Below are 57,671 nucleotides of genomic sequence, written 5' to 3'. Positions count from 1 at the left end.
AGAAATATTATTAAAAATCTATACAAGAAAGATGGCTACCTAAAAGATGGCGTAATTGCAGTCGAGCAGCATATCAAAGGAATTAAGCTAGGTAATATTTTGAACACCAAAGTTAATCTATCAGAAGTATCTGATATTGAGTTAAATGGAAAAATTGATAAAATTGAGTGCGAAGGTAATATAGTGCGTCTAATTGACTATAAAACAGGAAATGCTGAAAATGCTAGAAAGAAATTAGTACCTCCGAGTGAAAAAGAACCTCTCGGTGGTGATTACTGGCGCCAGGCTGTATTCTATTATATCCTCGTTTCAAATGCTGGTATCGATATTTCTGATAAAGAAATATTGGTTAAATATGTTTTTGTTGAGAATTCAACTAATGAGGATGGTTTCTCTGAAACCAATGATATACGAATCACTCAAAAGGAAGTAGATGTAGTACTCAGTCAAATTAAAGATGCTGTTACGAGGCTAAAACAAGGCGATTTCAATTGTGGCTGTGGATTGGTGAAAAAAGATGGAGATAATTTTGCTTGCGACTACTGCCTCCAAGCATTAGCTAACGTAGCTCCTAAATTTGATAATACCGTAGCCTTAGAGGTTGCGACCTATCAACAAGTACGAACCAACTATAAGAGTCTAAGTGTTAGCAAGTTAAATCATTTTTTAGGCTGTCCGAAAAGTATCTATTTTGATGATATTTTACAGTTATCTCAACCAGCTGGATTATCAGCGGGATCAAAAGAAAAGTCTGCAAAAGCAACAGCTAAACATGCCCCAACTGGTCCCGTGTTTGGTACTGCAATTCACGAAACTATGGAACAAATTTATAAAGAAGATTTACAATTGGAGGAAGCAATTGAATACTACGATAATTCATTGCACTTACATCAAGAGGAAATCATCGATATAATGTCCGTAGAAGAATTAAAAGAATATGGACATCACTTACTAACCAACCTTTTTGAACATTATATTCCTGATAGTTTAAAAGGGAAGAATGTCTGCTTAGAGAAAGAACTTCGTTTCAAATTAGGTGATAAGCACTTAATTAATGGAATTATTGATAAGTTAGAATTTGACAATGATCTTATTCGAGTAGTAGATTATAAGACGGGTTCTGCTCAGAGAGGTGTTGAAGAACTCGCAGTTGGACGTGATTATTGGCGTCAAGCAGTCTTCTATAATATTTTATTAGAGAATTCTTCTGAAATAGATACGACTGGTAAACGAATTGAAACTCAGTATATTTTCCTAGATGACGATAATGAAAAAGAAGGCTACTCAATCCATACTGTGAATGTTGCAAAAGAAGATATGGATTTGGTTCTGACTCAGATTCAAGAATTCTGGGACAAAGTGAATGTAGCTGATTTTACTGGTGGTTGTGGTAAAGAAGATTGTGATTATTGTCGATTGGGACAATTTGTAGATTTCCAATTGTTGAAAGAAAATGTAAAAGTACAATCAAATAATTAAAATTTATATGGTTTTTAGAAATTTAGGAGAATACATGAATCAAGAGATTGCTGCAATTTTTGATATTGATGGGACGATTTTTAGAGACTCTCTTCTTCTCCACCATATGGAGAAGTGTATTGCTTATGATGTTTTTCCAATATCAGTAGAGATGGAATTGAAACCTCATAAAAATGCTTGGCAAAATCGAGAATTAGATTATGATGATTATCTGTATACAGCATCTAAACTGTATACAAAATATATCTCAAATAAAGAAATTCTTGATGTTGAGTTTGTAGCCAAAAAAGTGATTGAAAAAGAAAGTAAAAAACTTTATCGTTTTACTCGTGATCGTATTAAATGGCATAAAAAACAAGGACATAAGATTATCTTTATTTCTGGTTCTCCTGATTTTCTAGTAGCAAAAATGGCGGAGAAATTGGGTGCTGATTTATGGTTTGCATCCCAATACTTAAATGATGGAAATAAGTATAGTGGTGAAGTAGTTCCTATGTGGGATTCAGAGTCTAAGAAGAAAATTTTAGAAGGGTTACCTTTTGATTTAGAGAATTCTTATTCTTATGGAGATACAACAGGTGACTTTACAATGCTTCAAATGACTGGGCATCCTACGGCTATAAATCCAAATCAAAAGTTATTGGATAAACTAAGAAAAGAGAGAGTAGAATGTAATGTTGTAGTTGAACGCAAAGATGTTATTTATTATATAACTGCCATTAGTTAAATATAAATCTAAAATTGAAGACGGAGGATAATAATATGGAAATTGATCGTTACTGTAATGATTGCTTAGGATACTATAGCTATGATGTTGATGAAACAGATAATTTTCAAAAATGCCGTTGGTGTGGTTCCGAAGACACAGAGGAAATATAAAGTTATTCTTGATAGATAAAAAATATTGTAAAACCTCCATCAGATTATGAACTGCAACCCAAAAACTAGGCGGTAAAAATTAAACTTTTGGAGTCAGTACCTTTTTTGAAAAATTCTATCTTTACTTTTACAAAAAAATGGCATAATAATAATGAAGATAAAAAAAGGCAGTGGTGAACTGTCTTTTTTTATTTCTCAAAAAAGGAGGTAGCAGATGATCAAGCCAAATCATTTAATAATAATATTAAAGAGAGTAAGACCACCGTAAAACAAAGGAAATAAATCTTAAAAAAATAATAATTAGAGGTAAAATTTATGAAGATTTACAAACAACATGTGATTAATTTAACTCAACAATATCTTACAGAGTTAATTAATCACAATGAAGAAGTCAATATTAGAATGTTTTATTCAACATTTGAAGAGGATCAGTATATCTCAATCTTGAATGATCAAGATCAAGAAGTATCATTCAATTTTGTAAATGATAATATTGAAATTGAATTGATTGATCCATTGTGTGAGAAAATTTTGATTACATTTGATACTGTAGAACGGACAGCCAAAGTTCATCAAGTAATTAAATTTCTCTTAGATTTGTTATTTAGATTCAATTGGCATGAGTCAGTCGCAGCATTATCAGTTGCAGATTTCTGGGAATTGATCAAGAATTACGAGGAAGACAAGCTCGATATGACGTTTGGTTACCCAAGAATCGCAGGCTCCAATAGCTAATAGCCATATTTTTACGTACAAAAAGAGTGGGAAAGGAATCGTTTTTATACTTATCCTTTTCCACTCTTTTTTATTTTGTCTCGTTAATTATTGTATTAATAGCTGAAATGACTTTATGTTGTTTGTACTCTGGTAAAGATTTGATAGTGTCAATAAGCTGTGCTAATTCAGTACTTTCTTCCTTAAGCGTTAAATCGAAAAAAGTTTGTAGATCAACATTTAACGCTTCTATAATTTTCTCAAGCGTACTAATTTTTATATTGGGTTCTAAATTTTCCAGCTTATAGGCATAATTGGTACCAAGATCTGCTTTTTCTTCTAGTTGTTCCTGTGTCATTCCTGACTGTGTTCGCAAAATCCGTATTCGTTTGCTTATATACTTTTGTAATTCTGACATTGCTCACCTCTTAAGACTATTTTACAGCCTTATAAGGTTAGGTTCTAGTTCTCAAAAGGTTGGATACATCTTTACAAAGTTGCTAAAATATAGTATAATTCGGGTGTTTATAATTATATAGTGATAATTTGCTCAATACTCTATCATAAAGGTGGGAATTATGAAAAAGAAAACGATCAAAGCAACTGTATCTGCTGTATCAATAGCTACAGCTTTTGCGGGAATTTCTGTTGTACAAGCGGATGAAGTAACTGAAACTCAGCCGAATGAGTCAACATTAAGTGTTGAATCTACGACTCCTTCGACTACAAATATAAAACAAGTAGACGGAGTATTTGTACATAATGGAGTTGCAACTGTAACGAAAACGCCAACTGCGGAAGTTGTAGAAGAAGCAAGAACGATCAAGGAAAAAGCGGATCAATCGGTTTTAAATCAAGAAAGTGCATTAGTAAACGCTAAGGATTCGGAAGCAACCGCTGCATCAAAAGTTTCCGAGGCAAATGTAGACTTAAAGAATGCTGAAGCAAATAAAGAATCAGCTACGCCTGAAAAAATTGAAAAAACCAAGAATGAAATATCAGAAGTAAAAGCTGATATTGAGAAAAAGGAAACATCACTAAATGATGCATCTGATAAAGTTCTAGAAGCTGAGAAAGAACGTAATCAGCAATCAGAGGTTATTAAAAACGATCAAGAAAAAATTTCAGAGCAAGAAAAGAAAGTTTCGTCAGCTGAGGTAGCAGTAGCAACTGCACAAAAAAATCTTGATGGTACTGGAGCATCGGAAATCATTGCTGAAAGAGACAAAGCAAAAAGTGATGTAGCTGAAAAAGAATCAGCTGAATCAGCAGCGAAAGAGGCTTTGGAAAATGCCATCAACGAAGACAAAAATAAAGCCGAAGAACTCAGTAAAGCTTCTGCTGATGAAAAAACGCAACTTAGTGCTAGTCAAGTTTCTGCCAAACAATTAGCAGATGCTAAAAAGGTTGCAGAAGAAGCAGCAAATGCATTAGTGAAGGCTAAAAAAGAGAAAGAAACTGCTCAGAAAGTTTTAGACGGTACCGGCGTTGAAGAGATTGTAGCAGAACGTGATGCTGCTAAGAAAAATTTAGATGCTAAAACAGCAACTGAAAATACAGCCAAACAAGAACTTGATCGTGCCAAAGAAGCGGATGATAAAAAAGCTACTGCACTAAAAAATGCAAAATCTGTTGAAGCAGATCAAATAAAGAAAAGCCAAGAAACGGCAGCAAATTTGTCATCTGCTGAGGAAAAGCAAAAACAAGCACAAGAGAATCTAAAGAAAGCTAAAGAAAATAAGGTTTCAGCACAAAGTAATCTTGATGCTTCTGAATCACAACTTGCCCAAACAATCGCAAATCGTGATAACAAAGCAAATGATTTAGCAAATAAACAAAATAGTAAGATCAGTGCAGAAGAAGAGCTCAAAACAGCTAAAGAAAATGATGCTAAGAAAGCTTTGGAAATTTCAGCTTTAACTACTAAGAAAAACCAAGAAAAGGCAAAAGTAAATCAAACTTCAAATGAGCTAGCGAGTGCTAAATCAGCAGCTCAGGAAGCAAAAGAGAATAAAGAGAAGGCTGATCAAGCGGTTGAGACACTCAACAAACAAATTTCTGCGATTAAGAACCTTACTATTCCTCAGTTGCCTCAAGATGTCATTGACGCCTATAAAGCTTACCTAGCTGACGATTCAGATGCAAATAAAAATGCATTAAATGACGTTATTCAAAAATGGTTCACAGGTAGTAAATATGATTTTGGAACTCCAGAAACAGAATATTCCCCTGAACACCAAAATATTGTTATCAAAGGTTGGCCAAATAAGGATATTGTTTTGCCTATCGATGACTCAGAAGTCGATTTGGATAATCTCACAGATAAACAGATTGAAGCTTTGAGTCAATATTATGCACTTCTTGCAAATAATCTTCAAGATCAAGTTTGGGGTAGTCACCATTATATTGTCACTGAAGAATCAGTTCAGGGTGTCAAGAACATTGCAAAAGCCTATGCCGAAGAAAATAAACCATATAGCACAAGTCACAGCGATACTGCCCTAGCGAAAGATGGATTAGATTCCATCGTATGGACTGGAGAAAACATGAGTTTTGATAATACTTTGCTGGGTTATGGTGCGTATTATTCAGAAGCTAAAGAAACTCGTAAAGCAACAATGTCTCAATTGTATCGCGAGGTATATGATGCTGTAATTAGTTTTATGACAAATGATGTTCGTGCTTATTTTGGACACATGAAACTCATGATCGGGCAGAAAGCTCCTACAAATATTCGGGCAATTGGAGCTGCAAATAGTTTCACACCAAGTGGCGTTGGGCGTATGCACTTTATTGAATTTAAGGGTCAGGACGCTCATCTTGAATATGTTAAGGATGAACAAACTGGAGAATATCATTTTGTAAATGTTGATGATTACTATGATAAAGGGATTGCTAAACCTCTAGCTACTCCATTTGATACTTCAAAAATGGAAGATGAATTAACAGCTGCTAAAGCTAAGCAGACTACAGCAAATACGGCAAATGATTCTGCACAGAATCGTTTGGAAAAAGCTAAATCAGAAAATGATTCAAGTACAAAAGCTCTCAAAGAAACGACAGAAAAATTAGATGCTTTGAAAGCTACTCCTGACCAAACACCTGCAGCTACTACTAAATTGGATAACGCTACGCAAAATTATAATGAAGCACAAATCCAATTTAATAAGGCTCAAGATGCACTCGATCAATTAAATGCTGATATTCAAAGCAAGCGCCAAGCTTTAGCAAATGCAAAAGATAATTTAGACCATGCCACAACAGCAGAAGTAAAAGCTAAATCTGATCTTGAAAAAGCAAAAGTAGAAAATCAAAATGCAAATGAAAATCTGAAACAAACTCAAAAACTAGTGGTAGAATTGATGTCAGTTTCTGATCAAACTCCAGCTGCACAGAAGAAATACGACAATGCAAAACAACTAAAAGAAGAAGCAGAACTCAGAAACCGTCAGAATAAAGTTGAAGAGTTAAAAGCTAAAGAAAATCAAATTAAGGATGAAATTTCTAAATTAAAGACTAACTTAGTCACTTTAGAAACACTTTTGGATCGTCTTGAAAATGCTGATGCATATTTGAAAAAAGCAAAAGAAGCTTATGACAATGCAGTTGAAGAGCATCGTTTAGCACTTAAAAATGTAGCAAGAGAGGAAGCTAAACTTAAATCACTTCTACAAGATCAATTGGATGCAACTGCACAATATGAAGCTGTACAGCTTGCTTACCAAAACGCTCACAAACAACTGACGCAATATACGAAGTTATCAAATGAAACTAAATCAATTGGAAATCAAAATGAAGATCATAAAATTTTTGATCTTAAAAATAAGGTTACTTCTCAATCTGATCACTATGACTATCGAGGTTCAGTAACCGGATATAACCCTCAACGTTCGTTACCAAATACTGGTTCTCAAAGTGGATTAGTATTACTTGGCTTAGGAGCGATGCTTATGGGACTGTCTGGAATCAAATTGCGCAAAAAAGGTGAGTAAAATTAAGAGTAATCTATAAATAGATTTATAGGCTGGAGGAAATAGAACCTTTTAAGGTGATCTCCCTCAGCCTTTTACTTTAATAATGAACATAGGAGTATATGATGGATAAAGAGCAATGGATTGAAATATTTAAAGAGATTAACGACCGTGTACCAACAGAAGAAGAGATTCAAGCTGGTGTTCAATCAGGAGAAATAATAGTATCAGATTTATCGGCTATTTCTAAAGTTAATGACAGTGAAAGCAATGCTACGCCACAGGTTCAGCCACAAGTAGAGTTGAACGAATACGTTTCACAAAATGTTGTGGAAATACAAAATGATCAAAATGCTATATTTTGTAATTCGTGTGGAACAAAGAATTATGGAAATAATAAGCAATGTAGTGGTTGTGGGAAATCTTTAGAACAGAAAGATCAAAATATAATTCACTCTATCATAAAAAGATTTAATGTTCTTAACTATTTAAAATATTGTTTTGATACACAAAGATGGGGGATTCTAATATATTTCACGATTGCAATATTTTTGGAAACATACTATGGTGAGGGAATTGTTGGACTAATAGCTTTATTATTTACAGAATTTTTATTATCAAATACCGGTCAATCCTTAATTTGTTGGATTGTTGGTGCGAAGAGGATAGATAGAAGTGATTATCAAGAAAAAGTTCAACAACCTGTCAATGAGATTATTCAAAAGGCGCGTCAAAAAGGTTTAAACTTACCAGATAATATTGAAATCCGCATGATTCACAATGATGTGCCTGCTGCCTACGCAATAGGTATGAACAAAATTATTGTTACTGATAGCTTACTTGAAAATCCATATTTTTTAGAACCAAAAATTATGTTTGAGCTCCATCGAATCCATAATATGGCTCCAAATCTTTTACCTGTAGTGGTTGGTTCAAATATCATTTTAATTATTGTCTTACTAATTTTATTAATAACAACACTATTTGGAGGCTTTAAAAAAAATTATGGAGACAGCAGAAACTCATTTTGGTCAGGTAGTTCTGAAACAAAAGAAGGAGCTATTCTATTTTATGGTTCGATAATATTAATAGTTGCATTAATAAGTATCTGTTTATTGTTTGTAAAATCAATTGTAAAACGTGACGCATATCTTTCAGACCAGTATATGGCTTCGATTGGATTTGGGGAAATTCATTGTTATTATATCGATACTGTATCTGAGGAAGATGGATCTTTGGCTAAAGGATATTGCGAGTTAGGATATCCGTCTAAAGATAAACGTATTAGTATTTTACAAAATAATTATCATGTAAGATATACAGGGGTGTGAGATTATGAATAAAGAAGAATGGCTATCTCAATTTGAAGAAAAATTTAAACGCAAACCAAGTCCAGTGGAATTTTTTACTGCAAAGAAAAATAATGAGTTTGAAGTAGAAAATTTAAATGCTGAAACTACTCCTATTACAGAAGTTGTCTTTAATAGTATCGAAGAACCTAAAGAAAAGATGAATGATGAAGTTGAAGTAAAAAGTGAAACTTCTGAAAATATTATCCCTGATGGAGACTATGTATCACCAAACAATAATAGTCACGGTGAAGAATATGTCCCACCATACAATAGTGAGGTCAGGGAAGAATATAACTTTTGTGCTAAATGTGGCACCAAAAACTTCAAAACTAGTGAATACTGTGTTTCCTGTGGCTCAAAAATTAACAGTAATAATCTTCAAAAATCCTTTTTATCTGATATCTCAGAAAAATTTTTTGAAGTTAGTTCTAAAGCTGGAAAGAAAACAAAGGAATTAACTCAATCAATTCAAACCAATACTCAACTGTATAAAGAGAATAAAAAACGTGAAAAATTAATTTTGACACTAGGAAATGCCTATTATGAAAGTAGAAAAAATACTATAGATGATCCTTTTTCAGAGTTAATAAACGAGATAAAAGAAATCGATATCTTGATTCAAAATATGAAGAATTCGGAATAAATAAGGATTAATATTATGAAAAATTTATTGAAGATAGTAATAATGATTTTAGGATTATTTTTTTCATTTCAGATATCTAATGTGTACGCTGAAGAAACAGGACCTCTTGTTGTACAAGGGATTGTCCAAGAAGGTTATAAGTTAGAAGTAGTCGTTCTTGTAGTAAAAGCAGATACCGAAGAGGTTGTTAAAACATTAAAAATTAATCCTGAAAATAATTGGATGCAAGAAACAAGAGTTCCAGAGGGTGAATATAGAATAAGAACATATATTGAAAATTTAAGTCCTAGAGCTACGACAAAACAAAAAGCAACTTATATGGTAAAAAGGGTCACTAAAAATCCTTCAAAAACAGAAATACCTTGTTTTGTTGTTATGGAAGGAGACGAAAAATTTTTATCAGCATATTATGGATTAGTTGATTTTCAAAGAAAAGACGGTAGTTTCCTTAAAGGAAATTTTAGCGAAAATGAAATGAATCAATACTATCAAGAAGCAATAGGATCTCAGACTGGAATGCTAGGTTCTAGTCAAAATAATAAAAATGATAATGATAAAGACATTAAAAAAGATAGAGATAGTGATAAAAATGATTCAATAAAACCAAAAAGTAGCAAAGAAAGTGAAAATAAAGCAGGTGGAAAAGAATCTATTAATAACATAAAAACGAATGGAAATAGAATAGAATTTCCTCTCTTCATTATTGTAATGCTTTCTGTTGTTTTAATTTTTCTCTTGATAATTATTAAAAGAAGTAATATTAAACGTTAGTCTATACTTCTTATGGATCTTTGTGATTAGATTTATAATATAGAGAGGAAACTTTGTAAATAAAGAAGCCCTGCAAGAAACTTCATAATGGAAGCTTTCTTGTGAGGCTTTATTTTTATATTTACAGAAAGAACAGCAGATTTAATCAATATCTAGTAACATAAAATAATAACTAAATATGGTATAATAACGTTATAAATTAAGGAAGTATTTTTTGATATGAATATAACTGAACAAAAGAAAAAAGCGAAGGAATTTATTAAACGCTGGGAGAATCGCGGAAATGAACGCCAGGACAGTCAATCATTTTGGCTTGATTTGCTTCAATCTGTGTATGGTGTAGAAAACCCTACAGAATACATTACATTTGAAGACAAGGTTAAGATGGACCACACAAGTTTTATCGACGGGTTTATTGATACTACTAAGGTGTTAATTGAGCAGAAGGGTGCAGATAAGGACTTAAACCAGGCAATTAGACAATCAGACAACACCTTATTAACTCCTTTTCAGCAAGCTAAACGATATTCAGCCAATCTACCTTACTCTAAACGCCCACGTTGGATTGTAACTTGTAATTTCAAAGAGTTTTATGTTTATGATATGGAACAACCAAACGGTGAACCGAAGGTCATTAAACTTGCTGATTTAGATAAGGAAGCTTATCGCTTAGAATTTTTGATTGATAAAACAAATGAACATCTAGAACGTGAGATGAAGGTTTCTATTGAAGCTGGAGCAATCGTTGGAGAGATTTACGAGGCCCTTCTTAAGCAGTATATTAATCCAGAGAGTCCAGATAGTCTTCATGCCATCAACCAACTTGTTGTTCGTCTGGTGTTTTGTCTTTACGCTGAAGATGCAGGTATTTTCGGTCATCACATGATGTTTCATGATTACCTTGCTCGTTTCAGTAGTCGTGATTTCCGTAGAGGGCTTATAGATCTTTTCTCAATCTTGGATACGCCGATTGAGGAACGTGACCCATACTTAGATGATGAACTACTGGCTTTCCCTTACGTAAATGGGGGGATGTTTGCCGAGAATAAGTTGGAAATTCCAAACTTTACGGAGGAGCTTCGTGAGCTAATTCTAGAGCACGCATCATCTAGCTTTGACTGGTCAGAAATCAGTCCAACCATCTTTGGAGCGGTATTTGAATCAACCCTTAACCCAGAAACACGTCGAAGTGGTGGAATGCACTATACTTCGATTGAAAACATCCATAAAGTTATTGATCCACTCTTCCTAGACGATTTAAAAGCTGAACTAAACGAGATTCGCCAGTTTAAGCAATTTAAAACGGTTGAACAAAAAGCCAAACAGTTTCAATCTAAATTATCTAGTCTTGTATTCTTCGACCCAGCTTGTGGTTCAGGTAACTTCCTTACAGAAACTTACATATCTCTCAGACGCTTAGAAAATGAAGCTATTAAACTTTATATGGGGGATACAGTAGCATTAGACTTAGGGCAAGACCTTGTTAAAGTTAGGCTAAAACAATTCTATGGTATTGAGATTAATGACTTTGCGGTTTCTGTTGCTAAAACAGCTCTTTGGATTGCAGAAAGTCAAATGTTGGAAGAAACCAAAGACATTGTCTTTGCGAACATCGATTTTCTACCACTTAAATCTTACACTAATATTGTTGAAGGAAATGCTTTAGAAATTGATTGGGAAACTGTTGTACCAAAGGAAAAGCTAAACTATATAATTGGGAATCCACCATTTTTAGGATATTCTTTACAATCTCCGGAGCAAAAAGCTAATCTATTGAGTGTTTATGTTGACGAAAATGGGAAACCGTATAAGACAGCTGGGAAAATTGATTTTGTATCAGCATGGTATTTTAAGGCGAGTCATATTATGCATAATACTTCTATTAGAACTGCCTTAGTATCAACAAATTCTATCACTCAAGGGGACCAGGTAGCAAGCGTATGGGAGCCGCTTTTTAATCGTTTTAACATTCATATTGATTTTGCACATAAAACATTTAAATGGAATAGTGAAGCTAAAAATAAGGCAGCTGTTCATTGTGTAATCATCGGTTTTTCATCAATAGAAAATCCAAGGAAAAAGATTTTATTTGATTCGAATGGCGCTGAATTTGTTGATGAAATTAATCCTTATCTGATAGAAGGTAAAACAACTTTTATTGAAAGCAGAAGTACACCAATTTGCGATGTAATATCTATGACCTCTGGAAACCGTGCAGCAGATGGAGGACATTTACTGTTCGATTCTTATGAAACAATGATAGACTTTGTAAAGAAAGAACCTAAATCAGAAAAATATATTAGACCTTTAGTAGGAGGCACTGAGTATATAAATAATAAAAAAAGGTTCTGTCTTTGGTTAGTGGATGCCTCTCCTAAGGAATTACGTTCAATGCCTCTTGTTATGGAACGAATCGAACGATGTCGTCAAGCCAGAATGGAGGGTGCATTAGACAGACAAAAATTAGCAGACACTCCTCATCTGTTTAGAGAACAAAAGCAATTAGAAAGTTACTTAATAATACCTAGTGTATCTTCTGAAACCCGTAGATATATTCCAATTGGATTTCTAGATGGCCATAGTATACCACTAGCCCCAATTTTAATTTTACCAAATTCATCTCTCTACGATTTTGGTATTCTAACTTCAAATGTTCACATGGCTTGGATGCGTACTGTCGCAGGACGTCTTGAAATGCGCTATCGTTATTCTGCAAAAATAGTTTATAACAACTTCCCTTGGCCAGAAGTAACTGATGCGCAAAAAGCAAAAATTTCTGAAACTGCTAAGGCTATTCTCGATGCGCGTGCACTGTACCCGGATAGCTCGTTAGCTGATCTCTATGATGAATTAACTATGCCTGTTGAGTTAAGAAAAGCTCACCAAAAAAATGACAGAGCTGTTATGGAAGTCTACGGTATGACAAAAATAGTCGATGGAAAGAAGACTTGGTTAACCGAAAGTGAAACAGTTGCAAGATTGTTTGAGATGTATGAAGATATAACTAAAACCAAATAACAAAAAAGTCTTCAGGATATACTCAATTATTTTAAGTATCGCTTAGGTTCGTACAAATTTAAAAAGGAAATTTCAGATATGCAAAAGCAAAGATTTTATGCTCCAAACAATGTAATAGAGCCGTATCAATACGATATAGCTCAGAACTACATTGAAGTGTATCAGCCATCGACGGAAATTAATGATTTAATAGAAACTTATTTAATCCTGAAATTAATTAAAAGAGAAAATGAATTTTCTAAATTCAAATATCTAATTTCAAAATTTCAAAACGATATATCCACGAATTTCCCAATTAGCATTTTTGAAATAAACTATGATAGCATTGAAATTTTTTATAAAGATATCTTCTGGGAATTAGTATTATACTTAGGAAAAATTAATAAAGATGATGCTGCCCAGTTTGAATCATACATTAAAAAATATAACATCCGGACAATAAATCTTAAAATTGTTACAAAATTGATTGATCTATTCCCACAAGTTGTTAAAGAAAATTTTCTCTCTTTATCTAGAAATATAGAATTTTTCCTAGATCATCAATCAGGAAAATTTACAGATTCTAATAATGGTTTATTTATTAAATTAGGTATTACAAATGAAGAGATAAATAATTTAGCAAAAGACTATTGTCAGTTAGATAATAGTAACCCTAACTATCTACAATCAATAGTTGATTATAAAAAATTAAGCAGATATGAGTTTGATAAGGAAATTAAGCTTTTGGCGAAAAGAACTATTGAAGAATTAATTGAAAAAAATTCGGATACAAGTAAGACATTACAGTATTCTCAATCCATTAGTATTGAGAACTTAGAAGCTGATAAGTTATTTCAGTTAGAAAAAGATAAAATTGTTCTTAACAAATTGTTACTGGATGAATATCATGATTTCCCAACCTTATTAAATAACTATATTTATTTTATCGATTTCTTTAATTATGAAATAGGATTACCATGGCTGATTGCCAATGATGAAATATTTGATTTCTCACGTTTCTTTTCTCCAAAATCAAATGCTAATTTTAAAGATTTTCATCCTCAATTAAAAGCTACGTTTAGTTTGCTATTTTTGGCATATTTTGTTTATTTGAAAAAAAATGGCTTTGATATTGAAAAAATTGTTGAATGGTACTTTAGTACTTACTTAAAAGATGAATTAAATATAGTGGGATTCCGTTTTCATGCTTCTAACCAAGATTCTTCTTTCTATGAAAGAGGTAAGTGTATAATCAGTGAAATGGATGGTATCTTAGACCAGTATGAATTATTTTTTAAAACGGGAAAAATTGACCCAGAGTTATTAGAGATTAAATCCAGTATTCCTTCTTATGCTACATTAAAATCATTTAATGAAAAGAAATTTATTAAATTAAACAATACATATAATAATTCTGCGTTGTTCTCTGCGCTTTTTTCTGATCAAAGTCCACTTAGCTTCATTTCATCGAAAAATGAACATAAAACCTTCTTCAAACATATAAAAGAAGGTGTGAAGATTACAGATTTTGATGATTATCAGATAAGACAAATAAATATTCTAATAGAAAAGAATCTTTTAAAACTATCAAACGATGTAATAAAATTTTCAAACTTTCAAGAAATTTACATTTTGAATAAATTATGGAAGACAGGTACATATTGTCTATACTATAAAGATAAAATGATACTAGATATTGCAGAAGATCTTTGTAAGAAAGGGTATTGTGAATACTCAGATAATCTTTTTTCTGAATATGAAAGTAATTATTTATCTTATATTTTGGATGATAAAAAATATGGCAATGGATTAAAAATTAGAAATAAGTTTTCTCATGGTAAATTTGGATATAAAAGAGAAGAAGAACATTTACAAAATTATTTAGAGTTGCTCCAAATAGTCATTTTTTATGTTATAAGAATTAACGATGAGTTAGAATTTTACAAATCTAAACAATCTAAGTGTTTGTAAAAATCATCTATACTATATAAAAAAAATACATAGTGTATTTTCCTTCAATAACCATAAAAGATTAAATCGCAACAAACCATGGTAATGTCGCTTTCTTGTAGTATAGCCCGGCTACGTGGAGATTAGATGAACAGAATCAAGATAAGGCGAAATGATCGACAAAAACAAATGGATTTTACTAATATTTCTAAAAAATCTTTATCACTATAGCTGATAAAGAAATATACCTCCTAGGAGATTTTTGAATTATCACACACCATAACAAGTTTTTATGAGTCAGGTGAAAGTGTATAGCTTAATTTGACAAATGAGGTTTTAAAAAAGGCATGATGACTGGCTATAAGAAATTGTTAGTGTATTAAGAAAATATGAATAAACAGATACATAAAATGGAAAAGATTAATGAATTTATGAAAGGTTTTTTGATAAATGAGCGATATAATTAAATCTCTAACCCCTGTAATAATAGCTATAGTTTTTATATCGTATATTTTCTTAGATTTTTTTGAGGATAACAAAGAAAGTATCATGAGTTTTATAGAGTATTTTTTCTGGAAGAAGAAAACAAAAGATACTCATAATCACGATGAAGATAAAATTAGACACTATTTGAGAAATATCTCAAAGAAAGGGTTTAATTTATCTGGAGAAGATGTTCCATATGGTAGGGCAAGATGGTTTATTGAGTCAGAAGAGGATTTTTATAATCAATTTAAAGATACTGATTTTGAATTTTTTGGATATTCTCCAGTAAGAAGTTCCATAGAAGAGGACTTCAAAGAATATGGTTTGTTACTTACACAGTACGGTATCTTTGAAAAAGTTCAAATGAATGGAGGAGATAGAGTAAACGTTCAATTTTTTCCATTTTCAAGTTTATGGAAAATAACAATAAATTCTAAAAATGAAATAAAATTTTATTATCCGTATGGTATTGTAAAACAATTAAACGTTACTGGAAATTTTAAAAACGCAATACCAGATATCGAGGCAATTATTTCATCTGGTTATACTAATGATATAAAAGTCGATAATCTAAATGCTCAGTTATTAAAAATTGGGAAAAATAATTTAAGTAGCAATAATTTTATAAATTCGACTCAAATTGCGTTTCTTTCTTCTTTTGTATTAACTGCTGAAAATAGAATTCACCATATTCAAACTAATTCTATTGTAGGAAATCAAAATGGACATGGATTTGCTGCTGAATATGCAAATAATCTAATTGACAGGATTAAACATCCTTTCCGAAAAGTAGATATTATTGGACAAGATAACGCCCTAAATGGTGCAGATAGAGCTGTAGGAAATCAAGATATTCAAGTCAAGTATTGTCAAAATGCGAAAGATTCAGTACGGGCTGCATTTGATTTAAAAAATGATGGGATGTATCGTTATAAAGGAATGCAATTAGAGGTTCCTAAAGACCAGTACGATGAAGCATTACGTATAATGGGTGATAAAATTAGAGAAGGAAAAGTTGAGGGCTTTACTAATCCTGCTGATGCAAAAAAGATTATTAAAAAAGGTTATGTTACATACGAAGAAGCAAAACTAATTGCGAAAGGAGGGAATTTTACTTCAATAAAATTTGCTGTAATTGATGGAACTATACAATCCCTCCCTGGAGCTAGTATTAGTTTCATTATTATTTTTGCCCAAGCCAAATGGTCAGGTGCGTCAACTGAAGAAGCTATAAAGTTAGCTACGAAAGCAGGTCTAAAAGTCCTAGTAATGGGAACTAGTGTCTACGCATTTACAGATCAATTTTCAAAGTTGTGTACGAAAGAATTAGAAAAAGTTATTGGGAAAAAGATTGGAGCAGAAGTGCTTGCAAAACGTGCCCTCCCAATTATTACATTTGCAGTAATGATTACACCAGACCTTTTTGAAGCGCTTGTTGGAAGAATCTCTTCAGAGCAATTGTTAAAGAATGTAGCAGTTGCTGGTGGAGGAATGGCTGCTGGAGCCGGTGCAGGAGCTATAGGTGGAATGTTAGCTGGGCCAGCAGGTGCACTTTTTGGAGCGTTAGTAGGAGGATTTGCTGGAGGAATTGGAGCCAAAGCAATAGCAGACCAATTTATTGTAGATGATAGAGTAGAGATGTTTGCTCAATTAAAAGAAGAATTTATTGATATCATAATTGTTGTCGCATTGTCAGAAGATGAATTAGAAAAAGTTCAGAAAGCTATTTTTAACGATAAGTTAGACAACTTACTTAAAAATATGTTTCAGAAGAAAAAGGAAAGTAGAAAGTACGCAAGAGATTTTATTGAAAAACATGTGGGATCTGTAATAAATGATAGAGAAAGAATTACTGAGAAAGAAATATTGGAGGCAGTCGAGATAAGTAAAAATGTGTTTGTAGTATAATTTAATTCTGTTTTGTTCAATAAAATGTGTTTGGTATCATTTTGGTAGCTAAGCATACAAATGATCTCGTTTTCCTCAAAAAACACCTAAAAAGAATGTTGATTTATCAGCATTCTTTTAAAATTCAAATGTTTTCTCGGAATTAGAAGAAAAATACTTTGGATTGAAATAAATTATAAATAACTATAGAAATTGTCTCTCCGTGTAGAGAGTGTTCAGTGTTCTTCAGTTGGAACTATAATTCTAGGTATGAAATTAAAAAATTTTTTTAATTTGGTCAAAAAAATTTTTTATCCTATATGGAAGATCTTATAATGTGTATTAAAATCCTTTAAATATCACTGTTTCCGCTATTTTAAAGGGCAATTTGTAAAGTGTCCTTTTTAAATTTTAGTAGAATATTGAGCAATTTTTGGTAAAAAAAGCGACTTTTTTTGATTTTTCTTTTTTTTACTTTCATCAAAAAATGGCAGACTATAAGTATGAAAAGAAAATTTATTGAGTGCAAGAGAGTTGTAGCTATCAAGCTACAACTCTTTTTTTTGCTCTCAAAAGTCTTTTCAAATAAATAAAAAAGAGGTTATATAATGCCTGTAGATAAAAATGAGAAAATCGAGAAGATTTTAAATGCACCAACTTTGAATTTGCTAACTTCTGTTAATTCGAAAACAGTTGACAAAGTAAGGGATCCGATCACTAATCAAACTTCGATTCATTTAGAGACTGGTACGATTCATATTGAAAACTTTGACGCTAACAAAGATTATTTCAAGCTCCGAGTATTGAAGATGTTGGATTTATTGATTCTTCTTGTTGGGAAGAAGAACCAATATAGACTAAGTGAAGAAGAGGCTGTTAATTGCTTGGTTGAATTTTCAATTGAACAGTATGCAGAACTTATGGGGAAATCTAAACCAGCAAGTATCTCAACGAAAAAGAATGTACGTCGTATCATTGAAGAGGCATTAAGCTTGCTAAACGATCTTTCTATTAGTACTGCAGAAAAGAGAAAATCGGAAATCAAAGAATTCAAAGATATGAAACTGATTGAGGAATTCAAATGCAAAAAAGGAGTTTATACAGTTCAATTGACTGAAAAATTCGTTAGATATTTAATTACTTCTTATGTGACAAATTTCCCTCTCAGACTTTTTAAAATTGATGAACGTAGTAAAAATGTTTATTCTTTAGCAAAGAAACTAGTCTATCATCAAAGTATCAATAATAATAGAAAGAAAAAAATTCATGAAGTCATATCAGTTGAATCTCTATTGAATGTATGTCCTAAAATTCCAGCAATAGAAGAAGTTAGATTGAAAAAAGGTGGATGGCGTTCAAGAATTGAGGATAGCTTAACTAATTCACTTGATAAACTAGCCGATGATAAAATCCTAGTTAGTTGGGAATACTGTAATCCAAATTGTGAACGTTTATCAGATAAACAGATAAAGATGGATTCTTTTTTTGAATTTAAAAAATATAGGGTTCATTTTAAGGTTTCAGGGATTTAAATTCACTGATTTATCGATTTGCTACGTTTAAATCAGGATTTATGTATGGGGTATGTTGAATTAAAAGATGGGGTATGTTGAATTAAAAGATGGGGTATGTTGAATTTGCTAAAAAAATTTTGATCCTTGGTATCACTGATATTATTAGTATTTCTGATTTTCAATACTAATAATATTAATAAGCAGCATATGCCTTCAATTTTCGTATTGAAGGCAATGCTATAATTTTTCCTGTAAAGAAAAAAATCCGGATTTAATTTTTTTACAGGAAATGAAAAAAGGAGTACAAATATGTTTGAAGAAGAAAAATCTTATTTGAAAGCATACATTGAACAAATCTCTGAACAAAGTCGTAAAGGTGGTAAGGGAGCATATATTTGCCCCGTCTGCCACAGTGGTGAAGGTCGAAATAGAACTGGAGCTTTTCATATTTACGCTGAAACTCAGTGGAAATGTTTCTCTTGTGATAGAGGTGGAGATATCTTTGATCTTATCGGCTATGTAGATGGAATTGATAAATTTAAGGATCAATTGAAGTGTGTCAGAGAGTTGTTTAATCTATCAACTGAATGTGATGAATTCAAGGACCAGAGGACTGAATGTTTGAATTCCAATGTTATCTTTCCTTTAAAGGAAGAAGGGAAAAAAGATAATTTTTTAAGCTTCTATAATGAGGCCACAAAGCATCTTTGTGAAACTGACTATTTTCTTAAACGAGGGTTGAGTTTTTCAACAGTCAAACGGTTTAAAGTTGGTTATGTAAAAAAATGGAAGCATCCCCATGTGACTAATCCTAAAGTTCCTGAAACACCTCGGTTAATTATTCCTTTAAGTGAAAGTTGTTATTTTGCTCGTGATACAAGAGATACTGTACCCGAACCTCAATTGAACTATACTAAACAGAAAGTGGGAGGGAGCGATATTTTTAATAAAAGCGAACTCTTCAAAAAATCTACGGATCCAATTTTTATTGTAGAAGGCGAAATAGATGCCATGAGCATCGTTGAAGTTGGTGGAAAGGCAGTAGGACTCGGGAGCATTGGAAATATAAATAAACTAATTAATCTTGTTTCTGATCTAAAAATTGATCGTACATTCATTCTCTCATTAGATCAAGACGAAAAGGGGAGAGAGGCTGAACTAAAATTAGCAGAGCAATTTAGAAATAAGAAAATTAAATTTATTTCTTTCAAATTAACTATTGATGATGTAAAAGATCCTAACGATATGTTAGTGAAAAATAAAGGAGTATTTAACAAAATGGTAGAAAATGCAATCAATCAAACAAAAAGTGAAAAAGAGCGGTATCTTGAATATTCAACAGCTAATCATCTTTCGAAGTTTTTTAATGGTATTACGAATGGTTCTAATAATACATGTATTAAAACAAATTTTGAAGGTTTAGATGATCTGTTAGAAGGTGGCCTTTACGAAGGATTATATTGTGTTGGTGCAATTTCCTCCCTTGGAAAGACAACATTTGTAACTCAGATTGCTGATCAAATTGCAGCACAGGGAACAGATGTTTTGATTTTTAGTATTGAAATGTCGAGATGGGAAATAATTAGTAAAAGTCTTAGTCGTCACACTGTTATCGAATCTATTGCCTCTAATAGTGATATCAGAAATGCAAAAACAGCACGAGGAATTACTGAGGGAAGTAGATATGCAGGTTACACCACCCCAGAGATTGATTTGATTAAAAAAGCTGGAGAAAATTACTCTCAATACTGCAAAAATATTTACATTGTCGAAGGTACTGGACCTATTGGTGTGGAGCTAATTCGGAAAACTGTTGAAAATCATCTCAAATATACTGGAAAAGTACCTGTCGTTATTATTGATTACTTACAGATTCTATACCCGGTGAATGAACGATTTACTGAAAAACAAAACACAGATAGATCGGTAATAGAATTGAAAAGGATTAGCCGAGACTTTAAAACACCAGTAATTGCTATTTCTTCTTTTAATAGAGAAAACTACAAATCTGTTGTAAGTATGCAGTCTTTCAAGGAGAGCGGAGCAATCGAGTATTCTAGCGATGTTTTGATTGGACTACAACTTAAGGGGACTGGACCAGCAAATTTTGATGTTAATGAAGCTAAGTCGAGAAATCCTAGAGAAATTGAGCTAGTGGTTTTAAAAAATCGTAATGGAAGAACTGGCATTAAGATGGAATTTGACTATTATGCGATGTACAATTATTTTAAAGAAAAGTAGTATAAGGCTTTTGGTTAATGATCTAATTTGTTGAATTACTCTAAGCCTTATCAAAAGATGGAAATCTCTGTAATTAAGAATTAGAAGGAAGAGATAATGCAAACAATAAATCATACAGAATTAATGAAATTAGGTTTTCCTGAACATACGGCACGGGATATTATAAGACAAGCCAAGTTAATTGCTGTCCGACAATTTGAAGAATCTAGAGCTTTATCAAATAATGTGGTAGAATTAAGTAAATCACCTTTTGACAATTCTCGTCTTAATTTAGCTCCTACTTATATTGTAGAAGAATTACTCGGTTTTAAGTTGCTTTCTGAAAGAAAGGAACAAAATGAGTAAAAAATATAAATGCGTAAGTCGAAATAAGAAAGGAAAAATTTACTATGAGGTTGAATTCAGTGTAGATCCATCTACGGGTGACCGAAAGAGATTTAGGGTTAAATCTTATAAAGATCAATTCGGGATTGATTTTAAAACAGAAAAGCAAGCCTTTGACGAAGTCTGTAGGATAAGAACTGAATACAATGCTAAAATAGCTAGTGCTAGTACAAAAAGACCACAATTAGATATTCCATTTTCAAAATTTATGGAAGATGTCTATTTGCCTTATTATAAGAAAACTGTTCAGCCCGTAACCTATCAAACTGCTTATCCTCAGTATAAGACTTTTATTGAAGTTTTTGCTGACAAGAAATTGTCTGAAATCAATGTTCGGGAATGCGAAGATTTTAGATTATCTTTAATGGAAGACTACTCTCCAAACTACGCAAAAGGACTTTGGTGTAAACTGAAGAAGTGTTTAAATTATGCAGAACGCTTGGAATACATCGAGAATAATCCTTGTCGAAAGTTAGACAATCCTAAAGGAGAAAAATCGAAAACTGAATTTTGGACTGTGGAGGAACTTGATAAGGTATTAAAAACTTTTGATCAGACAGTTTATGAAGAGAGGCAGTTTTATACGGCTATCTGGCTTTATTTTATGACGGGGATGCGAGTCTCTGAGGGTCTTAGTTTAAAGTGGTCAGACATAGATCTTAAAAATAAGGTTATTCATATTCAGTCTACCCTTGAATATCAAGGGAATGGGAAATACGTTCGAAAAGAGCAGACAAAAACTAGGGCAGGCATGCGTTTCTTAGAAATAGATGACGAAACTGTTAAAGTGTTGCAAAATTGGAGAACTGTACAAGTGTATAATAGAGAAGATAATTTTGTATTAGCACGGTTTAACTCTCCCATGAACAAATCTACCTTAAGTCGAATGTTAAAAAGGCATGCACTAGTGGCTAAGGTTCCGGTTATTACTGGGAAAGGTCTACGTCATAGTCATGATTCATTTATGATAAACATTCTAAAAAAAGATGTTTTGTATGTCTCGGCTCGTTCAGGAAGAACGGACAAAGCTACAACACTAAACACCTATTCTCATTTCTATGATAGACAAGTTGTCTCTGGTGGTGCTGAGATAACAGAGGTTTTAGGAGAGCTGGGATTAACTGCAAATCCCGCCACAATCCCGCCAAGTAAAGAAACCAAGTAAAAAATAGCTGTGTGAGAACAACTAAAGCAACGACGCTTCAGTTACTCTTAAATAAGAGGCATATACCAATTAGAATTCGGAATACTATAGTATCAGCCTTTTAGAATCGTGAACACATTTTAGAAACTGATAAATTAATTTAGTTTCCTGCCAAAAACCCTACCAAAAATTAATTTGGCAGGGTTTTTCTTTTTAACAAATTTATCGTGGAGAACAGTTGAATATTGTTCTCCTTTTTTTATTTTCTGGAGGGAAAATGACAAAAGAATTACAATCATCACGCTATATTGTCATTTCATTTTTAGTACGTGAAATGGGAATTGATATTGTTGAAGCCATATCTCTTATGGCTGAATTAGAAAAAAGTGGCTTGGTTCGATTGGAATCAAGTGGAGATTTAATACTCAAAGAACTTGGAGGAGCTCTATGAAACGAATTACGGCAAATCAATACCAAACTTCAGAACGGTATTATAAATTACCTAAAATTCTTTTTGAGGATGAGAAATATATGGATATGAAACTAGAAGTAAAGGTGGCTTATTCTATTTTAAAAGATCGTCTAGAATTATCTCTCAATCGTGGTTGGATAGATGAAGAAGGCGCGGTCTATTTAGTATTTTCTAATTCTAAACTGATGAGGCTGTTAGGTTGTTCGAAGTCCAAATTACTGTCCATCAAAAAGACTCTTAAAGAATATGACTTAATTGATGAAGTTCAACAGTCTTCAAGTGAGAAAGGAAGACTAGCTAATAAGATTTATTTAGGGGAATTATCTTCTACCCCAGTATCTATTTCTGACAGGACTAGTGTTAAAAAAAGACTAGGGCAGGTTGAAAATGAAACGGCCCCCGTCTCATATTCAGCCCCTAGTGAGGCTGAAGTTAGTGAGACTAAATATAGTGAGACTGATTCTTTATTTAGTGAGGATGAGGAGGATAGGAATACTCAACCTATCTTGAAAAGAAAAGTAGAAAAGGTCACAAAATATGATCGAGATTATATTTGGGGATTGGTGCAAGATCAATTTAGACGAGAGGGTTTTTCTGAAACAGCCAGCGAAATTGCTATGACTGATTTTGAGAGAATCTATCAATATGCTCTTGACAATGTTCGCTTTGTTAGACGTGCAGAAGTACTTGCTGAATTTGTGTTTAATGGCCTATATTCCGTTTGGAATAACCGTGTTAGAAAAGGAGGTGGTTAAATGTCACCAATCGAGTGGATATTAGTTATGCTCATTTTCATTTCAAGTGGTGTGACTCTTTGGACATTGATAGTCGATCAAAAAGGGGTGATAAAGAAATGAAATTTATTGATTTATTTTCAGGTATCGGTGGTTTTCGACTAGGAATGGAAAGTGTCGGACACGAGTGTATTGGATTTTGTGAGATTGATAAATTTGCTAGAGAATCTTATAAGTCCATTTTTCAAACGGAAGGAGAAATTGAATTTCATGACATACGAGATGTTTCAGATGACGAATTTAAAAAACTTAGAGGGAAAGTCGATATCATCTGTGGGGGATTCCCTTGTCAAGCATTTTCAATCGCAGGAAGACGATTGGGATTTGAAGATACTAGAGGAACTTTGTTCTTTGAAATTGCTCGGGCGGCCAAACAAATCCAACCACGTTTTCTTTTTCTTGAAAATGTTAAAGGCCTACTCAATCACGATAAGGGACGGACGTTCACCACAATCCTTACCACACTTGATGAGTTGGGGTTTGATGTTGAGTGGCAGGTGCTTAACAGCAAGAATTTTGGCGTTCCCCAAAACAGAGAGAGGGTGTTTATTATCGGACATTCTAGAAAGAAAAGTACCAGACTCTTATTTCCTTTCAGACGAGAAGGTCAAGCAACTAACTCTGAGACTGTAAAAACACTAGGGAATTTGAATCCATCAAAAAGTGGAATGAGCGGTAAAGTCTATTATTCAGAAGGTCTTGCGCCAACCTTAGTTCGTGGAAAAGGAGAAGGATTCAAGGTTGCTATTCCCTGTATGACACCAGACAGATTAGACAAGAGACAAAATGGTAGACGCTTTAAGGAAAACCAAGAGCCGATGTTTACTTTAAATACTCAGGATCGTCATGGTATTGTCGTTGTTGGAGATTTACCAACTAGCTTTAAGGAGACAGGTCGCGTATATGGAAGTGAGGGGTTATCTCCAACACTGACTACAATGCAAGGAGGCGATAAAATTCCCAAAATACTAATTCCAGAACCAATCAAATTTCTAAAAGTACGGGAAGCAACGAAAAAAGGTTATGCTCAAGCAGAGATTGGAGATTCAATTAATTTGGAAAGACCAAGTTCTCAGTATCGTCGTGGTAGAGTTGGAAAAGGTATAGCTAATACGTTAACAACTAGTGGTCAAATGGGAGTAGTAGTGGCTAGCTATGAAGGAGAAGATAAACAAGTTTATCATGTAGCCGGTGTATTAATAGATGGACAGTTTTACCGTCTGAGGATACGACGAATCACTCCTAAAGAGTGTTTTCGCTTGCAGGGCTTTCCTGATTGGGCTTTTGAAGCTGCTAGAAAAGTCTCTAGTAATAGTCAGCTCTATAAACAAGCTGGTAATAGTGTAACCGTTCCTGTGATTGCCGCAATCGCAAAGAAATTAAAAGAAATAGAGGAAAAAGATGAAAGCATTAAATAAAGAATCAATACTAGATTGTGATGAATTAGAAACAGAATTACATGATGCAGAAATCAAACAGCTGGATGAACAATTATTTTTGATACCCAATTATCCATGTGAGTTTGAAGTAACATTTTTAGATGATTACCATAAAAAACACAACTACCCACTATTTTATGAGTCCTATCTTCAAAACGTTATGGAATTCCTTGAAAGTCAAGACATAAAGAATGGGGTTGATGCCTTTGTAGATGATCATCAAAATCTCGTTTTTATTTTATATGGACAAGGCTATCGAGCCGAGGGAAAAGAGGGAATACTTACAACCCAAGTAACTGTAAAAGCTTCTGATGAAGATAAGAATCCGATTAACTTCTCAAATTTGTTAGATTCCTTAATTGTCTCAGAATATCAAATGGAAGCAAATTTGTTGGAGGTCTCCCATGATTGATCTCTACCTAAGTAAAAATAACCATAGAAATCAACTTCTTTTAGATTTCTTTCAAAACTACGGTATCGAGGTATCTTGTCATTCAGTTTCTGAAATGACAAAGGACAAATTAATTGAGATGATGAGCTATTCTTCAGATTGTTTTGAGTTTTTATCTCCCAATTTATTACGATTTAAGAATCGAGATAACCTCAGATTAACAGATTTCATCGAAATGATATTAAAAAATCCTGAACTAACCATCAGACTTCCTCTTGCGGTTTCAAATAAGCGAGTTTATCCAAATCTGAATCTGGAAGAGGCTAGAGCTTTATTGCCAAGAGATACGAAACAATTGATTTACATGGCACAAACACATTATTTATCTAACTAAAGGAGAAACAATATGGCTGAACGATTTTGGGAGAACTTGTCCATTATTTTGGCTGAAAGAAATATCAGCTGGATTGAGTTAACCAGAAAAATGTTTGCGGGAGAGTTTCACTATCCAAGTGAATTGAATCGTCTGTATCAAAAGATTCGCCACTATAAGATGGAACAACGAATGCCTCAAAGTCCATGGGTAGAAAGGATTGTGCAGGTATTAGATTTAGATTATGAAGATTTATTTCGGAGGTAACTATGAAAAGAATAATTCCAGTTTATATATTCCAACAAGTAAATGTCCTATTGGTATCCCTATACTTACTGAAATTTCTTTGTATCGGTGAGTTAACTATACTACAGATTCTCTATGGAGCGTCGCTTATTTCTTTTTTATGGATGTATGGTCAACGAAAACAAGTGGTCAAGGTCAATATGAAAACTAGGATGAAATGGCTTGGTATTGGATTCGTTAGCCTACTGATTATAAGTCTATGTTTTAGTCTGATTCATGCTCAAGGAAGCACGAATCAAGCAAACTTAATTGGGCTTCAACATCAAGTTCCTTGGTTTTCATTTTTATTGTTCTTAATCAATGCGAGTATGGTTGAAGAATTTTTGTATCGAGAAATTTTATGGAACTTGGTTAGAAAATTAGATATTCGAGTTGCTTTGACAAGTGTTTTATTTGCCTTAGTACATCATCCAGGAACCATTCTAGCTTGGTGTTTGTATGTTTCATTGGGAATGTTTTTAGGGATGGTGCGCTATAAATCGGACTTATGGGGCAGTATGGGGCTACATTTGGTGTGGAATCTACTAGTTTATAGTTTGCTGCTTTTTTAGACCAAATTTGCTTGTTTTAGGGAAATGAAATGCTAACGTTATTTAACGATGTTAGTCTTTTATTTCAAACTCTTTGCTTACTATGAATTTAGCTAGACAGAAAAATAAGAAATGTGATAAAAATTTCAACTACTTTTATCTATAATAAAGCTACCTGTTCTTTGAAAATTGAATCCACTCCGTCTTGATTAGCGTGCCTGTGTAAGTAGGGACTGAGAGTATTCCCCTGTGAAGGGCAACTGGCACAAGACGTGTGTGAGAATTTTCTAACAGACACGGAGTTTATCGTTACCAGACTTAAACGATGCGACAAACTAGATAAAGGAGTTAATCATGAAGGTAGTAAACTTGTATGATTTGAAACAAATGGGAAATAAAGGTGGTTGTACCATCCAATTGATTCATCACTTTCCCTTTGGTATGGGCTTAGGACATCTCAAAAAAGACTACATTGAATTTAAACGTGTTGGTATCTTTGATGGGAAAGCAGTAGAAGTCACTCTTCGAGAACCTTATTCGAGAGATCTACTGCAGGTTGTCAAGTCGATTAAGCAACATCAGAAATTGATAGCTTATCGCTATAAAGAAGGAAAACTGCTATTTGTTAAGAAGGAGGCGTCAGATGTCCTCTGAACAACAGGAACGATTGGCGGTTCAATATGCAGAGCGTAGTCTTTTATTTACTGTAAGAAGTCTCTTAAAGATTCTAGAATGGTCTAGACGTCAGGCTTTAGCACAGGATTCCGCCTATAAGATAGGGGTACAGAAATTAGAAGAATTGTTACAATCTCCCTATGCGATTGATACGATTAATCTGAAGAAAGATTTTTTAGACAAACCAATTGATATAGAGAAATTTAAAGCTTTTTTAGAAAAAGAAGAGATTCCTTTAGCCATCGCTTGGCAAGGGGATTCTCTACATTTCTACACGAAAGACCGTTCAATTCTAGACAATCATTTAGACCATCTGTTAGAAAAAATGGTTAATGATCCGGAGAAATTAGCTGATTTTACCATGGATAAGTCATTAGACGATGCAATTGATGAGGCTAAATCCCAAATTACCTTTAGACAAGAAGGGGCCGTCAAACAGAAAGAGATGGTGAGATGATGTACAGTGGAAAGAAATTCCTACTATTCTCACTGTTAGGCATCTTACTAGGCTATATCTTTCATCGTTTGACGCTTTTGTATGATTCCTATGCTGGAAATACCTTAGATAAATGGACTCATCTTCTAATGGAAGGTCAAGATGAAGTTCTTCAGTCGCCCTGGAATGTTTCTTTTACTGGAAAATCAAGTACGTTTTTTCTACTAGGTTTTGTTATGATGTTGCTGGTTTATCTCTATCTAGAGACTGGTAAAAAACAATACCGAGAAGGGGTAGAATACGGGAGCGCCCGTTTTGGAACTCTAAAAGAAAAGAAGCTCTTTTACGGTAAGGAATTTTCTCATGATACGATTTTGGCACAAGATGTTCGTTTGACATTATTAGATAAAAAACCACCCCAATATGATAGAAATAAGAATATTGCGGTGATAGGAGGTTCAGGAAGTGGGAAGACATTCCGCTTTGTGAAACCCAATCTGATTCAGATGAATAGTTCTAATATTGTAGTGGATCCTAAAGATCACTTGGCCGAGAAAACAGGTAAACTCTTTTTAGAACATGGCTACCAAGTAAAGGTGTTAGATTTAGTCAATATGAAGAACTCAGATGGCTTCAATCCTTTTCGCTATATAGAGACAGAAAATGATTTGAATCGTATGCTGACGGTTTATTTCAATAACACCAAAGGCTCTGGCTCCCGTAGTGATCCATTTTGGGATGAAGCTTCTATGACTTTAGTACGAGCTTTAGCCTCCTACTTGGTCGATTTCTATAATCCACCCAAAACAAGAGAGCAGCTTATAGAAGAAAGTCGTTTGAGTCAAAAGGAATACCAAAACTTGTTGAAACGTCAAAAAAAAGAAGTGGAAGAGCGAAAAAAACGAGGGCGTTATCCAAGTTTTGCTGAGATATCAAAACTCATTAAACACTTATCCAAAGGTGAGAATCAAGAAAAAAGTGTCTTAGAAATTCTATTTGAAAATTATGCTAAAAAGTATGGGACTGACAATTTTACCATGCGAAATTGGGCAGATTTTCAAAATTATAAAGATAAGACTCTGGATTCTGTTATAGCCGTAACCACTGCTAAATTTGCCCTCTTCAATATTCAAAGTGTCATGGATTTGACCAAAAGAGATACCCTTGATATGAAAACATGGGGTCAGGAAAAATCAATGGTTTACTTAGTTATTCCAGATAACGATAGTACCTTTCGCTTTCTTTCAGCCCTCTTTTTTTCAACCGTATTTCAAACCTTAACAAGACAAGCAGATATTGATTTTAAGGGCCAATTACCTCTTCATGTGAGAGTATATTTAGATGAGTTCGCAAATATCGGAGAAATTCCAGATTTTGCTGAACAAACCTCAACAGTCCGTTCTCGGAATATGAGTCTCGTTCCTATTCTTCAAAATATTGCCCAACTTCAAGGGCTCTATAAAGAAAAAGAAGCTTGGAAAACCATTCTTGGGAACTGTGATAGCTTAGTCTACTTAGGTGGTAATGATGAAGATACCTTTAAATTTATGAGTGGCTTACTCGGTAAACAAACCATTGATGTTCGAAATACTAGTCGTTCCTTTGGCCAGACAGGTTCAGGATCCCTTTCTCATCAAAAGATTGCTCGTGATTTAATGACACCTGATGAAGTCGGAAATATGAAACGGCATGAATGCCTGGTTCGAATTGCCAATATGCCTGTCTTTAAAAGCAAAAAATACAATTCAACCAAGCATCCAAACTGGAAGTACCTAGCTAATCAAGAAACCGATGAAAGGTGGTGGAACTATCAAATCAATCCTTTGAATCAAAGACAAGAAAATCATCTTGACGACCTTAGAATTCGTGATTTAACTTTTGAATCTAGTTTAAAATAAGAAAATAAAAATAGAAAAGAGGAAATAGATGATTACGCATTTTAAAGGTTTTGTTTATGGAGTAGACGCAAGTGCCATGTTTGCACAAGCTATGTCTTTGTTACAGAAGGGATTGATTGCGGTTGGTGCCTTTCTCGTTGTTGTGGGGATTGTCAATCTTGCAACCAACATTAAAGATGGTGGACCAGGTGTTCGGAATGCCATTCTTGAAATTGTCGGTGGAGTTATGGTCGGGGCTGCTGGAGCCTTTGTAACCCAGATTTCAATTTAGGAGGATAAACAATGACATGAATCTTAGTATAGTCTCACCCTTTGTTTACCTTGCATCTGAAAAAATATCAGCTGAAAATTTATTTGAAGGATTTAATGTAGATTTACAATCTACGGTAGATCTGATTAAATCACTATCTAGCTATAATCCAACCGTTTGGACTTATATGTCTAGTATTACTAAAAGTGTTATGCAACCTCTTGGAGTTGCGATTTTATCAGTTGTTCTCATCCTAGAATTTTCGAAGATGGCTAAGAAAATTGCTAACTCTGGTGGAGCGATGACATTTGAAGCATTAGCCCCGATGTTGATTAGTTATATTATGGTCGCAGTTGTAATTACCAATACTACTGTTATTGTAGAAGCCATCATCGGGATTGCGAGTCACGCCATTGAACAAGTGGCCTCGATTGTGGCTCACGGTGGGGCAAAGTATGATACAATCTCTGGATTAAAAGGTTCAGGATTTATTGGTCGGATGATTGTGGGATTTTTCGCTCTCCTCATTTGGCTTGTTCGGATAGTAAGTGCAGCCATGGTCAATCTTTTGGTATCCATTCGATTTATTCAACTTTACCTTATGATTCCATTTGCCCCTCTTACGATTCCAACATTTTTAAGCGATGATTGGAAATCTATTGGTATTGGCTATTTAAAAAATATTATGGTCTATGCGGTACAAGGGGTTCTCATTTTTCTGATTGTTTCACTTGTTCCTTTGTTTGAATCTGCTGGGAAAATAGCTGTTTCAAATGGTGCAGGAGTCTTGCAATCACTTGCGATTATGTTTGGTAGTTTGATACAAGCTATCTTACTGATTATTGCCCTCGTTGGTTCTCAACGTACGGCTCGCTCAATTTTAGGTATGTAATTAGATAAAGGCTAGGAAGTGATTGCTTCTTAGCCTTTTTAGAAAGGAAAGTCATGAATACACGTGTCTTTAAAGACATCTCAAAATACCAACACAGGGCTTGGTTAGGTTTCACCACAAGACAAATCATCTTTGTTTTACCAGCCTTTATTGTCACAGTTATTGTTTTGGGCTTGAATCTCTTTTTCTGGCAATTTGGAGATTGGTTTGTTTACGGTTTTGTGTTTACCTTTACCATCCCCCTCATGCTTTTTGGAGTCTATAAACCCAATGATTTATATTTTGAACATTATTTGAAATACCGTCTTCATTTTGAATTAACGGTTCCCCTACGCACAATTACAGGAAAGAAAGGACCTGAACATGAAAAGAAAATCAAATACATTAAAGAAACAAAAAACTTCAATGACTAATCAGAAAGAAGTAGTTAAAGGAAAAAAAGAAGAAGTGTTACCTTCAACGGCTAATACTCTTTCCTATCAAGCGCTGTATCAAAATGGTCTGATGCAGGTGAAAGAAGATTATTTCTCACAAAGTTATTTACTTGGTGATGTCAATTATCAGACCGTTGGTTTAGAAGATAAGGGCGCAATTATTGAGAAGTATTCTGATTTGATTAACTCCCTAGATGATCAAACCAACTTCCAATTGACTATCTTTAATAAAAGATTGAATTTAGAAAAATTCAGACAGAGTGTTTTGTATGAGGAAAAAGAAGATGGATATGATACCTATCGTAAAGAATTGAATCGGATGATGAATCAGAATTTAGACAGTGGTGAAAATAATTTTTCAGCTGTGAAACTGATTAGCTTTGGTAGAAAGGATTCTAATCCCAAACAAGCCTATCGTTCCTTGTCTCAAATAGGCGAATATTTCAAGAGTGGTTTCTCAGAAATTGATGCTCGCTTTGAATCCTTGGCTGGAGAAGACCGTGTCAACTTGTTGGCCGATATGCTTAGAGGAGAACACCATCTTCCTTTTTCTTACTGCGATTTAACGAGATCTGGTCAGACAACTCGTCACTTTATAGCACCTAATCTTTTGGATTTTAAAAACAAGAATTACCTACAAATCAATGACCGCTTATTGCAGATCGTCTATGTCAGAGACTACGGTATGGAATTAGGAGATCAGTTTATTAGAGACCTCATGCAAGGAGATTTGGAATTGATTGTGAGCCTCCATGCTCAAAGTTCGACCAAGGCGGATGCCATGAAGAAACTACGAACAAAGAAGACCTTAATGGAATCCCAAAAGATTGGGGAACAACAAAAACTGGCTCGTACAGGTATCTATTTGGAAAAAGTAGGTCATGTATTAGAAAGCAATATCGATGAAGCTGAAGAACTCTTAAAAACCATGACCGAGACAGGAGATAAACTATTTCAAACAGTCTTTTTGATTGGTGTTTTTGGTCAGGATGAAGAAGAACTTAAACAAGCCCTAGATACGATTCAACAAGTGGCCGGCTCAAATGACCTAATGATTGATAAACTTCCATATATGCAAGAAGTAGCCTTTAATAGTTTGCTGCCATTTGGTTGTGATTTTTTAGAGGGCGTATCACGGAGTTTATTAACATCCAATATAGCAGTGAACTCACCTTGGACCTCAGTAGACTTACAAGACCGTAGTGGGAAATATTACGGTATCAATCAAATATCAAGTAATATTATTACCATTGATCGTAGCCTATTAAATACACCGTCTGGTCTGATTTTAGGGACATCTGGAGCTGGTAAAGGCATGGCAACCAAGCATGAGATTATCACGACAAAAATCAAAGAATCTGGTGAGAATACAGAAATTATCATCGTTGATCCAGAAGCAGAGTACAGTGTGATTGGACGGGCTTTTGGTGGAGAAATGATTGATATTGCGCCTGATTCCCAAACCTATCTCAATGTTCTTGACTTGTCTGAAGAAAATATGGATGAAGATCCTGTAAAGGTAAAATCAGAATTTCTTTTATCCTTTATCGGCAAGTTATTGGATAGAAAAATGGATGGAAGAGAAAAATCGATTATTGACCGAGTTACGAGACTCACTTATCAGTCATTTAAAGAGCCTTCTTTGGAAGAATGGGTCTTTGTCTTGAGTCAACAACCAGAAGAAGAAGCGCAGAATTTGGCACTTGATATGGAACTATATGTCGAAGGTTCTCTTGATATTTTTTCTCATAAGACCAATATTCAGACAGGATCTAATTTCTTGATTTATAACGTTAAGAAGTTAGGAGATGAGCTGAAACAAATCGCCCTTATGGTGGTTTTTGATCAGATATGGAATCGCGTCGTACGGAATCAAAAATTAGGGAAGAAGACCTGGATTTATTTTGATGAAATGCAGCTTCTCTTATTAGATAAATATGCCAGTGACTTCTTCTTTAAATTGTGGAGTCGTGTCAGAAAATATGGAGCCAGTCCGACTGGGATAACTCAAAATGTCGAAACCTTATTGTTAGATCCAAATGGTAGACGGATTATTGCAAATAGTGAATTTATGATTCTCCTCAAGCAAGCAAAAAATGACCGAGAAGAATTGGTTCAACTCTTAGGCTTGTCAAAAGAACTTGAAAAATACCTAGTCAATCCAGAAAAAGGTGCAGGACTGATAAAAGCTGGTTCCGTTGTAGTTCCCTTTAAAAATAAGATTCCTCAAGGTACTCAATTGTTTGATATCATGAGTACAGATCCTGATAAAATGGCTTCTAATTAAGGAGAAGGTAAATGAAGGATAAAAGAGAAATCATACGTGCCCGAAAGGCATTTAGAAGAAGTCTAAAAGATGAGAAGAAATTCTTGAAACAAGGAAAGAAGGAGGTGAAGAAACAGAAAAAAAATTCCGCTGTACTGGATGAAAAAGCATGGAAAAAAGAGATAAAGGAAAAGCTGGAGGAGATGAGAGAAGCTTCAAAGGCTAGAGTAAAACAAGCAAATGAAGACTACAATCATATTCTTCAAAATAGTCCTCCATCTCTTTTAAATCGCAAAGAATTAAGAGACAGACGTTTGCCTCATGCTCGGAAACGATTGAAAATAGCCAAGAAGCAATTTAGAGAAGCCAAGGTAGAAGCAAAAGAAGAAAGAAAAGAGAGTCGTAAAGAAAGAAAAACCAATCAAAAATTTCTTTATGGTCAGGAATCGAAACAAAAATCTAATTTTTTCTTTCAAGGGAAGAGTTTAGAAGAATTAAAAGCTAAGAAGGAAGTAAAGGCTGCTAAAGAGAATCTAAAATCTACTAAACAAGCCTATAAGTCCAAAAAAGTCAGTAGGAAAGCCAAAACTTTTCTTTATGTCCTTGGACGTGAAGGAGGAGAGTTAGCTTCAGAAAATGAAGATTTAGAAGGCTATCGCACACTTCAAGAGACCATTAGAAAAGGGAAACGCTACAGTCGGATTTCTTATAACCTTGGAAAAGCTAGTGTCAAAACAGGACAAGCAACAGGTCGTTTTACCAAGAAAAGACTGACCAACACAAAAGAGCGATACCATCATTTTAAGGATGGAAAAGGATGGAAACTAGCGAAAGAGAATCCAAGTTCCTTTAAAAATCGGTTTCGAAAAATAAAGAAACAAGGTCTTACAAGTGTCCGAAATATCTATCAAAAATTAAAAGCAGCCTTTTCCTTCTTTACATTTGCGGCTGGAAATCCTGTAACCTGGATAGTTGGAGGAATAGTCTTTCTTCTTTTACTTATGATGAGCTTCTTTTTAGGATTTTCATCTGCTAGTTTAATTCAACAAGATGAATTTGAATTAACAAAAGCTTATACCCACCTAACTTGGGAAGATGCAGAACATACTCGCACAAATGACAAAGGAATTACTTATTACACAAAAGTTGATGATGTGATGGGGTATATGAACTTTAAATTCCATGACTATGAGTTACACAAACCAGTTCACTTATTTAGTTCAGAAACTTACAAGGATTATCTGTCTACTTTGTGGCATGATTTAAACGATGGGGATGATTTGAAATCCATGCAAGACCTCTATAAAACTCCTAAGTATAAACTATCGAAAGACGATCAAGAGGAAATAAAGGAACTAAAAGAAGAGGGTGTCTATACTTCCATGCAGGAATTGGACAATCCATTTGAGGGGAAAAGCAACGAAGATAGTCTAACCATGACTTATCGTTATGGATACTATGATTTAGACGGAAAACCTACTCTTCAGGAGTATATTCTACTAGAAGCGAAGGCTCACCAAACAATTGTCGCACCAATGGATGGAGTTGTATCTCTAGACGGAGATGATGTTATTCTCACTAACGGAAAAGGAGAGAATGAGAGTCGATTGACCTTGTATTCTATTCATAATGGCCGTGCGATCGAGGGGACAAGAGTCCTAACGGGTGATATTATTGGTGAAACACCAGACGATACAGGTTTGAAAGTTTCCTATCAAAAGTTTAAGAACAAGAAAGAAAAATTGGTGTATGTCAATCCGCAATTTTATTTTCCCAAAGTCATTCAACTTCAGACAACTATCTTACCTGCCATTGGTCAGTTTGGTGGGGATGAGTTTGAACGAGCGAAACATATTTATGAGTTTTTGAAATCTCAAGGGGCAAGTCCCCAAGCCATTGCGGCAATTTTAGGAAATTGGTCGGTAGAGTCTTCTATCAATCCTAAACGAGCTGAAGGAGATTATTTATCTCCTCCTGTTGGCGCTACCGATTCCTCATGGGATAATGAAACCTGGTTAGCGATTGGAGGTCCAGCCATTTATAGTGGTGCTTATCCTAATATCCTTCATAGAGGTTTGGGGTTAGGTCAATGGACGGATACCGCAGATGGTTCAACACGTCATACAGCCTTGTTGAATTATGCTCGCACCCAAAATAAGAAGTGGTATGATTTAGACCTCCAACTTGATTTTATGCTTCATGGGGATAGTCCTTACTATCAAAGTTGGTTAAAGGATTTCTTTAAAAATACGGGCAGTGCAGCCAATCTAGCCCAACTCTTCCTTACCTATTGGGAGGGAAATTCTGGTGACAAACTACTGGAAAGACAAACCAGAGCAACGGAATGGTATTACCAAATTGAAAAAGGCTTTAGCCAAACAAATGGAGGACAGGCAAAGAGTGATCCGCAATCCCTTGAGGGTGTTCGTGGGGACTTGTATGATCATTCTGTTCCTGGTGGTGGAGATGGTATGGCCTATGCCTATGGACAATGTACATGGGGTGTTGCGGCTCGTATGAATCAATTAGGCTTAAAATTAAAAGGAAGTAATGGAGAGAAGATTTCAATCATTAATACCATGGGAAATGGTCAGGACTGGGTTGCGACAGCTTCAAGTCTTGGTGGGGAAACTGGCTCTACACCAAGAGCAGGTGCCATTGTTTCTTTTGTAGGAGGTACACATGGCACACCAGCAGACTATGGTCATGTGGCTTTTGTAGAGAAGGTCTATGATGATGGTTCTTTCCTTGTGTCTGAAACCAACTATGGTGGCAACCCTAACTATACCTTTAGAAAAATCTCTCAAGCAGATAGTGCCATCAGTTTTGCCTATACGGTGAAATAAAAGAATCATGTCATCAGTTTCGGTGACATGATTCTTATTTTTTATAGAGTGACATATTTAATGCCATAGGCTGATAAGTTACTTGATGATCGTCTTTAATCAATTGACTGTAAGTAACAAATCCGAACTGTTCATAAAATTGAATGACTTTAGGATGATTGATACTATCTAAAAATACCATCTGAGTTCCTACAATTGCTCGAAATTCTTCAATTTTTTGAATTACAATTTCAAATAACTCTTGTCCTGATAGTTTATTTAGCTTTGTGTTTTTGCCGAATTGACCGATAAGTAACACAGGGAGATAATCAATATTTTTGGGACTTTTCCCTTTTAGGACGAGTTTCTTTTTTAAGGATTTCTCTAAATCAGAAATATCAACAACTTTGAGAGATAAACTAAAGAATCCTATGATGTTATTTGTTTCAGTTTCTTCAACGATAAAATTACGAGAACGATGTTGTTTTTCAAAATTGGGGGCTTTATCAGATAGATAAGTCAACATCTCTTCATTACCGTTGAAATCAACATTTTCTAAAATGATAGTTTTAAATAGCTCCTGAACTTGTTTCTCAGTTTTATCAGGAGCTAGCACTTGAATATTTTCAAGATATTGCTTAAGTGGTGTTACTTGAATTGTCATCTTACAGATACTTTGAAATGAGTTTATTTTTCGTTGGAGCGGTAGCGTCCTGTGATTCAATAGATTTCAAGACTGCTTGTAGCTTTTTAGATGGTTTATGATTAAGAATTTTTAGAGCATCTTCGTTTGTTAGTTTTATATCACGTGTTAAACTGATTGTAGCCATTTGTTCTACCTCCTGTTTCTACTTAAATTCATTATAGCTTATTTTGAACAAAAGTTCAATCTGAAGATAGTGTATGTTTTCTATAGTGTATAAATCCAAAATAAGTTTTTCTCTTGCGTTTGTAGCTCATATTCGTTAGAATAATGGTGTAGATGAGTGGTCGGCTCATGGTCAATCTGATAGTAATCTTGGACATAAGGGCCAAGCGGTGGCGGACACCAGAACAAAATCCGATAGTAATCTTGGACGTAAGGGCCAAGCGGTGGCAGACACCAGAATAAACCGACTGACTAGGTGGCTTACAGGTTCTGTAAGTCATCTTTTTTTCTTGGATAATATGAATGGGAAAAACTTGAATAAAATTCGTTAATGACATCTATTTTTAAAGAAAATGTAAAATTCTATTACTAATAATATTTTAGTAAAATATGTTGATAGATTACATAGAAAGTGATATACTTAAGTTATAAGAAACCGTTTTCAAAACGAGGAAGGATTAAATTTGTTGTCTTGGTGTTCAGGGTGTAATGGATTAAACTAGGAAAATAATTCTAAGAATTTAAAAAACATAAAATCTTTGTTCTATAGGGTTATTCTCTTATACAAGGAGTCTACAATGAAGAAACTATTCATATTACTATCAACTTTTTTTCTCAGCTTTTTCTTTGTTTGGATTATTGTCTTACGTGCGCCACAATATTTATATGCAAGCTATGATTCCGTCTCCTTACTTCGTGTCAAAAAGGATACTCAGGAACCAACGCGTGAGGTATTTGAACAGGAATTAGAGAATTTTGCAAAATCAGAACAGAGTTTGATTGCAAGACGGATAGTAGAGCCGAGTAAGGATGGAAGCACCAACTTCACCTATGCAACCTATGGTCAGGGAGGCTTGCCAAAAGAGTTTCAAGCGGCTAGCCAAGAAAGCCGAGAACGGAGCGATCCTCTCAATAGTTACCTTCTCTTGTCTGGTTCATTGACCAAGGAAAAATTAGCTGCAAAATTAGATGATTTAGGTTATAAAGCGATTGCAGACCGCAAAACTCCTCCGTATCTTTTAGCTTTTTGGATCGCTTTAAATCCGTTGTTATTGATTAGTTTAGCTATATTTGGATTAGCTTTCTTTGCTATGGTGATTATCACTCGGATTAAAGAGATGCGGGCTGCAGGGCTTCAGCTCTTTTCAGGACAGACCCTCTTGTCCATTATAGGAAGCGCCTTATACGATGACGTCAAGTGGCTTTGCTTAGCTGGGGGGGGATCCCTTATAGTGGGAGGTGCTGTCCTCCTCGGTCAAGGGCTCTTTTATTCCGTTCTTTTAGCAACCTTTAGTATCGGAGTGGGGCTTTATCTTCTCTTTTTATTGGGAATTTCGCTCGTACTGAGCCTGCTCTACTTGATGAGCTTGAGCTACAAGGCTTTGGTTCCTGTGTTAAAAGGACGTTTGCCCCTCAAACGTTTGATGACCTTGACCTTGCTATGTCAGTTGGTTGCTGTCTTTACAGTAGGTTATGCAGTCAAGACTGGCTTGACTTCTTACCAGCGTTTACAGGAACTCCAGCTATCCAAGCAAGCTTGGGAAGATCGAGCAGATTATTACCAAATTTCCTTTGGGATCGGTGATAGAGGAAAAAATGCGGAAAATCAGAGCAAGTGGTATGCCTTTGCCAAGGAAGCAATCGAAGAAGAACAAGCCCTTTATGTAAAGGATAATCTGTTCCATTTTGCCAATCCACAAGGAAAAAATGAACAGGGAGAGACACTGGATACCTATAGTCCGGATGCCAATACGCTCTATGTTAGTCCTAGTTATTTGGAGAAGGAAAAGGTCGTGGTAGATGCTGAGACCAAACAGAAGTTAGCCCATCTCCAAAAAGGTGAGTTTATTCTCTTGCTCCCAGAACATTTGCGCTCTCGAGAAGCAGAACTAAAAAAAATCTTTGAAGAAAGATTGAGTTATTATGGAAAATCTGGTGAGGAGGCAAGTGCTCCTTTGGATTATGAGATGAAAGCGCACGTTAGTTATCTTTCAATGGGAGAAAAGCGGTTTGTTTATAATAACGGTGAGAATCCCGTATCCACTCAGTATTTGACTGATCCGATTTTAGTGGTATTCACGCCGACTTCTACAGGTGATAGTTTTACATCCTTATCTAGTTGGTCTATCAATGCTGGTAAGAATATCTTTGTCAAAGGATATGAAGATGGGATTAAACTCTTGAAAAATGCAGAAATTTATGATCAAGTCTCCTATCTCAAGGAGGGACGAAGTGTTTACCTCGCTCATTACTATGAGGTTCAAACAGAAACTCTAACCCTTATTTTAGGAGCTATTATTGGAATCGCGAGTTCTTTGCTTCTCTTTTATTCTGTGAATCTTCTTTATTTTGAACAATTCCGTCGTGAGATTTTGATTAAACGAATTTCTGGTTTGCAATTTTTTGAAACACATGCTCAGTATATGATTAGTCAATTTGCTAGTTTTGTATTCGGTGCGAGTCTCTTTATTTGGCGTAGTCGGGATGTGATGATTGGATTGGTAACTTTATCAATCTTCCTCGTTAGTGCTATACTGACTCTCTACCGTCAAGCACAGAAAGAATCTCGTGTTTCTATGATCATTATGAAAGGAAAATAGGATGATTGAACTAAAGAATATATCTAAAAAATTTGGAAGCCGTCAGCTATTTTCAGATATTAATCTTCATTTTGAAGGTGGGAAAATTTATGCCTTAATCGGTACAAGTGGCTGTGGTAAGACAACACTCTTGAATATGATTGGACGATTAGAGCCATATGACAAAGGGCAAATCATCTATGATGGCACCTCTCTTGAAGACATTAAGCCCTCTGTTTTCTTTAGAGATCACTTGGGATATTTATTTCAAGATTTTGGCTTAATTGAAAGCCAAACCGTCAAAGAGAATCTCAATCTGGGTTTAGTTGGTAAAAAGTTGAAAGAAAAAGAGAAACTCTCTTTGATGAAACAAGCTCTAAACCGTGTAAACCTCTCTTATTTGGATTTAAAGCAACCCATATTTGAGTTATCAGGAGGAGAAGCACAACGTGTTGCACTAGCGAAGATAATTTTAAAGGATCCACCTTTGATCCTTGCAGATGAACCAACCGCTTCGCTAGACCCCAAAAACTCTGAGGAATTACTCTCTATCCTAGAATCTTTAAAAAATCCGAATCGAACCATTATTATTGCGACCCACAATCCTCTTATTTGGGAGCAAGTGGACCAAGTCATTCGAGTTACCGATTTATCACATAGATGATATGGCAAGATTCAGCAATAAGAAAGTTTTTGATTATATACAGCATATATTTCGAAAATCTGGAGTACTTGTTTATAATCACAATATTATTTGAGAACGCAGTTTTGGCTCGTTCTCTTTTTTTGTTGTGATACTTCTTTCAAGGAATATTTGGTAGGATTGGAGTGAAAAAAGATTAACTAGGAAAGAAGGAAGTATATGGAAGCCATTTATCAACGTGATTCGGATCAAGATGGACTAACTGATGCTCAAGAATTGGCGCTAGGAACCAATCCTCTTAGCGCAGATTCTGATGGTGATGGACGTTCAGATTTAGTGGAAATAGAAGAAGGAACCAATCCCTTAGAAAAGGATTTACAAGACATAGACCAAACAAGTATCACTGAACCGTCCTCAGTATTTATGGAAATGAAACAAAAGATTTCAGATATGATGGAGAGTCACTACAAGGAATTTATACAGGCTCTGATTAGTATTGAAACAGGGATTGAAAACCAACAAGACCTAGAAGACTTATATACTTACTACATGAGAACGGATGCCGTTTCTCTTTTATCTAGTGATTTAGAAATCAGTCCTCAAGAGGTTGAAATGGAGATAGAGTTGTAGGGGAATCATGTGATTCTCCTATTTTCGTATAGATGAAAGGAGCGAGTATGGAAGTAATGCAATTATTGGCTATGTTTCGTGGAACAATTCCAAAAGATAGGGAGAAAATGGACCTATTTCTTCGTTATCAAGCGCAACATTTTGATGAGAAATGGAAGGATTTGGTAGAGAGTTTTTTGACTAAAGAGGGCAAAATAGAAGAGATACCTCATGTCTATTCGTTTCATCAAGATATTGTTTCTTTCCTAGAGGCCAGTTCTGAAAATAATGACCAAGATTTAGAAAGTTACACAAGAAAATTTGGACAAGCAGGTCTAAGTAAATTATCTCAATTAAGTAATTTTGAGAAAAACTTGGTGCTAGAAGTCGCAACCTATAACCTTTCCACTCGATTTTATATCCAATCTGAAAAAGAGAAGCTAACACCATTAAGTGAGCTTGTATTTCATCAGAATCAGGATGTCAATTTAGTCAATGTCTATCGGGTTGCGAATAATCTATCTGACCGTATTAGTAGAGATATAGAGGAATTTCTTCTAATGGTTGATTCCAAAGAACTAAAAAAAGAACTTCTTGAGATTCATTTTGAAGAAAAAGAGGGAGATGTTCTAGCCTATTTGGGTTCAGAATTGATGGCTACTTTAGATACCGTTACGGATCTTGTCCATCATGAAGAAAACTACACACAACTCCCACTGACACAAAAGCTGAAGATTATTACTCATTTTGATGAATTGAAAGCTATAAGAGAAAAGTCTAAGCAAGTAGCGGAAGCGGTCTTACCTTTAGATAATATTGACCAGGTAGAAGAAAATGTGGAAGTTCATTCCCTATCTAAAGTAGATAAAATTGTAGAAGAAGCTTTGAGGGAATATCCAATCGGTTCACAAGTAAGTTATAAAGGACAAGTATTTCAATTGGTTTCGATTGAAAATGCACAGTTAAATGACTTAGTTCGCCTAGAGCTATTCAATGATTCTAACCAGTTATTTGAAGAGAACCCTATTTTATACTTGAACAGTTTGGAAGAGATTGAACAAGTATTGTCTCATGTAGAACTTGAAAAAGAAGATTCAGAGATTGAGATTGATCCATCAAGTGAAAGTCAGGAAATAGATTTGTTTTCCTACCTGGAAGAAGATAATGAAAAGGAAAAGGATAAGGAAATAAAACCTTTAATTTCAGGTATAGAAGAGACGGATGTTACTGTTCAAGATTTTGTTTTTCCAGATGACTTAGAGGACTTTTATCCTAAGACAAATCGAGAAAAGATTGAAACGAATATCGCCACAATTGAACTTGTTAAAAGATTAGAAAAAGAGGGACGACAAGCGAATCCAGAAGAACAAGAACTACTAGCCAAGTATGTTGGATGGGGTGGTCTTGCCAATGAATTTTTCGATGAACTCAATCCAAAGTACGAATCAGAACGTTTAACTCTTAGGAGCTTAGTAAGTAAATCAGAATACTCCACCATGAAACAAAGTTCTCTTACAGCCTATTATACAGACCCAATGATTATTCGCCAGATTTGGCAAAAATTACTGGATGATGGTTTTGAAGGAGGAAGGATTTTAGATCCTTCTATGGGGACTGGGAACTTCTTTGCGGCTATGCCTAGAAGTATACGAGAGAGGTCAGAACTCTATGGAGTTGAATTAGACAGCGTGACAGGCGCAATCGCAAAACAACTCCACCCCAATACCCATATTGAAGTGCGAGGATTTGAAGAAGTTTCCTATCAAAATAATAGTTTTGATTTAGTCTTAACGAATGTTCCATTTGGAAATTTTCGCATTGCTGATAAAAACTATGATAAACCTTATATGATTCACGACTACTTTGTCAAACACTCACTTGATTTAGTAAGAGACGGAGGACAAGTGTCGATTATCTCATCTATCGGGACAATGGATAAGCGGACAGATAATGTCTTACAAGAGATTAAAACCAACACTCATTTTTTAGGGGGAGTCCGTTTGCCGGATACGGCTTTTAAAAGCATTGCAGGTACTCGAGTGACTACAGATCTCCTCTTTTTCCAAAAGGATCAAGCAAAGAATCTTAATGAGGAGGAACTTGTCTTTAGTGGCTCTATTCCCTTTGAGGAAGATAAGCGTGTCTGGATCAATCCTTATTTTGATGGGAAATACAACACACAAGTTTTGGGTGAATATGAAGTACGTAATTTTAATGGAGGAACCCTCAATGTAAAGGGGGTATCAGAAACATTATCTACTGATATAATGAAAGCATTCGAGAATGTGGAAGCACCTAAACAAATTGACAATTCTTTGAAAGCACCTGTTTTTATCCAAGAAGAAGTGGATAATTCGATCCCAAGTCGTATACGTGAGGACTTAGCGCTCTATTCTTTTGGATATGAGGGAAATCAAATTTATTACCGAGATACGCATGGCATTCGGAAAAGTTCAAAAGTAGACGAAATTAGTTATTATGTAGATGAGAAGGGAGATTTTAAAGCTTGGGACAGTTCTTTGTCTGAACATAAAATAGACCGATTCGTGCAACTTCATTTGACAGATGAGGAAGCACTAGATGTTTACAAGTCAGAAGAAGCGAGTAAAAGAGGGAAATATAAGGGACTGTTCAAAAAAACTGTCTTTTATGAAAGTCCCTTATCGGATAAGGATATTAGTCGCATTAAGGGCATGGTTGATTTGAGAGAGACCTATCAATCCTTAATTGAAATTCAACGTCATCCAGATTATAGTCGGACAGAATTTCAGGTGTTACTTAGTAAACTCAATCATCACTATGACCGCTTTGTAAGTCAATTTGGATACTTGAATTCCTCAGTTAATCGGAACTTATTTGATAGTGACGATAAGTATTCTTTACTAGCAAGTTTAGAAGAAGAATACATTGATTCAAAAGATCAAAAAGTAAAATACAAAAAATCTTTAGCTTTTGAAAAAGCATTAGTTAGGCCAGAGAGAGTGATTACAAAAGTTTCAACGGCTTTAGATGCCTTAAACTCCAGTTTATCGGATGGTAGAGGGGTTGATTTAGATTATATGGTATCAATTTACCCTGAACATAGCCAAGCTGTTATTTTAGATGAGTTAGGAGACCAGATTTTAATGGATCCAGAAAGCTATTTAAGAGGAGAAAAGAAATATCTTTCTAAGAATCAGTTTTTATCAGGAGATATTCTCAACAAGATAGAAGTAGTACAACTATTAGTAGAGGAAAACAACCAAGAATGTGACTGGTCCCATGCTTTAGATTTATTAGAATCAGTTCGCCCTCCACGGATTCATCTGGCAGATATTGAGTTTAAAATCGGTTCACGTTGGATCCCTCAATCCGTTTATGGTAAATTTGCCTTTGAATGTTTTACCAATCGCGAATTTGAATTGTCTTCGTCAGAGGTTGCACAGGTCATTGAAGTGAATCCTGTTGATGGACAGGTTCATTTAAGGACATCATTTGCTTATCGCTATCCAAGTGCCAAAGATAGTAGTCTTGGAGTCAGTGGCTCACGGTATGATACAGGAAGAAAGATTTTTGAGAATTTACTAAATTCAAACCAACCGACGATTACCATGACTGTTACGGAAGGAGAAAAGAAAAAGACCATCACAGATTTGGAAAAAACCTCTGTTCTAAGAGCAAAAGAGCAGCATTTACAAGAACTCTTTCAAGACTTTGTCTCACGGTATCCAGAAGTCCAACAAGTCATTGAAGAAAGTTACAATCGTCTTTATAATCGAACGGTTAGTCGAGAGTATGACGGTAGTCATCTAGTCATTGATGGCTTGGCACAAAACATCAGTCTTCGTCCTCACCAAGAGAATGCCATTCAAAGAATCGTAGAAGAAAAAAGAGCCTTATTAGCTCATGAGGTAGGTTCTGGAAAGACCTTGACCATACTTGGTGCTGGGTTTAAATTAAAGGAGTTGGGGATGGTTCATAAGCCCTTGTATGTAGTGCCCTCTAGTTTGTCTGCTCAATTTGGCCAAGAAATCATGAAATTTTTCCCTACTAAAAAAGTCTTTGTGACCACTAAGAAAGATTTTGTGAAGGCGAGAAGAAAACAATTTGTTTCTCGTATTATTACAGGAGATTACGATGCCATTGTTATTGGGGATTCTCAATTTGAAAAAATCCCTGTCAGTAAGGAAAGACAGATGAATTATATTGAGGATAAACTCAATGAACTACGAGAGATTAAAACACATTCTGAAAATAAGTATACCGTTAAAGAAGCAGAGCAATCAATAAGTGGTCTAGAGAAACAATTGGAAGAACTCCAACGCTTTAATCGTGATAGTTTTATTGATTTTGAGAACTTAGGAATTGATTTTCTCTTTGTGGATGAAGCACATCACTTTAAAAATATTCGTCCAATTACTGGACTTGGAAATGTAGCAGGGATTACTAATACAACGTCTAAGAAGAATGTGGATATGGAAATGAAGGTTCGACAGATTCAGGAAGAACATGATTTTAAGAATATTGTTTTTGCGACAGGAACACCTGTTTCCAATTCTATTAGTGAGTTGTATACTATGATGAACTACATTCAACCAGATATCTTAAAACGCTATCAAGTTGATTATTTTGACTCTTGGGTAGGTGCTTTTGGAGAAATTCAAAACTCTATGGAATTAGCTCCTACAGGGGATAAGTACCAACCTAAGAAACGATTTAAAAAGTTTGTCAATCTACCTGAGTTGATGAAAATCTATAAAGAAACAGCCGACATTCAAACACAAGATATGTTGGATTTACCTGTTCCAGAAGCTCATATTATCCCTATTGAGAGTGAGTTAACTGAAAACCAGAAACTCTATTTAGAAGAATTAGTTATGAGGTCAGATGCGGTTAAATGTGGAACAGTTGATCCGAGCCAGGATAACATGTTAAAGATAACAGGTGAGGCACGGAAACTAGCTACTGATATGCGTTTATTGGATTCTAGTTATAGTCTAGCAGACAATCATAAACTGCTTCAGGTAGTGGATAATGTTGAAAGAATTTATCGTGAGGGAATGGAAAATAAGGCTACTCAGATGATTTTTTCAGATATTGGAACACCTAAGAAAAAGGATAATGGCTTTGATGTTTATTCTGAGATTAAGGCATTATTAGTTGATAGAGGAATCCCTAGTAAAGAAATTGCCTTTGTACATGATGCCAATAGTGATGAAAAGAAGAATAGTTTGTCTCGAAAGGTCAATGCAGGAGAGGTGCGGATTCTCCTTGCTTCAACTGAAAAAGGAGGAACAGGTTTAAATGTTCAGAGCAAGATGAAAGCAGTTCATCACCTGGATGTACCGTGGAGACCAAGTGACATTCAGCAACGTAATGGACGTATTATCCGACAGGGAAATGAAAACAAGGAAGTGGATATTTACCACTATATTACTAAAGGTTCGTTTGATAATTATCTATGGGCAACTCAGGAGAACAAACTCCGTTATATTAAGCAGATTATGACTTCTAAGGAGCCGATTCGTGCTGCGGAAGACATTGATGAACAGACCATGACAGCTTCTGATTTTAAGGCACTAGCAACAGGTAATCCTTATCTCAAATATAAGATGGAACTAGAGAATGATCTAACCCTATTAGAAAATCAAAGACGCGCCTTTCAACGCAGCAAGGATCACTATCGTCATACAATCTCTTACTGTGAAGAAAATATGCCCATTCTTGAGAAACGATTAAGCAAGTATGAAGGCGACATTCAACAGTCTGAAATGTCTAAAGACCAGACATTTTCTATGACGGTAGGTAAGCAAGCTTTTGATCAACGATCTGAAGCAGGTGAATCCTTACACCGTCTTATCCGTCATAATCAAGCTGACAGTAAAGAGTTTCGTACCCTAGCAAGCTATCGAGGATTTGACATTAAAATGCTTAGTCTTCCAACAAATCAACCTCTTCCTGAAACCTTCTCCGTTAAGCTTGTAGGAGAAAATCAGTATTCTGTCAGTTTAGATTTGTATTCTCCTTTGGGAACGATTCAAAGGCTTCAGCATACGATTGATCACATTAAAGAGGACCAGGTAAAAACTCAGAACTTATTAGATGAATTAAAGGATAAATGGACTACTGCTAAGGTAGAAATTGAGAAAAATTTTCCAAAGGAAGATGATTATCAAATTAAAAAGGCCGAATACGATGTACTCGCGCCATTGATTGAAACAGAAACGGATCTAGATATTATTGATCAAGCCTTAAGACAATTCCACGAAAAAGGAAAAGAAAAGCAGGAACAACTTTCTTTTGAATTAGATTAAAAAATAGATACAAATAGCGGACAAGAAAAGAAAAGCGCGGTAGAATATAGACAGAAAGAAACGAGGTACGATTATGATGGAAGATACCTATTATCAATTAGAAGAGGCCTTGGTACAGGGATTTCAAACCCCTGAAGAGTATCAAGCTTATAAGGAACTAAAGGAACATTATGAGGAAGTGACGGGGGATTACAGCTTTTCTATACGGGAACTCACTAGTCAATTGGAAATCGCTCTTCAGAATCATCGAGGCGTGGACTTTGAAGATTATGAGAAAGAGGAGTATTTGGACTTAGTTCAAAAATTAGAAGAGTTTGATTCCTCTCTTGTCACCCATTATCGTCAATTGATTGACTAGAAAGGAGAAAGTCATGAATGATTTACTCCTTGTCCCAGTAATTTTTTTAGCAGTAGGAGGAATTCTCATTCTTTTATGGAGACTCTTTCTAATTGCCAGTGGACTTTTCCTGATTGGTTTTGTTAGTTTTCTTATTTTCGTGGAGGTCTATGGAATTTATCTGTTCTTTACTGAGACTGAACTTTACACGGCAGATTTAGCTCAAAATGGATTATTTGGTTTTACGACTTTCTTTATCATCTTTAATTTAGTTTTACTTGCTTTAGCATGCTGGACAGGATATAAGTGGAAGATAAGATGAAAAAAATGGAGAAGACTCTAATGGTTCTTCTCCATTTTTTTATCTAATTGGTAATGTTGAAAATCGGAAGTGAAATGATACTTTCAAAGAATTCATTTTGGACACTAGCAAACGAAATAGAGCCCTGATGCAAATCAACAATTTGTTTTGAAATTTTTAGACCAATTCCAGTCGTTCTAATTTTAGAAATATCAATATTTTTAAAAGATAATTCATTAAGTTCAGTAATTTTTTCTGGTGAAGCTCCCTGTCCATTATCTTTGATTTCGACAATTACATTTGTATCTTTTTTGAATAAGTGGATTCTTATTGTGCATCCCTTTTCGTTATGTAAAACAGAGTTGTAGATGATATTATGGATAACTCTTGTGATTAAAAACGGCTCAATCATGATAGATTGATTAACAAGTGAATAATCATAATCAAATTCAAATTCAAATTCATTCCAAATTTCTTGATTTAAAATATGGATGAGAATGTCTTTGAAGAAGGGGATAATTTTTGTTTCAGTCTGATTTAATTGAAGATGACCGGATGAAAGGCGAGCAACTATATTTAAGTCATTTAAAATATTTTGGATGTAATAGGATTCCGTCAATATTGGGCGAATATGTTTTTTAGACTGTGTATCTAGTTCAGAATCATTTAACAAGGATGCGTTAGAAACGATGACAGAAAGAGGTGTTTTGATATCGTGTGCAATACCTGAAATCCATTGCTCTTTAAAGACTTCATTCTCTTTGAGTAGAGTATCGGTTTGATTAATTGCAGTTGTAAGATATTCTAGTTCTGATATAGAATTTATTGGATTTTTTAAACCATATGGGAGATTCTGAATAGCAGTTACAAGAGGCACAATTTTACGATTGATATGCGTCACGCCATAGTAGTAAAGAAAAGCGAAATAAAGGCAGTTGAAAAGCAATACTCCAAATGCTATTAGTGGAAACAGGCGGAGACTATCTATATCTAAGTAATTAAAACTATAACGAGCAATTTTATCTTTTGGAAAACCAACAACAATGATGTATCCACCTTTTATCTGACTAAAAACAGGATAATCTGAAAGATAATAGCGAGAAAACTGTAAAATGTCCCCGTAGTCAAATTGCGAAGGAACTTCTGTAGGTTTATACTGTTCGTACACTTGTTTTCCAGTCTGCTTATCCAATACCATGAGCCATAACTTTTGTTCTTTTAGACTAGAAATATCATTTTCAGGTATGTGGACGTTATTATTTGTGATGGTAATGTGTTCAGAAATTATTTTCACAGTCTCAGTAGCAGTTTGCTTTTTACTAATGTAGAAAACAAAACTGGCAATTAGAATAATATTGGTAATAAAGATAATGATGGAAGAAAAGATAAATTTCTTTAGTGAATACCTTAAAATTTTGGTTTGATTCATAATCATGATAACAATTTATACCCTAGCCCTTTAGCTGTCTTTAAATATTGAGGTTTTGAAGGATTTTCTTCTATTTTTTCTCGAATTTTCCGAATATGTACAGTCAAAGAATTTTCATAACCAAAGCTATCCACTCCCCAAATCGTATCACAGAGAGATTCGGTTGAAACGATGTAATTTTTATTATCGTAAAGTTTTTTCAAAATCTGAATTTCAATTGGCGTAATAGAAATTTCTGCTCCATTTTTTTGTACTGTTGCATTCCGAAAATTCACCAAAGTCTGTCCAATCTGTATTGATTCCTGTTCTGATTTATAACTTCTCCGGAGCAAAGCCATAATACGATAGATAAGATTTTTTGGAATGAAGGGTTTCATGATATAATCATCACCACCAGCATTGAAACCAGCTATCTCATCTTCAGGATTATTTTTGGCAGTCAGAAAGAGGATAGGAGTATCGCCTTTTTTTCGGATATGTTTTGCTAATGTGTAGCCATCCCCATCGGGTAGCATAATGTCCAAAAGGAAAAGGTCGAACTGCTCTATTTCAATCATGTCCAAACTAGATTCTATATCATAGGCTGATGTTAGATTGGAAAATCCGTAGGCAGTGAGAATATCTCTTATGGAAGAGTTTAAAATTTTATCGTCATCAATGATAAGGATGTGCTTATTCAGGAGTTGTTGTTCGAAACTCATAATCTTACCTCGCTTATTTAAATTATACCATTTAAAAGAGTGAAAAAAAGAAAAATACTTTAATCTTAATGTAAAATTAAGGTTAGCTTAGTTTAAAATTAATCTAGCATGTCTATAATAAAGACATAACCTAGATAGAGATACTTCTCAAATTAATTTTAATCAGTAAGGTATTTCCAAATGGTTAAACAACAAATGAATCTCGTTGAGATTGAAGCAATGAATTCTCTTCAAGAATTGACTCTTGAAGAACTTGATAACGTTCTTGGTGCTGTTGGTGGAGTAATCCAAATCCATTTTATTCAGACAAAACAATGGTAATAGTGACTCACCAATTAGATATTGTGAATTATGTTGATTCTATCATTTTTGTTGATAAGAGTAGTAGAGATGTTATCAAAGATACTCATGATAATTTGATTCATGGAAATCAAAATTATAGAAAATTTTTTAGTTTAATGGAGGAAGTTCATAATGATTAGTAATGTTTTACAGATAAAAAACTTACAAAAGGAATTTAAGGACACTCAGGTAGTTAACCTTAGTTCCTTATCAGTTCAACAAGGTGAGATTTATGGTTTTCTAGGTCCAAATGGAGCTGGGAAAACAACCACCATGAAGATGATTTTGTCTTTGATTTCTCGTACAGCTGGGGATATTGAAGTGTTCGGTCAATCCATAGGTACGGACAAGCAGTATCTTAATCAGATTGGCTCTATGATTGAAGAACCGTCTTATTATCCTAATTTGACAGGCTATGAAAATCTCTTGGTTTTCCAAAAAATCCTTGGATTTGATAAGAAAAATATTCAGGAAACCTTGAAAATTGTTGGGTTAGATCAACCTAAAAACAAGAAAAAATTGGTTAAAGATTATTCTCTGGGTATGAAACAGCGTTTGGCTTTAGCCTTTGCCTTAGTCAAGAAACCGCGTTTGTTGATACTGGATGAGCCAACCAACGGGCTAGACCCAGCAGGGATTCATGAAATTCGGGAACTGATTATCAAATTGGCAAAAGAACAGGGCATTACCGTCTTCATCTCTACCCATATCCTTTCTGAAGTAGAGCATATCGCTGACCGTGTAGGGATTATCAATCATGGTCAACTGGTTTACGAGGGAGAAATTCGTAAAATTCAGTCCAATAAATGGCTGGAAGTGCGTGGGGATTTTAGAGGTCGACGTGAAGCCATTAGCCAAGTGTTATTTGGTTATCCGTGCAAGATGTTAGAAATACAAGAGGATAAACTCAAGCTGACTAACCTTGCCGACCAGCAGATTTCTAGTTTGTTACGAGATTTAATAGTCGAGAAAGTTCCAATTTATGAAGTGAAGCAAGAACAAGAAACCTTGGAATCTATCTTCCTCAACTTAACCAAGGAGTGAGTCTTATGTTGAATAATTTGTCTATTGAATTGCTCAAGGCAAAACGAACCAAATCCTTCTTCATTATCATACTAGTTATGGGAGTCGGATTTGCTTGGGCAATTGCAGCCGCTACACGTTACCTAAGTAATCCAGACATGCACCAGATTAACCTAATTTTCTATATGATAAAAGAAGTAAATGGCTTGATTCTCCCTATCGTGGTCGCTCTCTTTGTATCCCGGATTGTCAAGAACGAGAAGGAGGGCAACACTTTCAAACTGCTTTTGGCAAATGGTGAAAATGTACGGCATATCTTTCTAAGTAAGCTTGGCCTGACTATGTTCGTTTTGACCTTTCTCGCTTTTTTGGAGGGAGTAGTAGTCCAGTTGATTGCAAACTTTTCTGGTCTAGAAATGCCTGTTAGCCTAATCCTCTGGCAAATCGTCATTTTCTTGCTAGCATCTTTTGTCTTAACCTGTCTGTTTTTGACTTTGCAGTTTTTACTGAAAAAGCAGGCATTGATAATGGCATTAGGGATTTTCGGAGGATTTCTTGGAGTTGGGTTTGGTCATGCAACAGCTTTTCTACAGCTGATTTTCCCATTTGGTGGTATAGCATATCTGTCTCTGGTGGATTACCAGAAAGTCGCCAGTCAAGTGAGTTATGTTTTTGCGACAAATCTAGGATTTAAACTCTTTACATATTTGCCAATAGCCCTAATCTATCTCTTCTTATCTCTCTATCTAGTTGAAAAGAAAGGAGGCAAGCTATGATGTCTTATCTATCAGTAGAATGGCGGAAAACCCAAAAATTTTCCATGTTGATGATTGGTATTTTCTTCTTAGCTTTTTGTAGCCTGATTGGTCTTGGGATTTACTTAGGTGCAGCTTATTCTATGGTTGCAGAAAGTGAAAAAGTGCCTGTTTTATGGGGACAATTGACCTTCTATTATAGCCAGCTTTTCTTTCCGATTTTAGTCAGCATTTATGTAGCCATGATGTTAGGAAAAGAGTTTGATAGGAAAAATATTGAATTTCTCAGAGCCAATAATGTCAGTCTTGGGAAATTATTGTTGGCAAAAGAAATAGTAATTATCTTGTTTATTGCTGTTTTACAGTTGTTCTTGTTTGGTATTTTTTATGTCAGTGCTCACCTAATTCATTTAGAAATTTCTAATTTGTTCACCTACCTTAAGTGGGATTTATTGGGGATTTTTGGAACAATTAGTATGATGGCAGTGCAGTTTTTTGTGACAGCTAAAACTCGTGTTTTTAGTAAATCTGTGGGAATTGGTTCTATTGGTACTTTCGTAGGATTTATGATGATTTTTGTATCTGATAAATTATCTTTAATCTATCCCTATTCCCAAGCTATGGTAGCAATGCGGTCACGGAATTTGATAGACTTTAATTTAGTGGAAATATTGCTGTTTATCATTGTAAATATTCTTCTGTGGGGGATTTTTCATACATTGAGTAATAAAGAATTGCATAAGTAATGCGAAGACTCTTCGGAGTCTTTTTATTGTGATAAAACTTACAAGTTCTTTTTGATATTCTTGACCTAGTTTTTATAGAAAGAAGGTCTAAGATGTTAAATAAAGTCAAAACTAAAGCCTTAATTAGTGTTGGAGCAGTGGCTGCAACTAGCTTTATTCTCATGATGGGATATACTGCTGGTCAACATTCTACTGCTAAACAAAGTCGCAAAGAAATTGAATTGGCTGCAGCTAAACTTATGGAAGATAAACAAGCAGAAGATAAAGCCAGCATTTTGTCATCGGATACTGTAAAAGAATTTTTGACACAGTACTATACGAAAGAAAAGCTCGGAGAAAATAATACACGCATTCAACCTTATATGACTGAATCGGCTTATTCTCAAGAATTGACAAGTCAAAACGATGCCATGAACCAAGTTTATAAGGACTATATTTTGGATTATCATTTTGAAAAAGCTGATATCTTTGTCAATCAGACTACGAATCAAGCTATTGCTATGGTCTCTTATAATGTAACCTATGTATCCGATTTAAAGGATGCCAACCAATCAAAGACCAATCAGACAGAAACCAGAACTGTTAAATTGTCCTATTCTAAACTGCCGGGTAAGTTATTGGTCAATCAAGTGCAGGTTTGGAAATCTGGGTTGGATGATTTAGATAAGGCAACTCCTAAAACTTTAGAAGAATCATCATCAATACCATCACTGCCAAATACTACGACAAAATGATGATATTGCATGGAAATAGAAGAATGTAAGAAAATTTCAATTCTTGATGTAGCAAGTCGTTTAGGTATCTCCTTTAAACAAGTTTCTGGCAGTGTCTATGAACATCCTGAACACGATTCATTCCGGATTTTTTCGAATACCAATACTTTTAAATGGTTTTCAAGAGATATTCAAGGTGATGTCATTGATTTTGTTCGACTTGTTAAGGGGATTTCCTTTAAAGAAGCTCTAGCATTTCTTTCTGAAGAACTTTTTCAAAAAGAAGCTGTTCAAGAAAAAAGAGAGAGAGCATTTTATTATCCTTTAAAGAGAATAGAAGATTCTAACTGTAGTCTTGCCAGATATTACTTAACAGAATGTAGAGGAATCTCAGAAGAAATCATACAAAAGATGATTCAACAAGGTTTGATAGTACAAGCTAGTTGGAAAACAAATGAAACAGTTGAACCTGTTATTGTTTTTAAAAGCTTTGATCATCGTCACAAACTGCAGGCAGCGAGCTTACAAGGGATTTATAAGAATCATTCTCTTCCAAGAGAGAGGTTGAAAACAATTCTAAAAGGAAGCCATGGACATGTTGGAATATCCTTTGATATTGGTCACCCCAATAGACTAGTCTTTTGTGAATCGTTCATCGACTTAATGAGCTATTACGAACTTCATCAAAAAAGTCTATCAGATGTTCGTTTGGTATCTATGGAGGGATTAAAAAGGTCTGTTGTCGCTTATCAAACTTTACGACTGATAGCTGAAGAAAATCAGAAATTGGAATTTTTAGATACAGTAATACCTTCAAAATTATTGCCTCTAATCAATACAATTCGTGATACCACCAGCTATTTTGATAATCATCCTGATTTATTAACACTTGCGGTAGATTGTGATGATGCTGGAAAAGATTTTTCTGATAAATTATCTCAATCAGGATTTCCTGTTTTAATGGATCTACCTAATAATGAATCTGGGAAAGTAAAGATAGACTGGAATGATGTTCTTAGAGAAAAGAAATCAGATTTACAATGTATGCTTGAAACTGTAAAAGAGACATTAGGGCACCAACCAGTAAGACAATCCTCTCAATGTTTAGAATTGTGATAACAAAATCAAGCTGATCTAGTTAATATTAGAATGAAGGAGGTTCGTATATGACCATTATTGAACGCTTAGAAGAAAAGGTCACTAGGCAAGAAAGCAAGGTAGCAAGAGAGACAGAAAAACTAGCTGCTTACAAAGAGCAACTGGAAACAGCGATGTTTGCGACGTTCAAAAGGCGTCAAAGCATCAGTCACATGAGTTTTGAAGAAGCTCTTGACCATGCCTTTGGCAGAGAAAGACAATTCGAAGATTCTGAATTTAGAAAGGATGAAATGAGTGAATGACAAAAGATTGGAATTTTAATCAACCATTAGAAAGTAAATCAGAAAATCAAGAAGATCCAGATAAAATTGCGGCCTTATTTAGAAATCATCAAGGAGGTAATGATGTAAATTATGAAGCAGCTTTTCAAAAGCGAAAACAAGCACCTGTGACGGAATCAAATTCTAGTTCTAAACCCAAAGTTGCAGAGGTTAGAACAGGAAAAGAGACAGATATCACTACAAGTTATCAGCAACATCTTAAAAGACTGATTGCGGATAACAATACCGATATTGAAAGTAGTCAAAAGAAAATTGAAGAGCTATATACTTTGATTGACACAAAGAATAAAGACAATAAGAAATTGCAGTCAATTTATGATGCGATTTCCGAATTGTACTAAGCAGTCCTGATAGGCTGCTTTTTTTGAGAGGTTATAGATGTTTACAACATTTTTTAAGAAAAATCAAGACAATAGTGATATATTTAAGAAGTTGATTCATAGATTATCTGGTATGCCCGTCCAAGATCTTGAAAAAATTTACCGACTGTTAGATATCATTTTCACTCCAGAACAAGAATCAGAACAACTAAAAACAGAATCAACTTATAGGGAAGAAACTTTGGACGACACATTAAAGGAAGCTAAAAATCAACTTCATAAGGAACAATTGGAGAAGAATTTAGAGAGATTTAGGAAAAATAATAAATAATGCACCAAAAATGGTGCGTTTTATTTTTCTAAATGTTATAATGGTATTATCAAATGAAAGGAGTTTCCCATGATTGGAAAAAACATAAAATCCTTACGTAAAACACATGACTTGACCCAACCCGAATTTGCCCAAATTATAGGAATTTCTCGAAATAGCTTGAGTCGTTATGAAAATGGAACGAGTTCAGTCTCTACGGAACTAATAGACATCATTTGTCAAAAGTTTAATGTATCTTATGTCGATATTGTAGGAGAAGATAAAATGCTTAATCCTGTTGAAGATTATGAATTGACTTTAAAAATTGAAATTGTGAAAGAAAGAGGTGCTAATCTATTATCTCGACTCTATCGTTATCAAGATAGTCAGGGAATTAGCATTGATGATGAATCTAATCCTTGGATTTTAATGAGTGATGATCTATCTGATTTGATTCATACGAATATCTATCTAGTAGAAACTTTTGATGAAATAGAGAGATATAGCGGCTATTTGGATGGAATTGAACGTATGTTAGAGATATCTGAAAAACGGAAGGTAGCCTAATGGAAATCCAAGATTATACCGATAGTGCATTCAAACATGCTTTAGCTCGGAACGTTCGCTCACTGACAAGAGGAAAAAAGTCCAGTAAGCAACCTATAGCGATCTTGCTTGGAGGGCAAAGTGGAGCTGGTAAGACTACTATTCATCGTATTAAACAGAAAGAATTTCAATCAAATATTGTTATCATAGATGGAGATAGTTTTCGTTCTCAGCATCCACACTATTTAGAGCTTCAGCAAGAATATGGCAAAGATAGTGTTGAATACACCAAAGATTTTGCGGGGAAAATGGTAGAGTCTTTAGTAACCGAATTGAGTCATTTGGGATACAATCTTTTGATAGAGGGGACCTTACGAACGATAGATGTTCCAAAGAAAACAGCACAACTCTTGAAAAGTAAGGGATATGAAGTACAATTAGCCTTAATTGCGACAAAGCCCGAATTGTCCTATCTGAGCACCCTTATCCGATACGAAGAACTGTACGCTATCAATCCACATCAAGCACGCGCAACTCCAAAAGAACATCATGATTTCATTGTAAATCATCTAGTTGATAATACACGACAATTGGAAGAACTAGCTATCTTTGAAAGAATTCAAATTTACCAACGAGATAGAAGTTGCGTATATGATTCAAAAGAAAATACAACTTCAGCGGCAACCGTTCTTCATGATTTACTATTTGGAGAATGGAATCAAGTGGAGAAAGAGATGCTTAAATCTGGGGAAGAAATGTTGAAAGTTTTAACTGTTCGAAATGGTTGTTAAATCATGAGTTTTAAAATATAGTCTACTTATAACTTCTGTTAGTTGTTTGAGGTGGGCGAAAAGTTTTTAAAACCCAATTTAAAAAAATATTGTTAATTTGAGAAACTTACAACTTTTGCACGATTTACTCATTACGTAGTTACGATTAAGTTGTATACTAATTATTGTAAAGATGATCATCTAAAGAAAAAAGGAGGAATAAGCCTATGGCAAAGAATGCTGAACGTCCAGTGATTGATTCTCTAGACTTTGAAGTTACCAATCAAGAACTTGCTGGGAAATCAGGTTCTGGTTGGTTTTCAGCGATTCAGTTAACACTAGTTGGTCGGTGCGGATGGGCATTTACATATTCCTATGAATGTACTACACCACATGTAAGTTGTGGTTAAAAGAAGTGAATTGTACCTTAAAGGAGGATAGAATGGAAGGAATTATTGGAACGCTTGAATTTTATGCTCCTGTACTTGTACTAGGAGCATTCATCATTGGTATTGTCTATTTTATGAAAAAACGTAATGATAAAAAATAGTGGA

Annotated in this window: 53 protein-coding genes (1 of these 53 cut by a window edge); 47 read left to right on the top strand and 6 right to left on the bottom strand. The window is 34.7% G+C overall.

Going from position 1 to position 57,671, the window contains the following annotated elements; all coding sequences use genetic code 11:
* The 3 genes from HMPREF2704_RS09435 to HMPREF2704_RS09425 form a co-directional block, all read left to right on the top strand.
* A protein-coding gene (locus HMPREF2704_RS09435) for an ATP-dependent helicase (protein ID WP_070846434.1) crosses the window boundary here: on the top strand, window positions 1-1,479 show its 3' end. It extends 2,505 nt beyond the left edge of the window; 1,479 of the gene's 3,984 nt are visible here — the last part of the coding sequence; the start codon falls outside the window, past its left edge; it ends in the stop codon at window positions 1,477-1,479.
* A gap of 34 nt (window positions 1,480-1,513) precedes the next feature.
* The gene (locus HMPREF2704_RS09430) at window positions 1,514-2,206 is read left to right on the top strand and encodes an HAD family hydrolase (protein WP_070846432.1); all 693 of its coding nucleotides are present in this window, start codon (window positions 1,514-1,516) and stop codon (window positions 2,204-2,206) included.
* 554 nt (window positions 2,207-2,760) lie between these two features.
* The gene (locus HMPREF2704_RS09425; RefSeq protein ID WP_256318990.1) at window positions 2,761-3,093 is read left to right on the top strand and encodes a hypothetical protein; all 333 of its coding nucleotides are present in this window, start codon (window positions 2,761-2,763) and stop codon (window positions 3,091-3,093) included.
* Window positions 3,094-3,163: 70 nt separating this feature from the next.
* On the opposite strand, the gene HMPREF2704_RS09420 is transcribed toward HMPREF2704_RS09425, so the two are convergent.
* Entirely contained in the window at window positions 3,164-3,490 is a 327-nt protein-coding gene (locus tag HMPREF2704_RS09420) for a helix-turn-helix domain-containing protein (protein ID WP_070846428.1), read from the bottom strand.
* 160 nt (window positions 3,491-3,650) lie between these two features.
* On the opposite strand from HMPREF2704_RS09420, the gene HMPREF2704_RS09415 reads away from it, so the two are divergent.
* The 26 genes from HMPREF2704_RS09415 (at window position 3,651) to HMPREF2704_RS09290 (ending at window position 36,414) form a co-directional block, all read left to right on the top strand.
* The gene (locus HMPREF2704_RS09415) at window positions 3,651-7,064 is read left to right on the top strand and encodes an SEC10/PgrA surface exclusion domain-containing protein (protein WP_070846426.1); all 3,414 of its coding nucleotides are present in this window, start codon (window positions 3,651-3,653) and stop codon (window positions 7,062-7,064) included.
* A gap of 101 nt (window positions 7,065-7,165) precedes the next feature.
* On the top strand, window positions 7,166-8,374 hold the full coding sequence (locus tag HMPREF2704_RS09410) for a hypothetical protein (RefSeq protein ID WP_176745647.1): 1,209 nt from the start codon (window positions 7,166-7,168) through the stop codon (window positions 8,372-8,374).
* A gap of 4 nt (window positions 8,375-8,378) precedes the next feature.
* A complete protein-coding gene (locus HMPREF2704_RS09405) occupies window positions 8,379-9,038 on the top strand; it encodes a hypothetical protein (protein ID WP_070846422.1) in 660 nt (219 codons plus the stop codon).
* Window positions 9,039-9,053: 15 nt separating this feature from the next.
* Window positions 9,054-9,809 carry a hypothetical protein gene (locus HMPREF2704_RS09400; RefSeq protein WP_070846420.1) on the top strand — a complete coding sequence of 252 codons (756 nt, stop codon included), beginning with the start codon at window positions 9,054-9,056 and terminating at the stop codon, window positions 9,807-9,809.
* A 219-nt stretch (window positions 9,810-10,028) separates the two neighbouring features.
* Window positions 10,029-12,827, top strand: a complete 2,799-nt coding sequence (locus HMPREF2704_RS09395; RefSeq protein ID WP_070846419.1) for a DNA methyltransferase — start codon at window positions 10,029-10,031, stop codon at window positions 12,825-12,827.
* A 78-nt stretch (window positions 12,828-12,905) separates the two neighbouring features.
* On the top strand, window positions 12,906-14,777 hold the full coding sequence (locus HMPREF2704_RS09390; protein WP_070846416.1) for a hypothetical protein: 1,872 nt from the start codon (window positions 12,906-12,908) through the stop codon (window positions 14,775-14,777).
* 429 nt (window positions 14,778-15,206) lie between these two features.
* On the top strand, window positions 15,207-17,150 hold the full coding sequence (locus tag HMPREF2704_RS09385; protein ID WP_070846414.1) for a hypothetical protein: 1,944 nt from the start codon (window positions 15,207-15,209) through the stop codon (window positions 17,148-17,150).
* A gap of 587 nt (window positions 17,151-17,737) precedes the next feature.
* Complete coding sequence (locus tag HMPREF2704_RS09380) at window positions 17,738-18,661, top strand: hypothetical protein (RefSeq protein ID WP_070465943.1); 924 nt, start codon at window positions 17,738-17,740, stop codon at window positions 18,659-18,661.
* A 291-nt stretch (window positions 18,662-18,952) separates the two neighbouring features.
* Complete coding sequence (locus tag HMPREF2704_RS09375) at window positions 18,953-20,884, top strand: DnaB-like helicase C-terminal domain-containing protein (RefSeq protein WP_070846412.1); 1,932 nt, start codon at window positions 18,953-18,955, stop codon at window positions 20,882-20,884.
* Between the two features lie 96 nt (window positions 20,885-20,980).
* Window positions 20,981-21,229 carry a DUF3173 family protein gene (locus tag HMPREF2704_RS09370; RefSeq protein ID WP_013903600.1) on the top strand — a complete coding sequence of 83 codons (249 nt, stop codon included), beginning with the start codon at window positions 20,981-20,983 and terminating at the stop codon, window positions 21,227-21,229.
* The gene (locus tag HMPREF2704_RS09365) at window positions 21,222-22,433 is read left to right on the top strand and encodes a tyrosine-type recombinase/integrase (protein ID WP_070846410.1); all 1,212 of its coding nucleotides are present in this window, start codon (window positions 21,222-21,224) and stop codon (window positions 22,431-22,433) included. The genes HMPREF2704_RS09370 and HMPREF2704_RS09365 overlap by 8 nt, the downstream gene beginning before the upstream one ends.
* Window positions 22,434-22,689: 256 nt before the next feature.
* The gene (locus HMPREF2704_RS11330; RefSeq protein ID WP_000159607.1) at window positions 22,690-22,863 is read left to right on the top strand and encodes a hypothetical protein; all 174 of its coding nucleotides are present in this window, start codon (window positions 22,690-22,692) and stop codon (window positions 22,861-22,863) included.
* The gene (locus tag HMPREF2704_RS09355; RefSeq protein WP_070846409.1) at window positions 22,860-23,639 is read left to right on the top strand and encodes a replication initiator protein A; all 780 of its coding nucleotides are present in this window, start codon (window positions 22,860-22,862) and stop codon (window positions 23,637-23,639) included. The genes HMPREF2704_RS11330 and HMPREF2704_RS09355 overlap by 4 nt, the downstream gene beginning before the upstream one ends.
* A 98-nt stretch (window positions 23,640-23,737) precedes the next feature.
* On the top strand, window positions 23,738-25,096 hold the full coding sequence (gene dcm, locus HMPREF2704_RS09350; RefSeq protein ID WP_070846407.1) for a DNA (cytosine-5-)-methyltransferase: 1,359 nt from the start codon (window positions 23,738-23,740) through the stop codon (window positions 25,094-25,096).
* Window positions 25,080-25,529: a hypothetical protein gene (locus HMPREF2704_RS09345; protein ID WP_070846404.1), complete on the top strand. Its 450-nt coding sequence runs from the start codon at window positions 25,080-25,082 to the stop codon at window positions 25,527-25,529. The genes dcm and HMPREF2704_RS09345 overlap by 17 nt, the downstream gene beginning before the upstream one ends.
* Window positions 25,522-25,902 (top strand): thioredoxin domain-containing protein, encoded by a 381-nt coding sequence (locus tag HMPREF2704_RS09340; protein WP_016398737.1) that lies wholly within the window; start codon window positions 25,522-25,524, stop codon window positions 25,900-25,902. Before HMPREF2704_RS09345 ends, HMPREF2704_RS09340 begins: the two co-directional genes overlap by 8 nt.
* A gap of 12 nt (window positions 25,903-25,914) precedes the next feature.
* A complete protein-coding gene (locus HMPREF2704_RS09335) occupies window positions 25,915-26,148 on the top strand; it encodes a hypothetical protein (protein ID WP_000840776.1) in 234 nt (77 codons plus the stop codon).
* Between the two features lie 2 nt (window positions 26,149-26,150).
* Window positions 26,151-26,738, top strand: coding sequence for a CPBP family intramembrane glutamic endopeptidase (locus tag HMPREF2704_RS09330; protein WP_070846402.1), 588 nt, complete (start codon window positions 26,151-26,153; stop codon window positions 26,736-26,738).
* Window positions 26,739-27,071: 333 nt separating this feature from the next.
* On the top strand, window positions 27,072-27,371 hold the full coding sequence (locus HMPREF2704_RS09325; RefSeq protein WP_003042486.1) for a hypothetical protein: 300 nt from the start codon (window positions 27,072-27,074) through the stop codon (window positions 27,369-27,371).
* Window positions 27,361-27,849, top strand: coding sequence for a hypothetical protein (locus HMPREF2704_RS09320; protein WP_070846401.1), 489 nt, complete (start codon window positions 27,361-27,363; stop codon window positions 27,847-27,849). Before HMPREF2704_RS09325 ends, HMPREF2704_RS09320 begins: the two co-directional genes overlap by 11 nt.
* On the top strand, window positions 27,849-29,726 hold the full coding sequence (locus HMPREF2704_RS09315) for a VirD4-like conjugal transfer protein, CD1115 family (RefSeq protein WP_070846581.1): 1,878 nt from the start codon (window positions 27,849-27,851) through the stop codon (window positions 29,724-29,726). Before HMPREF2704_RS09320 ends, HMPREF2704_RS09315 begins: the two co-directional genes overlap by 1 nt.
* Before the next feature lie 28 nt (window positions 29,727-29,754).
* Window positions 29,755-29,997 carry a hypothetical protein gene (locus tag HMPREF2704_RS09310; protein WP_000627865.1) on the top strand — a complete coding sequence of 81 codons (243 nt, stop codon included), beginning with the start codon at window positions 29,755-29,757 and terminating at the stop codon, window positions 29,995-29,997.
* Window positions 29,998-30,013: 16 nt separating this feature from the next.
* Entirely contained in the window at window positions 30,014-30,868 is an 855-nt protein-coding gene (locus tag HMPREF2704_RS09305; protein WP_070846399.1) for a VirB6/TrbL-like conjugal transfer protein, CD1112 family, read from the top strand.
* Between the two features lie 53 nt (window positions 30,869-30,921).
* Window positions 30,922-31,281: a PrgI family protein gene (locus HMPREF2704_RS09300; protein WP_070846397.1), complete on the top strand. Its 360-nt coding sequence runs from the start codon at window positions 30,922-30,924 to the stop codon at window positions 31,279-31,281.
* Window positions 31,232-33,589 (top strand): VirB4-like conjugal transfer ATPase, CD1110 family, encoded by a 2,358-nt coding sequence (locus HMPREF2704_RS09295; protein WP_176745646.1) that lies wholly within the window; start codon window positions 31,232-31,234, stop codon window positions 33,587-33,589. Before HMPREF2704_RS09300 ends, HMPREF2704_RS09295 begins: the two co-directional genes overlap by 50 nt.
* Before the next feature lie 11 nt (window positions 33,590-33,600).
* Complete coding sequence (locus HMPREF2704_RS09290) at window positions 33,601-36,414, top strand: phage tail tip lysozyme (RefSeq protein WP_070846394.1); 2,814 nt, start codon at window positions 33,601-33,603, stop codon at window positions 36,412-36,414.
* Window positions 36,415-36,448: 34 nt separating this feature from the next.
* Here HMPREF2704_RS09290 and HMPREF2704_RS09285 read toward each other — a convergent pair whose 3' ends face one another.
* From HMPREF2704_RS09285 to HMPREF2704_RS11420, 3 genes are read right to left on the bottom strand one after another with little or no spacing between them, the layout of a single operon-like run.
* Window positions 36,449-37,057 (bottom strand): hypothetical protein, encoded by a 609-nt coding sequence (locus HMPREF2704_RS09285; RefSeq protein ID WP_070846392.1) that lies wholly within the window; start codon window positions 37,055-37,057, stop codon window positions 36,449-36,451.
* 1 nt (window position 37,058) lies between these two features.
* Complete coding sequence (locus HMPREF2704_RS11425; RefSeq protein WP_000201399.1) at window positions 37,059-37,223, bottom strand: hypothetical protein; 165 nt, start codon at window positions 37,221-37,223, stop codon at window positions 37,059-37,061.
* 55 nt (window positions 37,224-37,278) lie between these two features.
* On the bottom strand, window positions 37,279-37,542 hold the full coding sequence (locus HMPREF2704_RS11420) for a hypothetical protein (RefSeq protein ID WP_176745645.1): 264 nt from the start codon (window positions 37,540-37,542) through the stop codon (window positions 37,279-37,281).
* A gap of 297 nt (window positions 37,543-37,839) precedes the next feature.
* Here HMPREF2704_RS11420 and HMPREF2704_RS09280 point away from each other — a divergent pair, with 297 nt between their 5' ends.
* From HMPREF2704_RS09280 to HMPREF2704_RS09255, 6 genes are all read left to right on the top strand, one after another.
* On the top strand, window positions 37,840-39,861 hold the full coding sequence (locus HMPREF2704_RS09280; RefSeq protein ID WP_070846390.1) for a bacteriocin-associated integral membrane family protein: 2,022 nt from the start codon (window positions 37,840-37,842) through the stop codon (window positions 39,859-39,861).
* Window position 39,862: 1 nt separating this feature from the next.
* On the top strand, window positions 39,863-40,504 hold the full coding sequence (locus HMPREF2704_RS09275) for an ABC transporter ATP-binding protein (RefSeq protein ID WP_070846388.1): 642 nt from the start codon (window positions 39,863-39,865) through the stop codon (window positions 40,502-40,504).
* A 198-nt stretch (window positions 40,505-40,702) separates the two neighbouring features.
* Window positions 40,703-41,113, top strand: a complete 411-nt coding sequence (locus HMPREF2704_RS09270) for a thrombospondin type 3 repeat-containing protein (RefSeq protein ID WP_014713375.1) — start codon at window positions 40,703-40,705, stop codon at window positions 41,111-41,113.
* 47 nt (window positions 41,114-41,160) lie between these two features.
* Window positions 41,161-47,385: a DEAD/DEAH box helicase family protein gene (locus HMPREF2704_RS09265; RefSeq protein ID WP_176745644.1), complete on the top strand. Its 6,225-nt coding sequence runs from the start codon at window positions 41,161-41,163 to the stop codon at window positions 47,383-47,385.
* Window positions 47,386-47,458: 73 nt separating this feature from the next.
* Window positions 47,459-47,743 carry a DUF5962 family protein gene (locus tag HMPREF2704_RS09260; RefSeq protein WP_014713373.1) on the top strand — a complete coding sequence of 95 codons (285 nt, stop codon included), beginning with the start codon at window positions 47,459-47,461 and terminating at the stop codon, window positions 47,741-47,743.
* A gap of 13 nt (window positions 47,744-47,756) precedes the next feature.
* Window positions 47,757-48,044: a DUF5966 family protein gene (locus HMPREF2704_RS09255; RefSeq protein WP_041826322.1), complete on the top strand. Its 288-nt coding sequence runs from the start codon at window positions 47,757-47,759 to the stop codon at window positions 48,042-48,044.
* 43 nt (window positions 48,045-48,087) lie between these two features.
* On the opposite strand, the gene HMPREF2704_RS09250 is transcribed toward HMPREF2704_RS09255, so the two are convergent.
* Complete coding sequence (locus HMPREF2704_RS09250; protein WP_070846384.1) at window positions 48,088-49,458, bottom strand: sensor histidine kinase; 1,371 nt, start codon at window positions 49,456-49,458, stop codon at window positions 48,088-48,090.
* On the bottom strand, window positions 49,455-50,153 hold the full coding sequence (locus HMPREF2704_RS09245; protein ID WP_070846382.1) for a response regulator transcription factor: 699 nt from the start codon (window positions 50,151-50,153) through the stop codon (window positions 49,455-49,457). The genes HMPREF2704_RS09250 and HMPREF2704_RS09245 overlap by 4 nt, the downstream gene beginning before the upstream one ends.
* 180 nt (window positions 50,154-50,333) lie before the next feature.
* On the opposite strand from HMPREF2704_RS09245, the gene HMPREF2704_RS09240 reads away from it, so the two are divergent.
* The 12 genes from HMPREF2704_RS09240 (at window position 50,334) to slmA (ending at window position 57,527) form a co-directional block, all read left to right on the top strand.
* Entirely contained in the window at window positions 50,334-50,474 is a 141-nt protein-coding gene (locus HMPREF2704_RS09240) for a type A2 lanthipeptide (RefSeq protein WP_070846380.1), read from the top strand.
* 153 nt (window positions 50,475-50,627) lie between these two features.
* Complete coding sequence (locus HMPREF2704_RS09235; RefSeq protein ID WP_083324095.1) at window positions 50,628-51,539, top strand: ABC transporter ATP-binding protein; 912 nt, start codon at window positions 50,628-50,630, stop codon at window positions 51,537-51,539.
* A 5-nt stretch (window positions 51,540-51,544) separates the two neighbouring features.
* Window positions 51,545-52,294: an ABC transporter permease gene (locus tag HMPREF2704_RS09230; protein ID WP_070846378.1), complete on the top strand. Its 750-nt coding sequence runs from the start codon at window positions 51,545-51,547 to the stop codon at window positions 52,292-52,294.
* Window positions 52,291-53,019 carry an ABC transporter permease gene (locus tag HMPREF2704_RS09225; RefSeq protein ID WP_006149384.1) on the top strand — a complete coding sequence of 243 codons (729 nt, stop codon included), beginning with the start codon at window positions 52,291-52,293 and terminating at the stop codon, window positions 53,017-53,019. Before HMPREF2704_RS09230 ends, HMPREF2704_RS09225 begins: the two co-directional genes overlap by 4 nt.
* A 92-nt stretch (window positions 53,020-53,111) precedes the next feature.
* Window positions 53,112-53,753, top strand: a complete 642-nt coding sequence (locus HMPREF2704_RS09220; protein ID WP_014713368.1) for a hypothetical protein — start codon at window positions 53,112-53,114, stop codon at window positions 53,751-53,753.
* 9 nt (window positions 53,754-53,762) lie between these two features.
* Window positions 53,763-54,848, top strand: a complete 1,086-nt coding sequence (locus HMPREF2704_RS09215; protein WP_070846376.1) for a toprim domain-containing protein — start codon at window positions 53,763-53,765, stop codon at window positions 54,846-54,848.
* 50 nt (window positions 54,849-54,898) lie between these two features.
* Window positions 54,899-55,132: a DUF5965 family protein gene (locus HMPREF2704_RS09210; RefSeq protein WP_014713366.1), complete on the top strand. Its 234-nt coding sequence runs from the start codon at window positions 54,899-54,901 to the stop codon at window positions 55,130-55,132.
* The gene (locus tag HMPREF2704_RS09205; RefSeq protein WP_070846374.1) at window positions 55,129-55,512 is read left to right on the top strand and encodes a DUF5945 family protein; all 384 of its coding nucleotides are present in this window, start codon (window positions 55,129-55,131) and stop codon (window positions 55,510-55,512) included. Before HMPREF2704_RS09210 ends, HMPREF2704_RS09205 begins: the two co-directional genes overlap by 4 nt.
* Before the next feature lie 37 nt (window positions 55,513-55,549).
* On the top strand, window positions 55,550-55,822 hold the full coding sequence (locus tag HMPREF2704_RS09200) for a hypothetical protein (protein ID WP_014713364.1): 273 nt from the start codon (window positions 55,550-55,552) through the stop codon (window positions 55,820-55,822).
* Window positions 55,823-55,891: 69 nt separating this feature from the next.
* Window positions 55,892-56,368, top strand: a complete 477-nt coding sequence (pezA, locus tag HMPREF2704_RS09195) for a type II toxin-antitoxin system antitoxin PezA (protein WP_014713363.1) — start codon at window positions 55,892-55,894, stop codon at window positions 56,366-56,368.
* On the top strand, window positions 56,368-57,138 hold the full coding sequence (pezT, locus tag HMPREF2704_RS09190) for a type II toxin-antitoxin system toxin PezT (protein ID WP_070846372.1): 771 nt from the start codon (window positions 56,368-56,370) through the stop codon (window positions 57,136-57,138). Before pezA ends, pezT begins: the two co-directional genes overlap by 1 nt.
* Window positions 57,139-57,344: 206 nt before the next feature.
* Window positions 57,345-57,527, top strand: coding sequence for a salivaricin M family lantibiotic (slmA, locus tag HMPREF2704_RS09185; protein ID WP_070846370.1), 183 nt, complete (start codon window positions 57,345-57,347; stop codon window positions 57,525-57,527).
* Window positions 57,528-57,671: the final 144 nt, after the last annotated feature.

The sequence above is a fragment of the Streptococcus sp. HMSC076C09 genome (assembly GCF_001837905.1).
Taxonomy (GTDB): Bacteria; Bacillota; Bacilli; order Lactobacillales; family Streptococcaceae; genus Streptococcus; species Streptococcus parasanguinis_I.
Note: the sequence above shows the minus strand (reverse complement) of the source record. Positions and strands in the feature narration are given on the sequence as shown.

Excerpts from the sequence above, each read along its gene's own strand:
- HMPREF2704_RS09305 (WP_070846399.1), top strand. The coding sequence starts at position 30,014 with ATGAATCTTAGTATAGTCTCACCCTTTGTTTACCTTGCATCTGAAAAA.
- HMPREF2704_RS09210 (WP_014713366.1), top strand. The coding sequence starts at position 54,899 with ATGACCATTATTGAACGCTTAGAAGAAAAGGTCACTAGGCAAGAAAGC.
- HMPREF2704_RS09230 (WP_070846378.1), top strand. The coding sequence starts at position 51,545 with ATGTTGAATAATTTGTCTATTGAATTGCTCAAGGCAAAACGAACCAAA.
- HMPREF2704_RS09270 (WP_014713375.1), top strand. The coding sequence starts at position 40,703 with ATGGAAGCCATTTATCAACGTGATTCGGATCAAGATGGACTAACTGAT.
- HMPREF2704_RS09430 (WP_070846432.1), top strand. The coding sequence starts at position 1,514 with ATGAATCAAGAGATTGCTGCAATTTTTGATATTGATGGGACGATTTTT.
- slmA (WP_070846370.1), top strand. The coding sequence starts at position 57,345 with ATGGCAAAGAATGCTGAACGTCCAGTGATTGATTCTCTAGACTTTGAA.
- HMPREF2704_RS09425 (WP_256318990.1), top strand. The coding sequence starts at position 2,761 with ATGTTTTATTCAACATTTGAAGAGGATCAGTATATCTCAATCTTGAAT.
- HMPREF2704_RS09215 (WP_070846376.1), top strand. The coding sequence starts at position 53,763 with ATGGAAATAGAAGAATGTAAGAAAATTTCAATTCTTGATGTAGCAAGT.
- HMPREF2704_RS09375 (WP_070846412.1), top strand. The coding sequence starts at position 18,953 with ATGTTTGAAGAAGAAAAATCTTATTTGAAAGCATACATTGAACAAATC.
- HMPREF2704_RS09340 (WP_016398737.1), top strand. The coding sequence starts at position 25,522 with ATGATTGATCTCTACCTAAGTAAAAATAACCATAGAAATCAACTTCTT.
- HMPREF2704_RS09290 (WP_070846394.1), top strand. The coding sequence starts at position 33,601 with ATGAAGGATAAAAGAGAAATCATACGTGCCCGAAAGGCATTTAGAAGA.
- HMPREF2704_RS09275 (WP_070846388.1), top strand. The coding sequence starts at position 39,863 with ATGATTGAACTAAAGAATATATCTAAAAAATTTGGAAGCCGTCAGCTA.
- HMPREF2704_RS09295 (WP_176745646.1), top strand. The coding sequence starts at position 31,232 with ATGAAAAGAAAATCAAATACATTAAAGAAACAAAAAACTTCAATGACT.
- HMPREF2704_RS09225 (WP_006149384.1), top strand. The coding sequence starts at position 52,291 with ATGATGTCTTATCTATCAGTAGAATGGCGGAAAACCCAAAAATTTTCC.
- HMPREF2704_RS09365 (WP_070846410.1), top strand. The coding sequence starts at position 21,222 with ATGAGTAAAAAATATAAATGCGTAAGTCGAAATAAGAAAGGAAAAATT.
- HMPREF2704_RS09220 (WP_014713368.1), top strand. The coding sequence starts at position 53,112 with ATGTTAAATAAAGTCAAAACTAAAGCCTTAATTAGTGTTGGAGCAGTG.
- HMPREF2704_RS09335 (WP_000840776.1), top strand. The coding sequence starts at position 25,915 with ATGGCTGAACGATTTTGGGAGAACTTGTCCATTATTTTGGCTGAAAGA.
- dcm (WP_070846407.1), top strand. The coding sequence starts at position 23,738 with ATGAAATTTATTGATTTATTTTCAGGTATCGGTGGTTTTCGACTAGGA.
- HMPREF2704_RS11330 (WP_000159607.1), top strand. The coding sequence starts at position 22,690 with ATGACAAAAGAATTACAATCATCACGCTATATTGTCATTTCATTTTTA.
- pezT (WP_070846372.1), top strand. The coding sequence starts at position 56,368 with ATGGAAATCCAAGATTATACCGATAGTGCATTCAAACATGCTTTAGCT.
- HMPREF2704_RS09310 (WP_000627865.1), top strand. The coding sequence starts at position 29,755 with ATGATTACGCATTTTAAAGGTTTTGTTTATGGAGTAGACGCAAGTGCC.
- HMPREF2704_RS09390 (WP_070846416.1), top strand. The coding sequence starts at position 12,906 with ATGCAAAAGCAAAGATTTTATGCTCCAAACAATGTAATAGAGCCGTAT.
- HMPREF2704_RS09420 (WP_070846428.1), bottom strand. The coding sequence starts at position 3,490 with ATGTCAGAATTACAAAAGTATATAAGCAAACGAATACGGATTTTGCGA.
- HMPREF2704_RS09380 (WP_070465943.1), top strand. The coding sequence starts at position 17,738 with ATGCCTGTAGATAAAAATGAGAAAATCGAGAAGATTTTAAATGCACCA.
- HMPREF2704_RS09240 (WP_070846380.1), top strand. The coding sequence starts at position 50,334 with ATGGTTAAACAACAAATGAATCTCGTTGAGATTGAAGCAATGAATTCT.
- pezA (WP_014713363.1), top strand. The coding sequence starts at position 55,892 with ATGATTGGAAAAAACATAAAATCCTTACGTAAAACACATGACTTGACC.
- HMPREF2704_RS09315 (WP_070846581.1), top strand. The coding sequence starts at position 27,849 with ATGTACAGTGGAAAGAAATTCCTACTATTCTCACTGTTAGGCATCTTA.
- HMPREF2704_RS09205 (WP_070846374.1), top strand. The coding sequence starts at position 55,129 with ATGACAAAAGATTGGAATTTTAATCAACCATTAGAAAGTAAATCAGAA.
- HMPREF2704_RS09250 (WP_070846384.1), bottom strand. The coding sequence starts at position 49,458 with ATGATTATGAATCAAACCAAAATTTTAAGGTATTCACTAAAGAAATTT.
- HMPREF2704_RS09260 (WP_014713373.1), top strand. The coding sequence starts at position 47,459 with ATGATGGAAGATACCTATTATCAATTAGAAGAGGCCTTGGTACAGGGA.
- HMPREF2704_RS09385 (WP_070846414.1), top strand. The coding sequence starts at position 15,207 with ATGAGCGATATAATTAAATCTCTAACCCCTGTAATAATAGCTATAGTT.
- HMPREF2704_RS09415 (WP_070846426.1), top strand. The coding sequence starts at position 3,651 with ATGAAAAAGAAAACGATCAAAGCAACTGTATCTGCTGTATCAATAGCT.
- HMPREF2704_RS09320 (WP_070846401.1), top strand. The coding sequence starts at position 27,361 with ATGTCCTCTGAACAACAGGAACGATTGGCGGTTCAATATGCAGAGCGT.
- HMPREF2704_RS09280 (WP_070846390.1), top strand. The coding sequence starts at position 37,840 with ATGAAGAAACTATTCATATTACTATCAACTTTTTTTCTCAGCTTTTTC.
- HMPREF2704_RS09300 (WP_070846397.1), top strand. The coding sequence starts at position 30,922 with ATGAATACACGTGTCTTTAAAGACATCTCAAAATACCAACACAGGGCT.
- HMPREF2704_RS09245 (WP_070846382.1), bottom strand. The coding sequence starts at position 50,153 with ATGAGTTTCGAACAACAACTCCTGAATAAGCACATCCTTATCATTGAT.
- HMPREF2704_RS09330 (WP_070846402.1), top strand. The coding sequence starts at position 26,151 with ATGAAAAGAATAATTCCAGTTTATATATTCCAACAAGTAAATGTCCTA.
- HMPREF2704_RS09255 (WP_041826322.1), top strand. The coding sequence starts at position 47,757 with ATGAATGATTTACTCCTTGTCCCAGTAATTTTTTTAGCAGTAGGAGGA.
- HMPREF2704_RS09285 (WP_070846392.1), bottom strand. The coding sequence starts at position 37,057 with ATGACAATTCAAGTAACACCACTTAAGCAATATCTTGAAAATATTCAA.
- HMPREF2704_RS09345 (WP_070846404.1), top strand. The coding sequence starts at position 25,080 with ATGAAAGCATTAAATAAAGAATCAATACTAGATTGTGATGAATTAGAA.
- HMPREF2704_RS09370 (WP_013903600.1), top strand. The coding sequence starts at position 20,981 with ATGCAAACAATAAATCATACAGAATTAATGAAATTAGGTTTTCCTGAA.
- HMPREF2704_RS09395 (WP_070846419.1), top strand. The coding sequence starts at position 10,029 with ATGAATATAACTGAACAAAAGAAAAAAGCGAAGGAATTTATTAAACGC.
- HMPREF2704_RS09265 (WP_176745644.1), top strand. The coding sequence starts at position 41,161 with ATGGAAGTAATGCAATTATTGGCTATGTTTCGTGGAACAATTCCAAAA.
- HMPREF2704_RS09235 (WP_083324095.1), top strand. The coding sequence starts at position 50,628 with ATGATTAGTAATGTTTTACAGATAAAAAACTTACAAAAGGAATTTAAG.
- HMPREF2704_RS11425 (WP_000201399.1), bottom strand. The coding sequence starts at position 37,223 with ATGGCTACAATCAGTTTAACACGTGATATAAAACTAACAAACGAAGAT.
- HMPREF2704_RS09410 (WP_176745647.1), top strand. The coding sequence starts at position 7,166 with ATGATGGATAAAGAGCAATGGATTGAAATATTTAAAGAGATTAACGAC.
- HMPREF2704_RS09200 (WP_014713364.1), top strand. The coding sequence starts at position 55,550 with ATGTTTACAACATTTTTTAAGAAAAATCAAGACAATAGTGATATATTT.
- HMPREF2704_RS09400 (WP_070846420.1), top strand. The coding sequence starts at position 9,054 with ATGAAAAATTTATTGAAGATAGTAATAATGATTTTAGGATTATTTTTT.
- HMPREF2704_RS09325 (WP_003042486.1), top strand. The coding sequence starts at position 27,072 with ATGAAGGTAGTAAACTTGTATGATTTGAAACAAATGGGAAATAAAGGT.
- HMPREF2704_RS11420 (WP_176745645.1), bottom strand. The coding sequence starts at position 37,542 with ATGACTTACAGAACCTGTAAGCCACCTAGTCAGTCGGTTTATTCTGGT.
- HMPREF2704_RS09405 (WP_070846422.1), top strand. The coding sequence starts at position 8,379 with ATGAATAAAGAAGAATGGCTATCTCAATTTGAAGAAAAATTTAAACGC.
- HMPREF2704_RS09355 (WP_070846409.1), top strand. The coding sequence starts at position 22,860 with ATGAAACGAATTACGGCAAATCAATACCAAACTTCAGAACGGTATTAT.